Here is a 57281-nt window from a genome sequence, read left to right on the forward strand (position 1 = left end):
GGTGGACCACGACGGCAGGGTGCTGCGCAGTGACCGGACGGTCATCGGCGGTGTCTTTGCGGCCGGCGCCTGCGCCTCCAACATCGCCGTTGACGGCCGGGGCTATGCATCGGGGACCCAGCTCGGCGAGGCGTCGTTCTTCGGACGGCGTGCCGGCCGTCATGCTGCCCTGGGATACCGCGAAAACGTAACGCAGGTCACACTTCATCGTTACGCTTCTGGGACCGGCCGGTAACGCGAATGAACCTCAATCTCCGCCAGGGGCATCGCCTTCAGGGAGTCACCGGGCCACAGGAGGAGAAATGGGCCTGAGCCCAGCAGCGGTCTTTCGCGGACCCGGGGAGATCGCCGGCATGGCGTTCGACGTCGTCAAGCTGGCCTTCACCACGCGCTTCCAGGGACGAGAGTTCATCGAGCAGGCCTGGTTCATCACGAGTGTCACCCTGATGCCGACGATCCTGGTGTCGATCCCGTTCGGCGCGATCATCGCCCTCCAGGTCGGCAGCCTCACCGGACAGCTCGGCGCGCAGTCGTTCGCCGGGGCGACCGCCGTGCTCGCCACCGTGCGGGAGGCCGCCCCCATTGCGGCGGCCCTGGTCATCGCCGGCGCAGCCGGTTCGGCGATCTGCTCCGATCTCGGCGCGCGCAAGATGCGCGAGGAGATCGATGCCTTGGAGGTGCTGGGCGTGGACCCCATCGCCCGCCTCGTCGTGCCGCGTGCGCTCGCGACCGTGGCGGTGGCCCTGCTGATCAACGGCATCGTGATCACGGCCGGCATCGCTGGTGGCTACTTCTTCACAGTGGTCGTGCAAGGAGGATCCGCTGGAGCGTTCCTCTCCTCGTTCACGGCTCTTGCCACGTTGCCTGACATCTACGTCGCCATGATCAAGGCGGGCATCTTCGGCTTCCTGGCCGCGATCGTCGGCGCCTACAAGGGCCTGAGCGCTGACGGTGGGCCCAGCGGCGTAGGGCGTGCCGTCAATGAGTCGGTCATTCTCGCGTTCATGCTGCTGTTCCTGATGAACTCCATCATCACGGCGCTCTACTTCCAGATCGTCCCGCAGGCAGGCCTTTGATGAGCGTCGTGAGCGAGCTCGGATCGGCGTTCGTCAAGGAGCGCCGCCTCCGCATGGAGACCCTGGGTGACCAGCTGCTGTTCTATGCCAAGGCCCTGGCCTGGACGCCGTACGCGCTGCGTCGATACCGCAAGGAGATCGCGAAGATCCTGGCAGAGGTCGTCTTCGGAGTCGGAGCCCTCTCGGTGATCGCCGGGACCGTGGGCGTGATCGCCTTCCTGGCCTTCTTCGCCGGCACAGAGGTCGGCCTGCAGGGCTATGCGTCACTGAGCGAGATCGGGGTCGCGAAGTTCACGGCATTCATCTCGGCGTACTTCAACACCCGGGAGGTCGCACCCCTGGTCTCCGCGATCGCCCTGGCGGCGACGGTTGGCTGCGGCTACACCGCGCGCCTCGGCACGATGCGGATCTCAGAAGAGATCGACGCTCTGGAGGTGATGGGGATCCCGTCGCTGCCCTATCTCGTGACCACCCGGATGATCGCCGGCTTCATCGCGGTGATCCCGCTCTACACCGTGGCGCTGCTGGCCTCATACCTCTCGCCACGGCTCATCACCACGATGATCTACAAGGAGTCCGTGGGCACGTACGACCACTACTTCTTGCAGTTCCTGCCACCGATCGACGTGCTGTGGTCGTTCGGAAAGCTGATCATCCTTGCCGTCGTGATCATCTTGATCCATTGCTATTACGGCTACACCGCATCCGGTGGTCCCGCCGGCGTGGGAATGGCTGTCGGCCAGGCGATTCGCACCTCGATCGTGGCCGTGGTCGTGACCGACTTCTTCCTGACGTTCGCGATCTGGGGATCGACGACGACGGTTCGGATCACGGGTTAACGCGATGCTTGCCAACATCTATGACGACTCCGCGCGAGAGCACCGGCGACTGTTGATCGCGGGGGTCGCCTTCATGACCTCGCTGGCACTGCTGATCGTGCTGTCGATCGCGATCTACGACAAGCGGTTCACCTCCAGCACGACCGTCACGGTGATGGCCGACCGTGCTGGCCTGCAGCTCGCCCGATTCGGCGACGTCCGGGTCTACGGCGCCCTGGTGGGCCACGTCAAGAGCATCAACAGCGACGGCGAGCGAGCCGTGATCACCGTCTCGTTGCGACCCGAGGCCGCCCGAGCCCTCCCCGGTGACATCGGCGTGCGGATCCTGCCGACGACGCTGTTCGGGCAGAACTACCTCGAGCTGGTGCCTCCCGAGACCGAGACGTCGGCAGGCCCGCTGCGGGATGGCTCGATCATCCCCGCCAGCAGGGTCACGACAAATGTCGAGCTGCAGAGCATCCTCGCCGATCTCTTCCCGCTCCTGCGATCGGTGCGCCCGGCCGACTTGAACGCCGCTCTCAACGCGCTCGCTTCGGCGCTGAAGGGCAAGGGTGACCAGATCGGGGACACCCTGGTCGACCTGAACGACTACCTCGGCCGGATCAATCAGGAGCTGCCGACGCTGCGCACGGACATGCGGCTGCTCGGCCAGGTGGCCAAGACCTATGACCTCGCCGCGCCCGACCTCATCGGGCTCCTGCGCAACGCGACGGTGACTGCGCGCACCGTGACGCAGAAGGAGGGCGACCTCAACCGGGCGCTGGGCAGCCTCACCGGCCTGGCGCGCATCGCCCGCGTGACTCTGGCGGAGAACGAGCGCCAGCTGATCGCCCAGACGCGCTCGGCCCGACCGTTGCTGGCCCTCCTCGACACCTATTCGCCCGAGCTGAAATGTGTGCTGACCGGGCTCGACCGGCAGATCCCGAACACCGCGAACGTCTTCCAGAACGACATCATCCACCAGACCCTCGAGCTCGGCGCACCTCAGCGGACTGGCTACACCGCTGCGGACGCGGCGTCATACGGCGAGGTCGGCCACGGTCCCTGGTGTCTGGGGCTGCCGGACAACCATCGGATCCCGGCGACGTTCGAGCCGTTGAAGGACGGATCCGACAAGGACGAGCCGGACGGGGGCCTCGGATGAACACCCGCGACTCCACCTTCATGCTGGCCGCCGTCAAGTTCGGCATCTTCACGCTGGCATCGGTCCTGATCACCAGTGCGCTTGTCTCGATCATCGGCGGCTTCAGCGGCGGTTCGAAGAGCGAGTACAAGGCGGTCTTCTCCAGCGCCTCCGAGCTGGCGTCCGGCGACGACGTACGGATCGCGGGCGTCGTGGTCGGACAGGTCAAGGACGTCAAGATTCACCGCCGGGAGCAGGCCATGGTGACGTTCGAGGTCAAGGACGGAGTGCCGATCACCGAGGACTCGCGGGCCAACGTCCGGTTCCTCAACCTGATCGGCGACCGCTACATGGCGCTGTCGGAGGGCAAGGCGGGTGCGTCCCGGCTGAAGGCTGGCAGCACCCTCCCGCTCAGTCGCACGACGCCCGCCCTCAACCTGACCGAGCTGTTCAACGGCTTCCAGCCGCTGTTTGCGGCCCTGCGGCCCGAAGACATCAACAAGCTGTCGCTCAATCTCGTCCGCGTGCTTCAGGGCGAGGGCGGCACGGTGCAGGAGCTGCTCGCCAACACGGCCTCGCTGACGAGCACGCTGGCCGACCGGGACGAGCTCATCGGCGAAGTGGTGACCAACCTCAGCGCCCTGATGAAGACCGTTGACGACCGCCACGTGGAGCTGGAGGAGCTGATCGTCAGCCTCCGGTCGTGGTTCGGCACCCTCGCCGACGACCGGGAGGTCATCGGATCGTCCTTGAAGAACATCTCCGAGGTCACCGAGACGGTTGCCGACCTGCTGACCCAGGCCCGTCCTCCACTGAAGGCGGACATCGCTCAGCTGCGCCGCCTGTTCACGATCCTTGCGGAACCGAAGAACAAGGCCTATCTGGACCGCACGCTCGACCTGCTCCCGTCGATGCTCGCCAAGCAGACCCGGATCGGCGTCTACGGGTCCTGGTACAACTACTACCTCTGTGAGTTCCAGGGCGGCGTGGTGCTGCCGAGTCAGCTGATGGACACGCTGCCAGAAGACGTCCAGAAGTCCATTGCCGAATTCACCTTGGTCAGCAAAGCATCGAGGTGTCAGTGATGGCGGACAGAAGTGAATCCCACATCCTGAAGATCGGCATCATCTCGCTGGCAGTGTTGCTGCTCGTGATGGTGGCATCGTTCAACCTGCAGAAGTTGCCGGGATTTCGCGGCACGACCTACCGCGCGGAGCTGACCGATGCCAGCGGACTGCGTGCCGGCAGTGAGGTCCAGGTCGCCGGCGTCCGTGTGGGCAGGGTCAACAAGCTGCGCATCGGCCCCGAGAAGGTCGTCGCCGAGTTCGACGTCAAGGATGCGACGCTGGGCCGTTCGACGCGGGCCAGCGTCGAGGTCAAGAGCCTGTTGGGGGACAAGTTCTTGAACATCACGTCCGAGGGAAGTGGCAGTCTGGACTCCGGTGCGACGATCCCGTTGTCGCGTACGGACGTCACGTTCGACATCGTCGGGACCCTCGGTCAGCTGACCACACAGACCGAGGAGACCGACAAGGAGAACCTCACCAACGCGCTGGACGCCCTGGCCGAGACTCTCGACTCGGCTGCTCCGGAGGTGCGTTCGAGCTTCAGCGGCCTGTCTCGTCTCTCGACCACGATCGCGTCCCGCGACGCGGAGATCGAGCAGCTGCTGAGGCGATCCAGTGGGGTCACGAAGCTGCTCGACGAGCGCAAGGGTGACCTCGTGGTGTTGATGAAGAAGGCCAGCCTGATCTTCCAGGAGCTGCAGCAGCGCAAGGACACGATCCACGACCTCCTGGTCAACGCCGACAAGCTGGCCGTCGAGCTCGAGGGCCTGGTCGAGGACAACCGCAAACAGCTTCGTCCCACACTGGATCGGCTGGACAATGTGCTGAACTTCCTGCAGGCGCGAGAAAAGCAGATCGAGACGCTCCTGCGAAACTACGGGCCCTACGTCAACATCCTGGGCAACGTCGTCGGCTCGGGTCCATGGTTCGACGCCTACGTGCCGAACATCCTCGGCGTGTTCAGCGGCGAGTTCGAGCCCGCACCAGCGGGAGGTGTCCGATGACCTACTGGAGCAGGAAGTCTCAGCTGGTGGCGGCAGCTCTGCCCGTCGCCTTGCTCGTGCTTGCGTTCGTGGTGTTCCCCGGCGGAGGGTCGCAGACCGTGACCGCGCACTTCGAGCGGGCGATCGCGGTCTATCCGGGGACTGAGCTCCGAGTCATGGGTGTGCGGATCGGAGAGGTCACGGCGGTCGTGCCGGACGGGAACAGTGTGCGGGTGGAGATGACCTACGACGAGGAGTACCAGCTGCCGGCAGATGCCAAGGCAGCCGTGGTGACTCCCACGCTCGTGGCGGACCGCTATGTGCAGGTCTTCCCGGCATACTCCGAAGGGCCCGCTCTGCGGGACGGCGGGGACATCCCGCTGGCACGCACCGATACCCCGATCGAGCTCGATCGGATGTTCAAGTCGCTGGACGACCTCGCGGTGACCCTCGGGCCGAAGGCCGGCTCGACCACCGGCGCGCTGGACAACCTGCTCTCGGCGGGGGCCAAGGCCCTCGACGGCAACGGCGAGCTCGGGTCCGAGACGATCCGCAACCTGTCATCCGCGGCGGGCACGTTTGCCCGGAACCGTGGACCGCTGTTCGAGAATGTCCGCGCACTCGCGGAGATCACGGAGACCTTGGCCGTCAACGACACCACGGTGGAGGCCTTCCTCAAGGATCTTGCCGCTGTCTCGGGCCAGTTCGAGGGCGAGCGGGACGAGCTCCGGCGGGTCCTGGCGTCCTTGAGCGAGGTCCTTGGCTCCGTGGAGGGATTCGTCGGCGAGAACCGCAAGGCCCTCAGCGCCAATGTCGAGTCGTTGACCAGCCTGCTCGACCGGGTGGACCGGCAGAAGGACTCCGTGGGGCTGGTGCTCCAGAAGGGCCCGCTGGCGCTGGGCAACCTCGCCCTGTCGTTCGAGCCCACCACGGGCACCTTCGGCTCCCGGATCCAGGCGGCACCGGGCATCCAGTTCCGTCCCGACCAGTTCCTCTGCCAGATCCTGGTCAGCAATGGCGCCCCGGAGTCGGTGTGCGCGTCGCTCACCGACATCCTCCAACCGTTGCTTCCCGCGACCTCGGGAGGAGCCGCTGGGGCCACCGAGCCCGCGAAGGCTCTTGACCCGGACGAGTTGGGGATCATCCCGGAGGCCGCCTCGCCCACCCCGGGCGATGGACCGGCCACCCTGCTCGAGCTGTTGGGTGGTGATCGCTGATGAGATCCTTCCGGGCCTGTGCGGTGGCCGTGATGACCTCTGCGCTGTTCGTGAGTGGCTGCTCCTTCGACATCTATGACGTGCCACTTCCCGGCAACAAGGTCAGTGCCGACAACAGCTTCGAGATCAGCGCCGACTTCGCCGACGCACTCAATGTCGTCCCGCGATCCTCGGTGCTGGTGGCAGACGTCCCGGTCGGGCAGGTCGAATCCGTCACCCGGGTTGGCTGGCGCGCTCGCGTGAAGATGCGCATCCGCAAAGATGTCGTCCTCCCCGACAACGCGGAGGCCGAGATCCGTCAGACGAGCCTGCTCGGTGAGAAGTTCGTGGAGCTGTCTGCGCCGCCCCCGGTCTCGGACTCAGGAGCCATCGAGGCAAGCACCGGTCGGCTCGGCTCGGGTGACGTGATTCCGATGGACAGCACCGGTCGTAATCCTGAGGTCGAGGAGGTCCTCGGTGCGCTGTCCTACTTGCTGAGCGGCGGCGGTGTCGGACAGCTGCAGACCATCACGAGCGAGCTCAACGAGATCATGGAGGGACGCACCGGTGAGATCCGCGGTGTGCTCAACAAGCTCAACACATTCGTCGGGATGCTCGACACCCAGCGCGGCGACATCGTCCAGGCGCTCGAGTCGGTCAACGGTTTGAGCAAGACCTTGGTCGCCGAGAAGGACACCATCGGTGAAGCCATCGAGGCAGCTGCGCCGGCCATCACCGTCCTGCGGGACCAGCACGACGAGCTGGTCGGGGTGCTCACCGAGCTGGACAAGCTCGGCGAGGTCGGCACGCGGGTGGTCGACAAGATCAAGGACGACCTCGTGGCCGAGCTGGGCCACCTCGAGCCCGTGCTGCGGGAGCTCGCCGACACCGGCGACTCGCTCGTGCCGGGTGCGGTCGCCGCGGCCAGCTATCCGTTCCCGATCGATGCGGCGGACACCATCCGCGGTGACTTCGCGAATGTCGTGTTCAAGATGCAGTTCAAGCTCACCCCCATCAGTGAGGGTGGATTGTTGCCGACGACGCTCGATGACCTCACGACCCTGTGCCGCGCGACGCCCGCCGCGCCGATCTGCGCACCGGGCGGTGACGCGGTCGAGCAGTTCTGCAAGGTGCTCGCCTCACTGCCGCTGTGCGCCGCACCCGGCGCTGCCGGCACTGGACAGGCCCAGCTGGGTGTGCCCGGACCGACTCCGACCGACCCACTCGCGCCCGTCGAGCCGCTTCTTCCGCGGCCCTCGCAGGGTTCTGGCGGAGGTGGATCGCCCGTCGACCAACTTCTTCGTGGCCTGCTTGGGGGTGGGTCGTCATGAGGCGCGGGATCAAGATCAGGTTGATCGCCTTCGTGCTCCTGAGTGCCGTCAGCCTCGTCTACGTCGGTGGCTCCTATCTCGGCTTCGTCGACAAGATCCTCGGGCGTGGCTACACGGTGCACGTCCTTCTCCCGGCGTCGGGCGGTCTTTTCGAAGGGAGCGAGGTCACGTACCGCGGCGTCAAGATCGGCAAGGTGTCGAAGATGTCCGTGAAAGACAAGGGCCTGCGGGTGGACGTTGCCCTCAAGGAGGACGCGGAGGTGCCGGCGAGCTCGCTGGTCTTCGTCAACAACCTCAGCGCCGTGGGCGAGCAGTACATCTCCTTCGAGCCCGGATCCAAGGAGGGACGAATCCTGGAGGACGGCGACACCATCCGCGGCAGCAAGGACAGCCTGCCGCTGGGGGAGGACCTCCTCCTGGAGGACCTCAGCCGGTTCGTCTCGAGCCTGGACGGGGAGGAGCTCAACACGGTCGTCACCGAGCTCGGAACCATGTTCGGGGACAACGCGGCACCTCTGCGTTCGCTGGTGGACGACACCCAGCTGTTCATCGACGCTGCGCTGGCCAACGAGCCTGAGACGGTCGCCCTGCTTCGCAATGCCCAGACGGTGCTGCAGACCCAGCAGGACAACTCCGCGAACATTCGCAATCTCGCCCGCGACCTCGACGCCCTGACGGGGACGCTGGCCGACTCGGACCCTGACGTCCGGCAGATCCTCAATGACGCCGGGCCCTCCGCCGTGGAGCTCACGCGCCTGTTCCGTGACCTGCGGAGACAGCTCCCACCACTGCTCAAGCCGTTGGTGAGCGTGAGCGAGGTCGTCGAGGCGCGGCTCCCCGCGATCGAGCAGCTGCTCGTCACCTTCCCGCGACTCGTTGCGGCCGGCCCATCGGCGCTTGCCGACGCGGACGGTCAGAAGTTCGGTCGGGTCAATCTCAACTTGAACCAGGAGCCGCCGGCGTGCATGGATGGGTACCTCCCGCCAGGCCAGTGGCGGCCGACCTCTGAGGAGAGCTTTGTGCCATTCTTCCCCGCCGAGTGCAAGTCTGGCCCGCCGATCAACATGCGTGGCATGAAGTACGCGCCACCGCCGGCCGGACTTGACCGGTGAACCGCCCGACGGTCACCCGCCCGACGGCGATCAACATCGTGCTCGCTGTGGTGCTCGTGGTGCTGCTCGGCTGGCTGACGCTGTTCGCCGTCCGAGGCAGCGCGGCGGCGCCCGGCAGCACACCGGACGAGAAGCAGGCCCAGGAGTACTCGGACATCACGCGAGCCGCGCGCGAGGCGACCTTGGCATTCCTCGCGATCGACCACACCCGCATGGATGACGTCACCGACCGGGTTCTCGACATCTCGACCGGGACCTTCAAGGATCAGTATCGGGCGTCCCTGAAGTCCCTGAAGGAGTCGGCAGCCAGCCAGGAGTCGTACTCCAAGGGCAGCGTCGGAGAGATCGGACTGAGCGAGGTCGACGCCGATTCCGCGTCGGTCTTCGTGGCGGCCGGCAGCGAAGTGCGCAACAAGGGCACCAAGGGCGAGGCCGAGGACCGGTCCTGGCGGATCAAGCTGACCATGGCCAAGGAGAACAGCCGCTGGCTGGTCTCCCAGCTCGAGTTCGTGGGCTGAGCCATGGCCAAGACGAAGCGTGACGAACGCGTCTGTCCATTCTGTGCGGAGAACATCAAGCTCGCCGCCACCCGTTGTCGGTTCTGTCAGTCCGACGTGACTCCCGAAGCCGGCCCCGAGTCGCGGCCCAGACGTCAGGTCGGGCTGCAGCCTTGGACCCGGGGAGGATCCGGCCCTGCGACTGTTGCCGAGGAGGCTGGGGACCCGCCGGACGAGGACGCGCCGAATCCGACGGAGGAGGAGGATGCATCTGATCCGAAGGATGGGGGTGCAAAGAGCCCTCGGTTCAGCTGGGCATTCGTGCAGAGACGGCTGACGATGCTGCTGGCCGTGCTCGTCCTCCTCGCAGGGGCGGGCGTCGGTGCGTTGTGGTGGCGCGCCGAGAACGCGTCGTCCGTAGCCGCTCCGAACGGCCTCCTCGTCGGCGAGGAGGCTCGGACCGAGGTGTTGATCGCGGCCGCTGACCTGACGCAGAGGACGCTGTCCTACAGCTACAAGTCCCTGGCGAACGACATGGAGGTCGCCCTCGCCCGAATGACGCCCAAGTTCCGCAAGGAGTACGAGGCCACCATGGAGCAGGTCCGTGACAACACGACGAAGAACAAGATCGCGCTCCAGGCCTCAGTGGTCTCCTCGGCGATCATCGACGCGACCGAACGTGAGGCCAAGGTGTTGGTGTTCATCAACCAGACGACAACTGCCGGGGTCGGCAAGAAGGCGAACCAGCAGCTGAGTCGCAACAGCCTGGTCATCACCTTGACCAGGGGCGACGGTGACTGGGTGATGTCCAAATTGACCGCCCTGGGCTAGACTAGAACACGTTCTAGTTCGAGATCCCCGATGTCGAGGAGGCAGGTCCGTGGTGGCAAAGGTTGAGGTCGACTTCGATGCCTGTGAGGCGAACGCGTTGTGTGAGGCCATGGCGCCGGACGTGTTCGTCGTCGATGACGATGACTTCCTCCAGGTCGAGGATCCGACGGTGACCGACGAGAACCGCATCCGCGTGGGCCAGGCCGTTGCTGCGTGTCCCAAGTCGGCGCTGCGCATCGTGGACGTCGCATGAGCGGCACGTCTCTGGACGGCCGGGTCGCTGTCGTCACGGGCGCGGGCGCGGGTCTCGGGCGTGCGGAGGCGCTCGCGCTCGCCCGCGCGGGTGCCCGGGTGGTGCTCAACGACCTCCCTGGGGCCGCCGACGAGACCGCCGTCGAGATCAAGGCCCTGGGCGCGGAGGTGGTGGTCGCTCCTGGCGACGTGGGCGAGAGGTCCACCGCGGACCTGATCATGCAGACCGCACTGGAGTCCTTCGGCTCCCTCGACATCGTCGTCAACAACGCCGGGGTGACGCGTGACCGGATGTTGTTCAACATGTCGGACGACGAGTTCGACCTCGTGGTGCGTATCCACCTGCGGGGCCACTTCCTGCTGTCCCGCAATGCCGCAGCACACTGGAAGCAGGTGGCCAAGGAGACCGGCGGACAGGTCGATGCCAGCGTGGTCAACACCGCCTCCGAGGCCTTCTTGACCGGTTCGCCCGGCCAAGCGAACTACGCGGCTGCGAAGGCGGGCATCACGGCGCTGACCCTTTCGACGGCACGAGGCCTGTCCCGCATCGGCGTGCGGGCCAACGCCATCTGCCCGCGTGCCCGCACCGCCATGACGGCCGCCGTTTTCGGGGCAGACGAGTCCGGCGACGCGGTCGACACCTACAGCGCGGACCACGTGGCACCGCTGGTTGCCTATCTCGCTTCTCCCGCGGCGAAGCGCATCAATGGCCAGGTGTTCGTCGTCTACGGGGGGATGGTCGCGCTGATGGCCGCGCCTGTCGTGGAGCAGCGGTTCGACACAACGGGCGACCTGTGGTCGGCCGACGAGCTCGACCGGACGCTCGGTGACTTCTTCGCCGGCCGCGACCCTGAGACCTCGTTCGCCGCCGACTCGATCCTCTCGCTCTAACCCACCCACCCCCGGCTCAAGGAGAACGATGTCCCGTCTCGTGGACAAGCACGTCATCATCACCGGCGCGGCCCAAGGTCAGGGCGCGGCCATCGCGCGCGCCTTCGTTCGCGAGGGAGCCAGGGTCGTCATCGCCGATGTCGCAGACGAAGCGGGTCTGGCGCTGGCCTCCGAGCTGGGTGAGGTGGCGTACTTCAGCCACCACGACGTGAGCGATCCGGCATCCTGGGACAGGCTCGTGGCAGAAGCCGAGGAGCGATTCGGGACATCGGTCAACGTCCTGGTCAACAACGCCGGCATCCTGCGCTTCGGCGAGGTCGACACGATGCCGCTTGCGGATCTCGACCTGCTGATCAGCGTCAACATGAGGGGATGCTTCCTCGGCATGCAGGCCGTCGCGCCCGCGATGAAACGCAACCGCCAAGGGTCGATCATCAATTGTTCCTCTGTCGAAGGGCTCGCGGGGATGGCCTCGCTGACGGCATACACCGGCACCAAGTTCGCGATCCGCGGCATGACCAAGGCGGCGGCGGTCGAGCTCGGCGCCCACGGGGTCCGCGTCAACTCGGTGCACCCGGGGATGATCGACACAGCCATGACCCAGGCGGCCGGCGGCGAGGCGGCGATGCAGTGGGGAGCGACAAGGGTCCCGCTGGAGCGCGTGGGAACGCCCGAGGACGTTGCTCCGCTGTACGTCTACCTGGCCAGCGACGAGAGCGGCTACACGACTGGAGGCGAGTTCGCGGTCGATGGCGGTGTGACGGCCACGCATTCCTTCTACCCCGGGAACAGCGGCGGCCGCGGCCGCTGAGCGTCGTGGCTCAGACCGCCACGGTGCCGGCGAAGACGTCGGCCAGGGCGTCCTCTGCGGCGCCCAGCGCCGCGGCATGGATGCCGAGCGAGCTCAGCCGGATCTCCGGCAGGTGGATTCCGGCCGACGGCAGACGCGCCGCCAGCACCTCCGCGGCCGCGGGCAGGACGAACTCTCCCAGCGGCACGAAGTAGCCGCCCAGCACGATGACGGAAGGGTCGAGCACCGCGGCCAGAGTCGCGATCCCGGTGCCCAGGTCGTGCCCCAGCCGGGCAAGCGAGTCGCGCACAGACCTGTCGTCGGCGGCTCGGGCGGCGACGGCGATCGCGGTCTGGAGGGGTGTCGAGTGCTCCTCCATGCCGACCGCCGCGAGCATCGCCCGCAGGCCGACCGAGGCCTCCCAGCAACCCAGGCGCCCGCAGCCGCACATCTGGTCAGGGTCGCCGATCGGCATGTGGCCGACCTCGCCGGCAAACCCGGCTCCCCCCCGCAGGAGCGCGCCGTCCTGGACGATGCCGGCACCGATGCCGATCGTGCCGGTGATGTAGAGCGAGTGCTGCACGTCGGTCGTGACACCGTGCGACGCCTCGGCGAGCGCGGCGCAGTTGGCGTCGTTGTCGATCGTGGTGGGGCAGTCATGGCCGAAATGGCCCTCGATCTCGGCTGCCAGCTCGCGGCCCTCCCATTCCAGGTTGGGGGCCCACGAGACCGTCCGGTTGTCGCGGGCGACGAGGCCCGGCACGGCGACCGTCGCCCCGATGACCGACTTTCCGTCGTTGATCAGTGCCGTACGGACATCGGTCGCCAGGTCGACGAGCTCGCGTGCGCTCGGTGGCCGGCCAGCGGTCTGGACCGGACGAGTCTCAGCGACTCGGACGTTGCCGGCGAGGTCGAGGGCCACAGCCGCCACGTAGTCGACGTTGACCTCGAGGCCCAGTCCCAGGATCGATTCGCCGGTCAACGTGACGGGACGTCCTGGCCGCCCGCGGCCGGTGGGCACCGAGTCGTCCTGCATGACGGCGCCGGCGGCCTCGAGCTCGCCCACGATCGTCCCGACCGTGGCCTTGGCCAACCCCGTCCGCCGCGCCAGCTCGGTCCGTGTGGCCGGTCCCTGACCCCGCAACGAGCGCAGCACGAGGCCGGTGTTCTGCCTGCGCACATGCTCCGTCCCGGTCGGGACCCCGGCCAAGGAAGTCACTCTCCGCGCACTCCATAGAGGTGTTCGAGGGCGAGCTGGTCCAGGTGTTCGAACCCGGCGCCCCGGGCCGCCAGCTCGTCGGGGTCGCCGAGCTGGGCCGCCTCCAGGTCGGCCCAACCCTCGCCGTCGGACAGGGTCGACTGCGCGAGCTCGGGCAGCTTGGCGGCCTCGAGCGCCTCCTGTACGTCCGGATCAGCGCGGAAGGCCAGCGCCTTGTCGCGCAGGATCAGGTAGTTCGTCATGCACGCCCGCGCCGCGGTCCACACGCCTTCGTCGTCCTCGGTGCGGGGCGTCTTGAAGTCGAAATGGACTGGTCCGTCATATCCGCCGCTCAGCAGCGTGTCCACGACCCAGAACGCGCCGCGGACGTTGCCGACGCCGAACCGGAAGTCCTGGTCGTAGCGTGGTCCGGTCTGGCCGTTCAGGTCGATGTGGAACAGCTTGCCCTGCCACATCGCCTGGGCGTAGCCGTGAGCGGCATTGAGCCCGGCCATTTCCTCGTGCCCGATCTCGGGATTGACCCCGACACCCTCGGACCGGTCGAGTGTCTCGATGAAGGCCAACGCGTGTCCGATCGTCGGCAGGAGGATGTCGCCGCGAGGTTCGTTGGGCTTGGGCTCGATCGCGAACCTGATGTCGTAGCCCTTGTCGTGGACGAACTCGCCGAGCAGGTTGAAGGCCTCGCGGTATCGGTCGAGCGCGGCGGCGACATCCTTGGCGGCGCCGGACTCTGCACCCTCACGCCCACCCCAGCACACATAGACCTTGGCGCCGAGCTCGGCGGCCAGGTCGATGTTGCGCATGACCTTGCGGATCGCGAAGCGGCGAACTTCACGGTCGTTGGACGTGAAACCGCCGTCCTTGAACATCGGATGGCCGAAGAGGTTGGTCGTGGCGGTGGTCACGGCAAGACCCGTGTCCGCGAGCCCCTTCTTCCAGCGGTCGACGATCTGGGTGCGGGTCGTGTCGTCGGACCCGAACGGGATCAGGTCGTCGTCATGGAAGTTCACGCCGTACGCCCCGAGGCCCGCGAGGCGCTCGAGGGCGTAGACGGGGTCCATCGGAGCACGGGTGGGCTCCCCGAATGGATCCCGGCCGGCGTAGGCAACGGTCCAGAGACCGAAGGAGAACTTGTCGGACGGGGTGGGGGTCGGGATGCTCATGCTTCTGCCTTCTGTCGTGGTGGTGTGGTGATGATCAGTGGTCGCGGAGGAGTGCGTAGGCCTCACGCACGTGAGGGGTCGGCTCCGCTTCGTATGTCCTGGCGTCGGCCAGGCCCCACGACGGGGGCGCTTTGCTGCCGGCCAGCGTCCAGGCGGCCTGGCGGGCCGCGCCGAGCGCAACGTATTCGCCAGGGGCGGGCACCGTGACGGGAGTCTCGAAGATGGCGGGGGCGATCGCGTGGACGGCCTCGTTGCTCGCGGCCCCGCCGACCATGAGGATCCGCCGCGGGATGAGGCCCGTCTGGCCGGACAGGTGGTCGACCGCGTCGGCGAGTGAGCACAGCAGCGCCTCGAACGCAGCACGGGCGATGTCCTCGCGGGACGTCGATGAGGTCAGACCTGCCCACGTGCCGGTGGAGTCGGGACGGTTGGGGGTCCGCTCGCCGTCGTAGTAGGGGAGGATCGTCAGCCCATTCGCACCCGGTGGCGCGGTGAGGGCGAGCCGGCCCAGCTCCTCATGGTCGACGCCGAGCAGCCTGGCCTGCAGGTCCAGGATCCGAGCGGCGTTCATGGTGGTCGCCATCGGGAGGAAGTGGCCGGTCGCGTCGGCGAATCCCGTGACAGATCCCGTGCCGTCGCAGATGCGCGCCTCGGTGATCGCGGAGGCGACCCCGGACGTACCGATCGAGACGACGACGTCGCCCGGCTCGAGGTCGAGCGCGAGGGCCGCGGCCATGTTGTCGCCCGTGCCCGCGCCGACGACGAGGCCGGATGCCGTCGTGGCGGCGACCTCACCGGACGCGACGATCCGGGGGAGCGCGACGGCGTGGCCGAGGGCCGCCTCGGCGATCTCGGGGAGCCAGTCATCCTCGGCAGTGGAGAAGTAGCCGGTCCCGGATGCGTCGCCGCGATCCGTGAACGGATCACCGCCGGTGACGTGCCGCGAGACGTAGTCGTGGGGGAGGAGCACCCGATGCGTACGCCCGGCCGCTTCGGGCTCGTGGTCGCGCAGCCAGCGCAGCTTGGTCGATGTGAAGGACGCGACGAGCACGCTGCCGACGGCGTCGGCGCAGGCCTCGGGGCCGCCCATCTCGGCGATCAGGTCGAGTGCCGCGCCGCTGGAGCGGGTGTCATTCCACAAGATCGCGTCGTGCACCGGCAGGTCTGCGCTGTCCAGGGCGACCATGCCGTGTTGCTGGCCGCCGACCGCCAGGGCGGTCGCCCGGTCGAGCAGCCCGTCGGTGGCCTGGTCGAAGGCGTCGAGCCAGGCTCGTGGGTCGACCGAGGTCCCGTCCGGATGGCGCGCGGACCCACGAGCAACAACCTCTCCGCTCCCTGCATCGACGAGCAGGGCCTTGGTCGACTGAGTCGATGAGTCAATGCCCAGTACGAGGTCCGCTGCCATCCCTCAGGTTTAGTACGACTCTTGAATTAAGTCAAGTGCCGTGGTGTGCGAGATTCCGTTACGGTGGCCGGACATCGCACAACCATCGGGGGACTTGTCATGCGCCGTGCTGTTCTGGGCGGACTCGCCGCCACACTGGTGTTCGCCCTTCCGGCATGTGGCGGTGATGACGACGCCTCGGCGGGTGATCCGGCGCCCTCACCCTCGAAGAGCCCTACCAAGGGCGTCGATTCCGACGACGTCGCCGGCATCATCACGGGCACACCCACGGACGTCCGGTGGCGCGTGCCCGCGGCCCCGTCCTCGTGGAAGCGGTTGAAGACCGATCCCGGTGAAGCCCAGTGGCAGGTCGGCGGCCCTTGCGTGGTCAGCCTGTTCCAACCGGCGGGCCTCGGCACGGCCAAGGAACCGACCCAGGAACAGGTCCTCGACGAGTACGCCAAGCGGACCGGCCGGGCGCTCGGCACCACCTTGGACGTCAGCGGTCGTGACGTCTCGTCGTTCCCGTTGGTGACCAGCTCCGAGGACCTCTCTGCGACGACCAAGGTCTCGCACGCCAAGTTGACCGGTGGCGACGGTGTCGAGGGCGAGATCTACGCTTACCGCAGCGGTGATTTCGCGCTCGTGCTGAGCACATTCTGCGGCCAGGGCGCCTTTGCCGCGATCGATGCGTCCAATTTCCAGCCGTTCATCGACAAGCTCGCCATCGCCGCCGAGTACTGACGAGCCACTGGATCGTCGGACAGTTTGTCGCGGCTGGACCTGCTGAGGTCATCGGCCGTTCACCCAGCGCCGACATCACTGGACCATGCCCACAACGCGACGCGACTTCCTGACCTACGGCGCTGCGCTCGGCGCCGGCGCCATCACCCCGATCCTGGCGGCTGGCCCGGCAGACGCACGGGCGCATGCGCTGAAGCTGCCGCGCGACCCCTTCACGCTGGGCGTCGCGGCTGGTGATCCCACGCCGGACGGTTTCGTGCTCTGGACCCGACTTGCGGTCGATCCGCTGGCCGGCGATGGCCTCGGCGGCATGCCGGACCGGCGCATCCCGGTCAGCTGGCAGATCGCACGCGACGAGCGATTCCGGCAGATCGTGCGCCGAGGGGTTGTCGTGACGCATCGCGATCTCGGCCATGCGGTCCACGTCGAGGCCGACGGGCTCCAGCCCGGCCGCGAATACTTCTACCGGTTCGCTGCCGGTTCACACCTCTCGCGCGTGGGTCGCGCCGTCACGGCGCCCCGCCGCGACGCGATGCCGGCGTCGTTGGCGATGTCCTTCGTGTCATGTGCTCAGTACGAGCACGGCTTCTTCACGGCATACCGGCGGCTGGCCGAGGATCGGCCCGATCTCGTCCTGCATCTGGGGGACTACCAGTACGAGTACACCGCCAATGCCTATGTCGCTCCCGGTGGCAACGTCCGCCACCACGACGGGCCCGAGACAGTGACCCTGGAGAACTATCGTCAGCGACACGCTCAGTACAAGCTTGACGCCGATCTGCAGGACGCGCACGCCGCCACCGCGTGGGCCGTGGTGTTCGACGACCATGAGGTCGACAACAACTGGGCCGCGGACATCCCGGAGCGGCCGGCAGAGACGCCGGGCTTCCTCGAGCGGCGCCGGGCCGCGTTCCGTGCGTACTACGAGAACATGCCGCTGCGCCGCGGCTCGGTGCCGCGCGGAACCAACATGCAGCTCTATCGGCGTCTGCACTGGGGCCAGCTGGCGACCTTCCACCTGCTGGACACCCGACAGTTTCGCGACGACCAGGGCTGCGGCGATGGTTATCGTGCGGACTGCCCGGCGGCCGTCGACCCCGCTCGATCCATCACCGGCGGGGCGCAGGAGGAGTGGTTGATCGACGGATTCAACCAGTCCCGCGCTCGTTGGGACGTCATCGGTCAACAGGTGTTCTTCGCTCAACGTGACAGCAACTCCGGGCCGGTCAAGACCGTGTCGATGGATGCGTGGGACGGCTACGCGGCCTCCCGCGATCGAATCACGCAGGGCTGGGTCGACGCGGGCGTACGCAATCCGGTTGTCTTGACCGGCGACGTGCACGCGCACTGGGCCAGCGAGCTCAAGCTCGACTATGACGATCCGACGACCACGTCGGTCGGCACGGAGCTGGTGTGCTCCTCGATCACGTCAGGTGGCAACGGCACCGACTCGGCGTCGACCGCGCACCCATGGCTGGGCTGGAATCCGCACCTGAAGTTCCAGAACAACCTGCGGGGCTACGTCAACACGACGATCACGCCTGATGACCTCAGCGCCGACTTCCGCTGCCTCGACGAGGTCAAGACTGCGGGGGCGCCGGCCTTCACGCGGGCCACCTTCGTGATCGAGGACCGGGTGCCCACGCTGAACCAGACCTACGATCGTCCGCCTGCAGTCAAGGACCTGCGCCGTCGATCCGATCAGGACATCAGCCGTGAGACGGTCGAGCAGGAGACCAGCCGGCCGTGATGCGCTCCGGCGCCTGCCTCCCTATTCACTAGTCTGGCGGGATGACGATCCACTCGGACCACCCGTTCGTGCCGGCCGAGGGCGACCGCGACCAGCTCCGCCGGATGCGCGGCCGGATGGCCGCCCCGGTCACGGTGTGGGCGGCCGGCTCCGGCGCGGGTCGTCGCGGCCTGACTGTCTCGTCGGTGCTGCTCGCCGAGGGTGACCCTGGGCGGGTCCTGGGGCTGGTGGACGTGGACTCCGAGTTCTGGGAGTCGGCTCCGACGACCTGGACGATCAATCTGCTCGGGCCCGAGCACCGATTCCTTGCCGATGCGTTCGCCGGCAACGCCCCAGCCCCCGGCGGGTTGTTCACCCTCGGCGACTGGAGCGAGAGCGAGTGGGGACCCGTGCTGGCCGGGACCGCAGGGTGGATCGGCGTGCGCCTGGTCGAGGCAGAACCACGCTCAGTCGGCTGGGGCCTGCTGGTCGAGGGCGTCGTGGAGTCGGTCACCGTGGGCGCGGAGACCGCCCTGGTCCACCTGCGGGGGCGCTACCTCGACCCGACGCGCGAGGACTAGCCTGACCGGCCGGCTCGGCGCGGACGGCCGACCTCGATAGACTGACCCTCAGCCCTTGAACAGGGGAACCGACGACGCGAGGAGACACCGATGAGCGTTCTCGCGAACCTGACCGGCCCCTCCGATCTGCGCGACCTGAGCGAGGACGAGCTGACCCGCCTGGCCGCCGAGATCCGAGAGCTGCTGATCACGTCGGTCGCCTCCAACGGCGGGCACCTGGGTCCCAACCTCGGCGTCGTCGAGCTCGGCATGGCGATCCACCGGGTTTTTGAGTCTCCCGCCGACCGCGTCGTCTGGGACACGGGCCACCAGGCCTATGTCCACAAGATGCTGACCGGCCGCGCCGGCCAGTTCGAGACGCTCCGCACCGAGGGTGGCCTGTCGGGCTACCCCAGCCGCGCGGAGTCCGAGCACGACTGGGTCGAGAACTCGCACGCCTCGACCAGTCTCTCCTATGCCGACGGCATGGCCAAGGCCAATCACATCCTGGGCAAGCAGGACCACGTGGTCGCGGTCATCGGCGACGGGGCCCTGACCGGCGGCATGGCTTGGGAGGCGCTCAACAACATCGCCGCCGACAACGATCGTCGCCTCGTCGTGATCGTCAACGACAACGGTCGTTCCTACACCCCGACAGTCGGCGGGCTGGCCAACCGGCTCACCGAGATCCGGACCAACCCCAAGTACGAGCCCGCGCTCGGTGTGATCAAGGAACGTCTCACCCGCACTCGGGTGGTGGGTCCGGCAGCATACGAAGCCCTGCACGCGATCAAGAAGGGCGTCAAGGACGCGTTGGCGCCCCAGGGGATGTTCGAGGACCTCGGACTGAAATACATCGGTCCCGTCGACGGGCATGACCGGCCCACCCTCGAGCGCGCCCTGGCCCAGGCCAAGAAGTTCGGGGGGCCGGTTCTCGTCCACGTCCTGACGACCAAGGGTCAGGGCTACGACATTGCGGTCGCCAACGAGAACGACCAGATGCATCAGGCCACTCCCTTCGATCGGGAGACCGGCGAGGCCGTCAACGTGGCCCCTGCGGGCTGGACCTCGGTGTTCCGCGACGAGATCGTGCGCATTGCCGATGAGCGTCCCGATGTCGTGGCGATCACCGCCGCGATGCTCTACCCGGTGGGTCTGGACGCCTTCGCCGACAAGTTCCCGGACCGTGTGTTCGACGTCGGGATCGCCGAGCAGCACGCCGTCACGAGTGCTGCCGGGCTGGCGATGGGTGGCCTTCACCCGGTCGTCGCGGTCTATGCGACGTTCATCAACCGCGCCTTCGACCAGGTGCTCCTCGACGTCGCGCTGCACCAGTGCGGCGTCACCTTCGTGCTCGACCGTGCGGGTGTCACCGGAGATGACGGTGCCAGCCACAACGGCATGTGGGACATGTCCCTCCTCCAGATCGTCCCCGGCCTGCGGCTTGCCGCGCCTCGCGACGGCTCGCAGCTGCGTGAGCTGCTGCGCGAGGCGATCGACGTCGACGATGCTCCCACCGTCATCCGCTTCGCCAAGGGGGGCGTCTGCGAGGACCTGCCGGCGATCGAACGGATCGGAGCATGTGACGTGCTCTCCCGCGACGCGGCCCCCGACGTCCTGGTGGTGGCAGTGGGCTCGTTCGGCCATCTCGGTGCCGACGTCGCTGACCTCGTCCGCGCCGCGGGCCACGGGGTCACGGTCGTGGATCCCCGCTGGGTCAAGCCGGTCGACCCCGAGCTCGTCGCGCTCGCCTCCGGCTTCAGGCTGGTCGTGACGCTGGAGGACAACGGTCGCCACGGCGGTGTCGGCGCAGCATTCACCCAGGCCGTGCGCGACGCCGGGTGTGAGGTCCCGATCCGGGTCCACGGCGTCGAGCAGGAGTTCCTCGACCACGCCAAGCGTGACGTCATCCTCCAGCGCCTCGGGTTGACCCCGCAGGCGGTGGCAGAGGACACCCTCGAGGCGTTGTCGCGGAATAGCGCAGAAGGGTGAGTGGTTGACCATGGCGATGAAATGGCTACCTCGACGCACCCCTGACCAGCCCCCTCGCGAGGGCAAGGGCCCGGTGCTGATCCACGCCCTCGACGGCTTCCTCGGGGCCGGATCGGCGGCCAGGCTGGCGTCCGAGCAGCTGCGCACGGGCCACGGTGACGTCATCCACGAGTTCGACCTCGACGAGATGTTCGACTATCGCGCACGTCGGCCGATGATCGGCTTCCGTGAGGATCACTACGCAGACTACGACGACCCCAAGCTGCAGATCGTGCTCGAGCACGACCACAACCTCATGCCCTACCTCCTGATGGCCGGACCCGAACCGGACTTCCGGTGGGAGCAGTTCATCGGTGAGGTGCATGCCGTCATCGAGCAGCACGATGTGCCGTTGACAGTGGGTCTCGGCGCCGTTCCGATGGGCGTACCCCACACGCGGCCGCCGATGATCACCGCACACGGCACCCGCCCCGACCTGGTGGACCGTCAGAATCTCTGGTCCGCGCAGGTCACGGTTCCGTCGTCCGCCCAGGCGCTGCTGGAGTACCGGCTCGGGCAGTGGGGCCATGACGCCGCCGGCTACGTCGTGCACGTGCCGCACTATCTCGCACAGATCGACTATCCGCCCGCCTCGCTCGCACTGATCGACGCGCTGGTGGACCGCACCGGCCTCAGCATCGACGCCGACTCGCTCCGCGCACGTCAGGGTGAGACCATCGCCGAGATCGAGCAGCAGATCGAGGAGCAGGGGGGCGCGAGCCTGCTCGGTGGCCTCGAGGAGCAGTACGACGCGTTCACCCGCGGTGCCGCGGAGTCTCTGCTCGCCAGCGACGCGGACCTGCCGAGCGGCGACGAGCTCGCCGACCAGTTCGAGCAGTTCCTCGCCCGCCAGCGCAAGAACGACCAAGGCTGACGCTGCTTGGCCTCAGACCCGCTCGGCTCCTCGCTCGTATGAGCGCATGGCCCAGACATAGCCGAGCAGCGTGATCACGATCGACCACGCCACCGCGTGCGCGAAGCTGTTGCCGACCTCCGCATTGGTGAGCAGTCCGCGGATCGTCTCGATGAACGGTGTGAACGGCTGGTACTCCGCGAACAGGCGGAGACCGGCGGGCATCGTGTCGGTCGGCACGAACCCGCTGCCAAAGAACGGCAGGAGCATCAGCGGCATCGGAGTGTTGCTCGCGGTCTCCACGCTGTCGGCAACCATGCCGAGCGCGACTGCCAGCCACGTGATCGCAAAGGTGATCATTGCGAGCACACCGATGGCGGCGAACCACTCCAGGGGACCGGCCGATGGCCGAAAGCCGATCAGAATCGCTACGGCCATGACCACCGTCAGGGTCAGCAATGACTGGATCATGCTGCCGATGACGTGTCCGCCCAGCACAGCCCCACGGGAGATCGACATGGTGCGGAAGCGGTCGACGATGCCTTCGGTCATGTCCATCGCGACCGAGATGGCTGTGCCCTGCACGACTCCGGCGATGGCGATCATCAAGATCCCGGGCACGAGGTACTCCACGTACGCGCTGCGGCCCTCGCCGGTCACACCGAGGGTCGTCCCCATCGTCCCGCCGAACACGTAGACGAACATCAGCAGGAACACCAAGGGGATCCCGATGATCATCAGGGTCAGCGAGGGATAGCGCTGCATGTGCCTCAGGTTGCGGCGAAGCATCGTTCGCGAGTCGTGTGCGGCAATCGTGAGGTTGCTCATGGTCAGCTGGCCTTTCGGGTGGTGGTGAGGGCGAAGAACACGTCGTCCAGGTCGGGAGTGTGGATCGTGAGATCCGCGACGTCGACCGAGTCGTCCAGGCGGTGCAGCAGCTCCCGCAACGAAGTCAGTCCTCCGTCTCCTGGCACGTGGAGCGTCAAGGCATCGTGGTCGGGGACGGCTTCGGGGAGTGCCCGCGCCGCGGACTCGAGGCCTGCGGCGTCCGCAAACGTCAGCAGGACGTGACCGCCGGGGATGAGTCGCTTGAGCTCGGACGGGATGCCCTCGGCGACAATCGCGCCACGGTCGAGCACCGCGATCCGGTCGGCGAGCTGATCGGCCTCTTCGAGGTATTGCGTGGTCAGGAAGATCGTGACGCCGTCGGCCGCCAGCTCGCGGATGATCTTCCACATGGTCTGCCGGCTTCTGGGGTCCAGCCCCGTGGTCGGCTCGTCCAGGAAGATGATGCGCGGATCTCCCATCAAGGTCATGGCCAGATCCAGGCGACGCTTCATGCCACCGGAGTATGTTCCCGGGGTCTTGCCGGCAGCCTCGACGAGGTCGAACTGCTCCAGCAGCGCCGCAGCGCGCTGGCGGCCGACAGCCCGCGGAAGGTGGTTCAGGTCCGCCATCAGGAGCAGGTTCTCCTGGCCCGTCAGGAGGCTGTCGATCGCCGAGAACTGACCCGTCACGCCGATCTGGCGGCGTACGGCCACAGGATCACCGGCCACGTCGTGGCCGCCGACGGTGGCCGTGCCGCCGTCGGCGTCGATCAACGTAGACCGGATCCGGACGATCGTTGTCTTGCCGGCCCCGTTGGGGCCGAGCAGTCCGAAGATCGTCCCGGCAGGGATGCTCAGGTCGGTGCCGTCGAGCACGACCTGATCGCCGTACGACTTGCGCAGGCCGGTCGCGGTGATCGCCGCGCTGGCTGGGGGGTTGCTCATGGTTCCTCGTTTCAGGATGGTGTTGTTCAGGCGGGGGAGCGGTGGATCGAGATGTCGCCGTAGGACGTTCGGGCGCGCACCTCAACGGTCCGGTCGGACTCAGCAGGGGACTCCGCGGTCTCGAGCGAGCTGCGCACCGTCCCGACCTTGGAGCTGACGTCCAGCCACGCCGCGGTGCCGCTGCGGATGCCGATCTCGACATCGCCGTATGCGGTCTCGAGTGCGGCCGAGCCACGCTCGACCTCGGCGACGCGCACGTTGCCGTACGCGGTCTTGGCACTGACGGAGTCGCGCGCACGCGTCACAGTGATGCCGCCGTTGGCCGATTTGACCTGCAGCGCTCCGACGACGTCGCCGATGCGGGTGTCGCCGTTGGAGTTCTTGATCACTGCGTCACCCTCGATCCGGGTGATCCGCAGCGCTCCCGATCCGGTGGTCAGGTCGGCGTCCCCTGCGATGGTGTCGACCAGGATGTCGCCGTAGCTCGTGTTGACCTGCAGGGCGCCAACGCGGTCGAGCCGGACATTGCCCAGCGCGGTCTTGACCCGGCAGCTGCCGAGCGGTCCCTCGACATCGAGTCGTCCCATCGCGAGGTCGGCCGCGAGGTCGGATCCGGCTGGCAGGGCGATTGCGATGTCCACGGCGCCGCCGTTGCCCCAGAGGCTGTACGCGCGCCAGCTGCGGAGCACAGTGATCCGCAGGAGCCCACCCGTGAGCTCGACCGTGACCTGCTCGGCCGCGCGTACGTCGGCGGCACGCTGGCCGTCGCGAGGATGGACCTCAACGATGGTCGTGGTGCGACTGTCGGCCGTGAGCCGGACATCTCCGACGCAGGCCAGGTCGATCGTCACCGAGACGGGGCCCGGGGTCTGGAACTCGGTGATGGTCATCGCACCCATCCGCTGAGTCGCTGGCTCGTGTTGCCTGTCGTGGCGCTCCTGCGCTCCCGATCCGGATCAGCGGCAGACGCCGCAACACGTACGAGCCAGCTGTTGACCGAGAGACCATCGCGGCCGGCGGCCTTCTCGACCTGCAGCTTGAGCTGCTCGGAGAGCCGGAGCGTCAGCCGGGAGCTGTTGCCCTCGTCGGAGTCCACCGGTGGCGGCGCGGAGGCCTGGGTGCTCGCGGGTTGCTCGCCGAAGGACTGCTCGGTCGGGGGAGACGTCACGACCAGCTGGGGGTCTCGGCCCCGCAGTCGTACGTCAACAGAACCCGGTGCCAGCTCTGTGGTGATCTCAGCGGCAGCCGCGGACAGCACATCCAGGAGCACGAGTCGGGCGGCCGACTCCAGTGGTGCGACGAGGCGCTCCGCGATCTTTCGGGCTTCCTCGCCGCCGGCAGCGGCCGCAACGTCGAGGTGCCGACGAAGATCATCGATGTAGGGGTTCAGGTCCATGACGTCACGATGACATCATAATGGTGTCGTGCACAAGTCGAAGTGGTGTCACATGTGGTCCCCGCTAGGATCAGGGGGTGCCTGCATCTCTTGACGACGTCATCGGCCTTCTGGATCTCGAGCAGCTCGAGGTGGGGCTCTACCGGGGCTCCCAGCCCGAGGGATCCTCGCTCAAGCGGGTGTTCGGCGGGCAGGTCGCGGCGCAGGCCCTGATGGCCGCCCAGCTGACCGTGCCCGAGGATCGCCATGTCCACTCGTTGCACCTCTACTTCATCCTCGGTGGCGACCCGAGCATCCCGATCGTCTATGACGTCGAGAACGTGCGCGATGGTCGATCCTTCACGACCCGCCGCGTGGCTGCGCGGCAGCACGGCGAGATCATCTTCTACATGACGGCGTCGTTCCAGGTTGTCGAGGACGGTTGGGACCACCAGGACGTCATGCCGCCGGTCCCGCCTCCGGGCGAGGCAACCTCGCTGACCGACATCGTCGCGATGCGCGGACCGGAGGCTGCCGATCACTGGAAGCGCGAATGGTCGTCGTTCGACATGCGCTATGTCGGTGACAACCGTGCGGCGGACGATCCGCAGCGGGCACTGGTCCCGGCCGTCCAGCGACTCTGGTTCCGCGCGGACGGCGCATTGCCCCCGTCACGCATCGTCCACAATGCCGCCTTCACCTACATCAGCGATCTGAGCCTGCTCGGGGCGAGCCTCGTGCCGCACGGGCAGTTCATCGGCTCGCCGGAGGTGCTGCCGGCGTCCCTCGACCACACGATCTGGTTCCACCGCCCGATCCGGGCCGATCAGTGGCTCCTGTACGACCAGTCCTCGCCGTCGGCCTCCGGCGCGCGCGGGTTGTCGGTCGCCCGGGTGTTCACCGAGGACGGCACCCTCGTGGCAACCGTTGCCCAGGAAGGGTTGATCCGCCGCGTGACCCCGCACGACTGACGCTCCCCGCCCACGCAGAGGCGGTGAGTTGGCGACGTATCAGCCCCTTTGATAGGTCGCAAGGTCACCGCTGCCGTCGGCGATAGGTCGCAAGGTCACCGCTGCCGTCGGCGATGGGGTCCAACGACGAATTGTAACTCTGAGTTACGCGTGGGCCACGATCTGCCCGACGAGGTGCGTGATGGGCTTCTTGGCTCCCTTGACCCCGAAGACGAGGTCCTTGCCGTCGGCCCGGGATCCGAACACGACGGTGCCGGGAAGCAGGATCGGCTTGCGGAACTCGACATCGACGGTGAAGGCCTCGGGCAGCTTGTTCTGGACCGCCGACAGGCTGCGCGCGAGAGTCCACATGCCGTGGGCGATGTTGCTGGGGAACCCGAAGGCCTTGGCGGTCAGTGGGTAGAGATGGATCGGGTTGCGATCGCCCGACACCGAGCCGTATCGACGACCGAGGTCGCCGCCGAGCTTCCAGTGCACGACCCCGTCAGGCGCCTCGACGCCCGCGAGGGGAGCAGGTGAGGTCTCCGCCGAGCCACCCTTGTGACGGGAGAACAGCGTCATGACCTCCTCCCACACGAGCTCGCCACGGACTGAGACCTCCGTGATGACGTCGACCAAGGAGCCCTTGGGGAACGGGCGGAGATCGGCGGCGTGCACCGACACGTCGAGGGTCTCGGCGACTCCGATCCGGCGATGCTGACGGATCGTGTTGCGCAGGTGGACGAGCCCCATCGGCGCGAACGGGAACGCCGTGTCGGTCATGAGCGACATGTGCAGCCCGAACGCGGCCATGTGGGGGTACGGCGTCGGCAGGTGGTCGCCGCGCGGGAACCCGCAGACCTCGTTGTACGTCTCCAGGTGCTTTGGGTCGGTCTCGACGCCCTTGCGTTCCAGCACGATGTCGGGGACCGTGCCCTTGGCATGCTTGACGCCGGGCAACCCGCCGATCACGGGGATCGCCGGCAGCACTGCCTTGAGCATCAGCGGGGCGGTGGACGGCGCCCTGTCGAACGTACGGGTGACCATGTCAGGCTCCGATCAGTGCCTGGCCGCACACCCGCACGACATTGCCGGAGATCGCCGACGAGCCGGGGTTGGCATACCAGGCGATCGCCTCGGCGACATCGATCGGCAATCCGCCCTGCGACAGCGAGCTGAGTCGCCGGCCGGCCTCGCGGATCCCGAGCGGCATGGTCTGGACCATGTCGGTCTCGATGAATCCGGGTGCGATCGCGTTGACCGTGATGCCGTCCTTGGCGACCCGCTTGGACAGGTCCTCGACGAAGCCGATCACGCCGGCCTTGGCCGTGCCGTAGCTCGTCTGGCCGTTGTTGCCTGCGATGCCGGCGATCGACGAGATGCCGATGACCCGTCCGCCGGGACGGATCAGCCCCTGCTCGAGCAGCTCGGCAGTGATGCGCTGGGGAGCGCCCACGCTGATGTCGATCACGAGGTTCCAATTCTCCGTCGCCATGTTCCTGAGCCGCTTGTCGCGGGTGATGCCGGCGTTGTGGACCACGATGTCGACACCACCATGTGCCGCCTTGGCGGCCGCGGCGATGACCTTGGGAGCGTCGGGGGAGGTGATGTCCTCGGCGATCGCAGTGCCGCCGAGCTCGGCCATGACTGCCTCCAGCTCCGACGACAGCTGCGGGACGTCGAGGCCGATGATCTGGGCACCGTCACGGTGGAGCGTGCGAGCCATGGCCTCACCGAGACCGCGCGAGGCACCGGTGATGAGCGCGACCTTGCCCGCCAGTGGCTTCGCCGGGTCGGCGACGGGGTCGGACGTGACGAGCTCGGTGAGACCAAGGCGGATGACCTGGCCGTCGACGAAGGCCGACTTGGGGGAGAGGAGGAACTCGAGGGTCGATCCCAGTGCATTCTCCGCACCGGTGCCCACATAGACGAGGTTGGCCGTGCTGCCGTTGCCGCCGACCTCCTTGCCTGCAGAGCGTACAAATCCCTCAAGCGCCCGCTGCGCGATGGCCGCGGTCTCCGACGTGGCCTGCCCGGGGAGGGTGCCGATCACGATGAGCCGACCCGAAGACGCGAGGCTGCGGAGGGCCGGGGTGAAGAACTGCTGCATGTCGGCGAGGCCGGCCGTGTCGGTGATGCCGGTCGCATCGAAGACCAGCGCCTTGTACGTCTTGCCGTCCGCGCGCACCCCGACAGCCGTGATGCCGCTGGACTTGAGCGTGCTGGTGAGCTTCTTGCCGAGGGTTCCACCCGCCGCGGCGCCGATCAGGACGGTTCCGCGGACGAGCGGGGACCCTTCTGTCCAGCGCTCGAGCACCGGCGGGTTGGGCAGACCCAGGTTCTTGACGAGGAACTTGCCGATCGGGTTGTGAGCGAGCGACTGATAGCGGTCGGCCATGATTCGGGTGTGTCCTATCTCTCGGATACCATTGGTATCTGGAATGCTCCTGAAACTGTAACCTCATGGATCGGTGCCAGTCCACCACGGTGGATGCGGCGCACGTCACGTTCCTGATCACCGTTTCAACTCTGTTCACGAAGACCGAGGAGACCGCCATGGCCGACACGACACCTGCCAAGAAGACGCCCGCCAAGAAGGCCCCGGCAAAGAAGGCCCCGACCAAGAAGGTCGCAGAGGCCGTGTCCGACGCGGTTTCGGCCGCTGGTGGTGCCCAGACCGTACGCCGGGTGGCCGTCATCGGTGGCAACCGCATCCCGTTCGCGCGCTCCAACACGGTCTACACCGACGCCTCCAACCAGGACATGCTGACCGCTGCGGTCAACGGGCTGGTCGACCGGTTCGGGCTCGAGGGCGAGCGGGTCGGCGAGTTCGCCGCGGGTGCCGTGCTCAAGCACAGCCGTGACTTCAACCTGGCACGTGAGACCGTGCTCGGCTCCAAGCTCTCGCCGGACACCCCTGCATACGATGTGCAGCAGGCCTGCGACACCGGCATCCAGGCGGCCGTGCTGGTCGCCAACAAGATCGCGCTCGGCAAGATCGAGTCCGGCATCGCCGGTGGTGCCGACACGACGTCGGACGCCCCGCTGGCCGTTGGTGACAAGCTCCGCAAGATCCTGCTCGAGGCCAACCGGGCCAAGGACAACAAGGGGCGTCTGGCGGCGATCGCCAAGATCCGTCCGGGCCACCTCGCGCCTGACCAGCCGCGCAACTCCGAGCCGCGGACGGGTCTGTCGATGGGTGACAGCCAGGCCATCACGACCAAGGAGTGGGCCATCACGCGCGAAGCTCAGGACGAGCTCGCCGTGACCTCGCACCACAACCTCGCGAAGTCCTACGACGAGGGCTGGCAGGACGACCTGATGACGCCGTTCCTCGGGGTCACCAAGGACAACAACCTGCGTCCGGACTCCAAGCTGGAGAAGCTGGCGACGCTCAAGCCGGTGTTCGGCCGGGGCGAGGGCGCCACGATGACCGCCGCCAACTCCACCCCGTTGTCCGATGGCGCCTCCTCGGTCCTGCTGGCCTCGGAGGAGGAGGCCAAGAAGCACGGTTGGACCCCGTTGGCCTACTTCGTCGACTACGAGACCGCGGCCGTCGACTACGTGTCCGGTGCCGAGGGCCTGCTGATGGCGCCCGCATACGCCGTGCCGCGCATGCTCGAGCGCCAGGGTCTGACGCTGCAGGACTTCGACTTCTACGAGATCCACGAGGCGTTCGCGAGCCAGGTGCTGACGACCCTCGCCGCGTGGGAGGACCCGACCTTCTGCAAGGAGCGCCTCGGCCTGGACGCGCCGCTCGGCTCGATCGATCGCAGCCGTCTCAACGTCAAGGGCTCGTCGCTGGCAACCGCCCACCCGTTCGCGGCCACCGGTGGCCGCATCGTCGCCAACCTCGCCAAGCTGTTGCACGAGAAGGGATCGGGCCGTGGCCTGATCTCGATCTGCGCCGCCGGCGGCCAGGGAGTCGTCGCCATCCTCGAGGCATAACCGCGCCACGGCAGGACCGATCTTTCTGCGTTTGCGTCGGCAGGGCCGCGCAAACGCAGAAAGTTCGGTGCAGCAAAGCGGTGCAGCAAAGATCGGTGCAGCTCAGGCAGTGCCGCGAGCCATCGCCACAGCAGCGACCTGCACCAGCGCCTTGACCTCATCGAAGGGCACCGCATCCACAGCGGGAAGGCCTGGATTCTGCTCGCGTACGGAGAGCTGGAGCGTCGCGAGGTTCATGACACCGAGCGCCTGGGTGTAGAACACATTGGCCAGCAGGTCGGGATCGCGGACGTTGAACTCTCCTGAGGCCACTCCGGCCTCGAGGACCGCCACGACGTGGGACAGGCACGACGCCATCGAGCGGCCGAGGTCGAACATGACGCGCTCGTTGACCTCTTCCATCAGCTCGTCACCCCGCCGCCGCAGCAGTGCCTGGGCGCAGTCGACGAACGCCGGCAGCCCGGCACCGAACTCGAGGAAGACCTCGGCGAGGGTCATGAGGCGGTCGACCGGCGGACGCGCCATGTCGTCGGCCGACGCCAACGTCTTGTCGAGCTCGTCGAGATAGCCCACGAGCGTCTCGGCGAACAGCTCTTCCTTGCCGGAGAAGTGTCGATAGATGATGGCGCGGTTGATACCGACGGCCCGGGCGATGTCCTCGATCTGGGCGTCTCGAACACCCCGTTCGTCGAACAGCGCACGGGTCGCCTCGAGGATCTCCCGCTTGCGCTCTGCTCGGCGTTCCGTGACGGCCATGGAAGACACTTTAGATCCCTTTGTCGGTGGCGGGTCGTAGGCTCGACGTATGAGAGCGAGCGTCAGCGGGCACGACAGGGCAGCCATCACGCCGACGGCATTTCATCGCGGGGTTCTCGCGGTGGTGATGGCATGAGGTCGGTGACCGAGCTCCAGCGTCAAGTGGCGCCCATCGAGGTCGTCTCGGATTATCAGCCGGCCGGTGACCAGCCGGCAGCGATCGACGAGCTCGAACGGCGGATCAAGGCCGGCGCGGTCGACAATGTCCTGCTCGGCGCGACCGGCACCGGCAAGACCGCGACCACGGCATGGCTGGCCGAGCGGCTGCAACGGCCGATGCTCGTCATGATGCCCAACAAGCTGTTGGCAGCCCAGTTCGCCAACGAGCTTCGCGAGCTGCTGCCACACAACGCAGTGGAGTACTTCGTCTCCTACTACGACTACTACCAACCCGAGGCCTACATCGCGCAGAGCGACACCTACATCGAAAAGGACTCCTCGATCAATGAGGAGGTCGAGCGGCTCCGGCACTCGGCAACCTGGTCGCTGTTGACCCGCCGCGATGTCGTGGTGGTCGCGACGGTGTCGTGCATCTATGGTCTCGGCTCCGCGCAGGAATACCTCGAGCGGATGATCGGCTTCAAGGTCGGTGAGGAGCTGCCCCGCGATCAGCTGCTCCGCACCCTCGTCCAGGCGCAATACGTCCGCAACGACATCGCCTCGACCCGTGGAACGTTCCGGGTCAAGGGCGACACTGTCGAGATCTTCCCGGTCTACCAGGAGCACGCCGTGCGGGTGGAGTTCTTCGGCGATGAGGTCGAGCGGCTCATGACGCTGCACCCGTTGACCGGTGAGGTCCTCAGCGACGATCAGGAGCTCTTCGTCGGCGCCGCGACGCACTACGCCGCGGGCGCCGAGACCATGAACCGCGCGATGCGCACGATCGAGGTCGAGCTCGAGGAGCGACTGAGCGAGCTGGAGCGGGAGGGCAAGCTGCTCGAGGCCCAACGGCTGCGCATGCGCACGACCTACGATCTCGAGATGATGCAGCAGGTCGGCACGTGCGCCGGCATCGAGAACTACTCGCGCCACATGGACGGCCGCGGCCCCGGCACGCCGGGCCATTGCCTGCTCGACTACTTCCCCGATGACTTCGTGCTGGTCGTCGATGAGTCGCACGTGACGATCCCTCAGATCGGCGCGATGTACGAAGGCGACATGTCCCGCAAGCGCTCCCTCGTCGAGCACGGCTTCCGGCTGCCGAGCGCGATGGACAACCGACCGCTCAAGTGGGCCGAGTTCCTGGACCGGATCGGCCAGACCGTCTACCTCTCGGCGACGCCAGGCACCTACGAGATGGAAAAGGTCCAGGGCGACGTCGTCGAGCAGATCATCCGCCCGACCGGCCTGATCGACCCAGAGGTCATCGTCAAGCCGACCAAGGGTCAGATCGACGACCTGATCTCCCAGATCCGCACCCGCACCGATCGTGAGGAGCGGGTCCTGGTCACGACGCTGACCAAGAAGATGTCCGAGGACCTCACGGACTACCTCCTCGAGGCGGGCATCCGCACGCGCTACCTGCACAGCGAGGTCGACACGCTGCGCCGCGTCGAGCTGCTCCGCGAGCTCCGCATGGGCGAGTACGACGTACTGGTCGGCATCAACCTGCTGCGCGAGGGACTCGACCTCCCGGAGGTGAGTCTCGTCGCGATCCTCGACGCCGACAAGGAGGGCTTCCTGCGTTCGGCGCGGTCGCTCATCCAGACCATCGGCCGTGCCGCCCGCAACGTGTCAGGGCAGGTCATCATGTATGCCGACCGCGTCACCGACTCGATGGGTTTTGCGATCGAGGAGACCAACCGGCGTCGTGAGAAGCAGGTGGCCTACAACACCGCCAACGGCATCGACCCCACCCCGCTGCGCAAGAAGATCGGCGACATCACCGACATGCTCGCGCGTGAGGACGCCGACACCGCGACCCTGCTCGCCGCGACAGGCGACAAGCGGCGCAAGGGCGCACCCGTCCCGCTGGGCCAGCACACTGCCGACCTGGCCAACCTGCCGTCGGGTGAGCTGGCCGACCTGATCGAGCAGCTCAGCGAGCAGATGCGGGCCGCCGCGGCAGAGCTGCAGTTCGAGGTGGCAGCTCGCCTGCGCGACGAGATCGGTGACCTCAAGAAGGAGCTCCGCAGCATGCTCCAGGCAGGTGTCTGACTCGGCGACGGATGGTCGAGACTGGGCCAGTGCCTGTTGTCCTGGAGAGCGATCGCGTCCGAGCCGTCATCGACCCGGCGCGCGGCGCCCGGCTCACGAGCCTGCTCCTCGACGGGCACGAGGTCCTTGCCCGGGCCAGTGACCCCGCGATCGACCCGGCCATCGGCGACGGTTGCTTCCCGATGGTCCCGTGGGCCGGCCGCATCCGCGACGGCGTCCTGCATCTGGGGGGCCACGACTACCAGCTCCCGACGGTCGACGACGGCAACGCCCTGCACGGCCTCGGTCACGTCACCGGCTGGCAATCGATCGGAGCTGGCAGCTTCGAGCTGGCGATCAGTTCACCCTGGCCGACCCCGGGCGTGGCGACACTGACCTACACCTTGCTTGCAGCAGGACTTCGGATCGAGCTCTCGTGGGACGACGACACCGACACACCGTGCTCGGTCGGCCTGCACCCGTGGTTCAGGCGGCGACTCGACCGCGGCGAGGAGGTCGAGCTCTCGCTCGACATCGAACGCATGGTCGAGCGCGGCAACGACGGCCTCCCGACTGGCAGGCTGGTCGATCCATCAACGGGGCCGTGGGACGACTGCTTCCGGCTGGGCTCGGCGCCGGTCCTGACCTGGCCCGGCGTCCTGCAGCTGACCCTGACCTCCTCAACACCGTGGTGGGTCATCTATGACCAGCCCGCCGACACGGTCTGTGTCGAGCCGCAGACCGCACCACCCGACGCATTCACGCACCCCGAGCTCCAGCCGGACGGATCTTGGCCCCGCGGCATCTGGCTCGAGCTCAACGGGCGCCTCCTCTAGCACGTGCCACCGATCCTGCCCGGTGGTGTCACGGTCTGATACGCGCCCCGACTCACCGGTTCACGGGGGATCGTGGGATCTCCAGGACCACCAGTCGAGGAGACCCCCATGACCGTGACCGACGAGTTCGTCGAAGCCAACAAGTCCTACCAGCAAGGCTTCCAAGGCCCGCTGCCCCTGCCGCCGGCCCGGCAGGTCGCGGTGGTGGCCTGCATGGATGCCCGCCTCGATCCCGCCAAGATCCTCGGCATCGAGGAGGGCGACTCCCATGTGATCCGCAACGCCGGGGGAGTCGTGACCGAGGACGCGCTGCGCTCCTTGGCGATCAGCCAGCGGTTGCTCGGGACGAAGGAGATCGTGCTCCTGCACCACACCGACTGCGGCATGGTCACGTTCCAGGACGATGAGTTCCGCCAAGGCATCGAGGCCGAGACCGGCATCCGGCCGACCTGGTCCTCCGAGGCGTTCCCCGAGCCGGTTGCCGACGTCAAGCAGGGCATCAAGCGCATCGAGGCCAACCCGTTCATCCCCCTCAAGGACCACATCCGTGGCTTTGTCTTCGACGTCGCGACCGGTGCGATCAACGAGGTCTGACCGATACCGGTCCGGCAGGGTGCGTCCCGATTCGTCGCGCCGTGCCCTGCCTGCAAGAATGGACTGCGGAGGGGAGTATTCCCCGATCGCAATGTCGTCATCACGGTGATTCCCAGCAATCGCCCGGTGTTGCGGGCCGCATCGCGCGGCGGAAGAGACCTCCGGCGCCAGACGACCGGAGACCTAAACAGTGAAACTGCCCCTCGCCGAGAACACCACCGAGACGATCGGCATGTCGGTCTCGCAGACCGAGTGGACAGTGACGATCATCGTCACGCTCGCGGTCCTGCTGTTCGACATCATCGTCGTGGCGCGAAAGCCGCATGAGCCGACGCTCAAGGAGTGCGCGGCCTATCTCGCGGGCTACGTCGGGCTCGCAATCGCCTTCGGCATCTGGGTCATGGTCCACCATGACGTCACCCCGGGCCCCGGCGAGAAGGGCGGCGACTTCGGGCTGCAGTTCTTTGCCGGTTGGCTCACCGAGTACAGCCTGTCGATCGACAACCTGTTCATCTTCTTGATCATCATGGCAAGCTTCAAGGTGCCGAGGAAGCTGCAGCAGGAGGCCCTGCTCGTTGGCATCATCATCGCCCTGGTGTTCCGTGGCATCTTCATCGCGCTCGGCGCAGTCGCGATCAACAACTTCTCGTGGATCTTCTACATCTTCGGTGCGTTCCTGCTCTACACCGCGTGGACACTGGCCAAGGACACCGAGCACGACGACGACGGCGAGAACGGCGTCGTACGCTTCGCTCGCCGGTTCTTCAACACCAAGGAGGAGTGGCACGGCCTCAAGCTGTTCATCAAGGAGAACGGCAAGACGTTCATCACACCGATGTTCCTGGTCATCTTGTCCCTCGGCACGACGGACCTGCTGTTCGCGCTCGACTCGATCCCGGCGATCTATGGACTCACCCAGGAGCCCTACCTCGTCTTCACGGCCAACGTCTTCGCACTGATGGGGTTGCGCCAGCTCTACTTCCTGCTCGGCGATCTGCTCAAGAAGCTCATCTACCTGTCGCAGGGTCTGGCGATCCTGCTCGCGTTCATCGGCGTCAAGCTCGTCATGCACGCCCTCCACGAGAACGAGCTCCCGTTCATCAATGGCGGCGAGAACGTCAACGTGCCAGAGATTCCGACGCTGCTGAGCCTGGGTGTGATCGTCGCCATCTTGTCGATCACGGCAGTCGTCAGCCTGACGGTGTCCAAGCGCCGCGAGTCCGCCGGCTGAGTCAGGCCGGACCCTCAGACGAGATCTCGAAGCGCCGGACCGACGCGTCGAGCATGGCGACCTGCTGGTCGTCGCCGGGGCCCGCGCCCCGGAACGCCAGCAGGTCGACCTCGTTGTCCCACCGCTCGTAGACGTTGATCCGACCGTCCTCGACCAGATCGGCACTGATGGCGAAGTCGAGGCACCCCTGCGCAGCTCGGGCCTGCTCGACGACCGAGCGACACCCGTCCAAGTATGCCGCTCGGTCCGCCGGCGCCACCTCGATCCAACCGGCGACGATCATGGGGTCGGTCACCCCAGACGATCGACGTCTTCGAAGTCGCTGTCGCCCTGTCCGGTCGCCTTGTTGATCGCGAAGGTCACGGCCCAGAGCCCGACGCCGATCAGCATGAGGATGCCGGCGATCTTGTAGACGATCGCATCGCGATCGACCCACGGTCCGACGAGAAACAGGCACAGGAACGCGCCGACGTAGGGCAACGGCCCGGGTGAGGTGAAGAACGTCTTGACGTGGTCGTGGCGCTTTCCGCGCAGCACCATGCAGGCGATGTTGACGACCGCGAACACGCACAGCAGCAGCAGCGAGGTGACGCTCGCGAGGTTGACCACGACGTTGCTCTCCGGGTCCTGGCTGACGAAGTAGATCAGGCCGAGCGCCATCACCGTGGTGAACAAGATGGCGGCCCAGGGCGTCCGCCGCGAGGGCAGGATCGAGCCCAGCTGGCGCGGAAGGACGTCTTGACGTGCCATGCCATAGATGAGCCGGCTCGCCATCAGCATGTTGATCAAAGCGGTGTTGGCCACGGCGAACACCGCGAGGAACGGGAAGATCTTGTCGATCGGGAAGTCCGGTGCGCCGACCGAGACGACCGAGAGCAACGCCCGACCCTCTTCCTCGTTGATCTTGGCGATCTGGTCCGAGGTGAGCACGCTGACGACCGACACGGCCACCAGCATGTAGAGCACCACCGCGATACCCAGGCCCTGTCAGCATCGTGCGGGGGAAGATCTTCTGGGGTTCCTCGACCTCTTCGACCATGTTGACCGCGTCCTCGAAGCCGACCATTGCGAAGAAGGCGATCGAGGTCGCGGCGGTCACCGCAAGGAACAGGCCCTTGTCGTTCGCGTCCTCGAAGACCGTGATCCGGCTGAGGTCGCCGTCACCGTTGGCGATGGCGAAGAAGCCGACACCGATCACGATCGCCAGGGCCGCCACCTCGACCAAGGTGAGGACGACGTTGAACTTCACGCTCTCACCGACGCCCCGCAGGTTGATGGCCGCGAGCAAAAGCATGAAGCCCATGGCGATCGCGGTGATGGTGCCCGCGCCGACGCCAGCGTCGATCCAGCCGTTGACCGCCATGCCGTCGGTCAGGAAGCCGGCCAGGGTCGCCGAGGCGGTCGAGGCGCTCGTGATGCCGGAGCACACGACGGCGAACGCGACGATGAAGGTGATGAAGTGGATGCCGAACGCCTTGTGCGTGTAGAGCGCAGCCCCGGCGGCCTGGGGATATTTCGTCACCAGCTCGAGGTAGGACAGTGCCGTGATCGTCGCGACCACGAACGCCAGCAGGAATGGCAGCCACACGATGCCGCCGACGCCTCCGGCCATCTGTCCGGTGACGGCATACACCCCGGCGCCGAGGATGTCGCCCACGATGAACAGCAGGAGTAGCCGGGGCCCCATCACCCGCCTGAGCTCGGTGGGCTGATTCGATTCGGTGGTCTCGCTGCTCATGATTCCCCTTCGAGTACGCGCTAAATCAGGCGGAGTTTGGTCTCACCCTTCACCGACTGGCTCGTGATCGCAAGGTGGCGGTGTAGTTTCATCCCGTGGTCGATGTCAAGAACAGGTTTGCCGGTTGGGTTGGCAGGCTGGTCATGCGCCGGATCCAGAAGAAGGGAATCGACCTCTCCCGCATCTCGTTCATCCCGGAGACCACGAAGGTCCCGCTGCAGCGCAACGGCATGGATCCGGTCCCGAGGCTCGCGGAGATTCGCGCCTCGGACCCGATGCACAAGCTCGATCTGCCGTTCAACTTCCGGGCCTACCTCGTGACCGGCTATGAAGAGTCCCGCCGCATCCTGACGGACCGCGACTCGTACTCCAACGACATTCGGCACATGTTCCACGGCGACGGCCCGGCCACGTCCGACGACATCGGTGGCCTCGGGTTCACCGACCCGCCCCTGCACACCCGACTTCGCAAGATCGTCACGCCGGAGTTCACGATGCGGCGCCTCGCCCGGCTCGAGCCGATGATCGCAGACATCGTCGATCGCCAGCTCGAGAGCTTGGCGGCCGAGGGAACCGGTGCGGACATGGCCAAGCACCTTGCGTTCCCGGTGCCCTTCCAGACGATCTGCGCACTGCTCGGGTTGGACTATGAGGACCGCGACGCCTTCGAGAAGCTTGGGAGCGCACGCTTCGATGCGACCAACGGGGGCGCAGCGGCATTCGGTGCTGTCTCGGAGCAGCGGAAGTTCCTCTTCGAGGCGGTCGCCCGGCAGCGCAAGGAGCCCGGCCCCGGACTCATCGGCCAGATCCTCCGCGACGAGGGCGACCTGATCTCCGACATCGATCTGGCGGGCCTCGCCGACGGCGTCTTCACGGGCGGTTTCGAGACGACCGCAGGCATGATCGCGCTCGGCACGATCGTGCTGCTGAGGGACCCGGACTACGCCGCCCTGATCCGCCGGGGCGAGCCCCAGGACGTCGACCGCATCGTCGAGGAGCTCCTGCGCTATCTCTCGGTCGTGCAAGTTGCGTTCCCGCGGTTCGCTAAGCAGGACATGATGCTGTTCGGTCAGCAGATCAGGGCGGGCGACGTCGTGCTCGCCTCGCTGAGCGGCGCCAATCGCGACTCATCGTCGGCGGGGGTGCAGCCTGACGAGTTCGATCCGTTGCGCACGCCGTCGAGCGGGCACCTGGCGTTCGGGCACGGCATCCACCGCTGCATCGGTGCCGAGCTGGCCCGTATGGAGCTGCGAATCGCGCTGCCCAAGCTGTTCCAGCGGTTCCCCGATCTCGCCCTCGCGAAGCCGCAGGAGGAGCTGAGCTTTCGCCAGCTGTCGTTCGTCTACGGAGTCGACGAGCTGCCGGTCAGCTTCTGACGTGGCGGGGTGAGAACGACATCTGGCCAGGGTCGAGAACTTCTTTCGAGACATCCTGACGATTTGGGTGAAAGTGACCTGCCGCATCGGTATGCTCTGACCTGGAGATCGGCTTGGCACGCTGCCTGAGCCGACCCGCCGTCGGGGGACGTCATTGGGGCGCCCTCTCATGCTGAAGGGCTCCCATGAAGAAGCTTTGCGCTGCCGCTGTCCTGTGCCTGTCGGTCGTGACGACCTCGCTGACCGCCGCCGCTCCCGCCAACGCGGCTGTCCCGCCGCTCGGGTCGTGCTCGGGACACGTGGCCGGAGTCAACTCCGCCGGAGTCCCTGCTTCCTACTACCTCGACCGGGGAGTCGGGCGGGTCGAGACCTACGGTCCAGGGACACTCGGCTTCGTGCCCCGCGACACCGCGGGCGCGCCGTGGTTCGGGTTCGGGGGCGGCCCCGGGACGCTGAATCTGTACTGGTTCGCCCTCAGCGGAAACACCCTCTACGAGATCTCCCAAGCATCCAAGACCGATGCGAACGCTCACATCTACTCGACCTCGTACACCAAGCGAGTGATCGGCACGAGCTGGTCCGGCATCCGGCAGATCTCGTTCAGCCAAGACCGCGCCTACCTGTATGCGCTGACGACTGCCGGTGGCATCAACCGCTACCGGGTTTCCGGAGCATATGGAGCTCGTACCGTCGCCACGGACCAGATCATCGCCACGTCCGGTTGGGGGAGCTTGAAAACCTTCACCACGGCCGGCTCGAAGACCTTGAACGGCGTGACGGTCGACGCCTTCACGGCCGTGATCGGCTCGACCGGTGAGCTGGTGCAGTACGCCTTCCCGCGAGCCAACCCCAAGTCCTGGTCCCGCAAGCAGCTCAAGAGCTCCGGCTGGGGCGGGATGGCAACCATCAACACCGATTTCAGTTGTGCTGACGGCTTCACCGACGGCGGGATGATCGGCGTGACCACGCAGGGCTCGGTGTACGCCTATTACGACGCCAACCAGAACAACTTCTCTGGCACCGACATCTCTAGCCTCGGCCGAATCGCCACCAGCCTGCCCTTCACACCCTTCAACGAGTGATCGAGAGTCTGGACCTGGCCACCTTCACACGTAGCCTGTGGGACATGGGCCAGCTGTCGTTCGTCTACGGAGTCGACGAGCTGCCGGTCAGCTTCTGACGTGGCGGATGGGAACGCGCAGACGTCGCGCGAGATCGAGGACTGGTTCGACGATCACGGTCTGCCCTATTTCACCGGCGACCATGCCGAGCGCGTCGAAGGCTGGCTGTCGAGCAAGCGCATCACCGCGGTGATCGTCCTCATCATTGCTGCCGCCGTCGCGAGCGGCATCGTGGTGGGCGTGCTTGTCACTGACGACGGGTCGTGGGGGACATTCGCCGGTGTCGCGGTGTTCTTGGCGCTGCTGGGCCTGTTCGCTGGGCGCTTCCTGCGCATGGGGACGATGCTGCGCTGGGCTGTGAGGCGTACGTTCGGGTCGCTCGGCCTGATGTTCCCGCTGCTCACCCGGGCGCTGCCCCTGCTGCTGTTGGCTGTGACATTCCTGTTCATCAACGCAGAGGTCTGGCAGGTCGCTGCGCTCATGTCGCGCCATGTCCTGTGGCTCGCGGTCGGATTCTTTTCCGTGATCGCCACGGTCTTCCTGCTGGTGAGGCTGCCCGAAGAGGTGCGACGCGTGGAGCGCGAGGTTGCCGGCGATCGGTTGGCCGACAGCTGCGCGGGGACTCCGGCGGCCGAGGCCGCCCGTCAGATCACGGCCACCCCCGCAGACTTGCCGAGGTTCGCACGCGCCAACCTGGTGCTGGTCCTGCTCTTCAGCCAGGCGATCCAGGTGCTGCTGCTGAGCCTCGGCCTGTTCGCGTTCTTCGTCGTGTTCGGCTCGCTCACGATCCCGGACACCACGGTCGCCTCGTGGACGGGGGAAGCGGTCACGGACCTGCCGTCATCGCTGGGCAAGCATCTGCCGGTCACCAACGAGCTGTTCCAGGTTGCGGTGTTCCTCGCGTCGTTCGCCGGCCTCTACTTCACGGTCTATGCGGTCACCGACGAGACATATCGGTCACAATTCTTCGCGGGTCTCTCGAACGAGCTGGAGCAGGCGGTCGCAGTCAACGCGGTCTACGTGTCGCTGCCGCGCGATGAGTAGTCAGACTTTCTGACCGTCTGTGCCGTCGTCGGCATCGGCGCACTGGTTGAGTGTGATGGCCTTGTTGCGGGCGAAGTTCTCTGAGGAGCGTGCTGCCTCCGGATAGTCCGCCGGGTCGAGGTTCGCGTAGTACTGGACCGCGTCCAGGAGCGCGTCGGCCTCCGGCTCGTCGCTGACCATGGCGTAGACCTTGGCCGTGATCTTGGCCTTCTCGAAGTGCGTGACGGTTCCGGCATAGTCGCCCTGGTTGAACTCCTCGATGCCGGCATTGACCTCGGTGCAGGTCTGCTCGGCTGCCTTCTCAGCGGACAGCTTGGGCTTGGCCGGCTCATCCTCGGAGCTCGATCCGCACGCGGCCAGGATGGCCAGGAGGGCAAGCGTGGCGACGGTCTTCATGTCTCGAATCTAGGCGTTTGCGCCTGTCCCTGCCGTCTCAATGACACGGCATTACCAACCACGCTCGCGCCACTCGGCCAGGTGCGGACGCTCGACGCCCAGCGTGGTGTCGAACCCGTGTCCGGGGTAGACCCGGGTGTCGTCGGGGTAGGCCGCGAAGATCTTGGACTCCAGGTCATCCATCAAAGACGTGAATGCCTCCGGGTCTGCTGTTCCTCCGGGCCCGCCGGGGAACAGCGAGTCGCCGGTGAACAGGTGCACGATCCCGTCGGGGTCGTCGTAGGCGAGGACGATCGAGCCCGGCGTGTGTCCGGCAACCTCGATGACCTCAAGCTCACACGAGCCGGCCCGCACGCGGGCTCCTGTGCGTACGCGCGTGTCGACCGTGACGGGGAGCTCGTCGGCATCCAGCTCCCCGGCTACGGTCTCCGCGCCGGTGCGCTCGATGATCGCTGCGAGTGCCTGCCAGTGATCGCCATGGCGATGTGTCGTGACGACCCGGGCGAGGCCATCGTTGCCGATCAACCCGGAGAGGGTCTCGGGCTCGTTGGCGGCGTCGATGAGGACCTGTTCGCCGGTCAGGGCGCACCGCAGGATGTAGGCGTTGTTGTTCATCTCGCCGACCGCGACCTTGGTGATGAGCAGATCTCCTGCGGCTTGCACGTCGGCCGGCCCGCCGACCTCGACTTCTCCGGTGTACGTCATGGGGTCAGCCTGCCAGAACCCACCGGCGGCGCATCAGCCACCAGTCCTGGATTCGGACGGTGGCTGACGCACCGCGGCCTGCGGCGGCACGTGGCACCGTCACCGCCGTCGTCGGTGATGCATGGCACAGTCACCGCTCTCCGGAAGGAAAGTGTCGGCCCTCCTCCATACAATGGTGGGGGCGGAACTCTGCCCGAAACTCTGCCCGCAACCACGACTCATTTCAGGGGAGCCAGTGACCGACCGCCTCGTCATCCGCGGCGCACGAGAGCACAATCTCAAGGATGTCTCACTCGACCTCCCGCGAGACTCGCTGATCGTCTTCACCGGGCTGTCCGGCTCGGGCAAGTCGTCCCTGGCGTTCGACACGATCTTCGCCGAGGGTCAGCGTCGCTATGTCGAGTCGCTGTCGGCCTACGCTCGTCAGTTCCTCGGCCAGATGGACAAGCCCGACGTCGACTTCATCGAGGGGCTGTCCCCGGCGGTCTCCATCGACCAGAAGTCGACGTCCCGCAACCCGCGGTCGACCGTCGGCACGATCACCGAGGTCTATGACTACCTCCGCCTGCTCTATGCGCGCGCCGGCCGACCCCACTGCCCCAAGTGCGGCGAGCTGATCACGCGGCAGACCCCGCAGCAGATCGTCGACCGCATCATGGCCGGCGAGGAGGGCGCCCGCTTCCAGGTGCTTGCACCGATCATCCGCGGGCGCAAGGGCGAGTATGGCGAGCTGTTCCGCCAGCTGCAGTCGCAGGGTTTCAGCCGCACGGTCGTCGACGGCGAGGTCCACATGCTCGCCGACGAGCCACCCAAGCTCGAGAAGCAGAAGAAGCACACGATCGATGTCGTCGTCGACCGCCTGCAGGTCAAGGACAGCACCAAGCAGCGCCTGACGGAGTCGGTCGAGACAGCACTCGGGCTCGCAGACGGCCTCGTGATCATCGACTACGTCGACCTGCCGGCCGACGATCTCCACCGCACCCGACGGTTCTCCGAGAAGCTGGCCTGCCCCAACGACCACCCGCTGGAGGTCGACGAGCTCGAGCCTCGATCGTTCTCCTTCAACGCGCCGTTCGGTGCGTGCCCGGAGTGCCACGGGCTCGGCACACGCATGGAGGTCGACCCCGAGCTCGTCGTGCCCGACGACGCCAAGTCGCTCAACGAGGGTGCGGTCGCCCCGTGGTCGTCCGCACACGTCTCCGACTACTTCTCCCGGCTGATTGGTGCGCTCGCCCACGAGCTGGAGTTCAGCGCCGACACACCGTGGGGTGACCTCCCCGAGGGCGTGCGCGACGCGATCCTGCACGGCCACCCGACCAAGATCCACGTCCGTTACAAGAACCGCTATGGGCGCGAGCGGTCCTACTACACCGCGTTCGAGGGTGCGATCACCTATCTCGAGCGGCGTCACGACGAGACCGAGTCCGAGACCAACCGGGAGCGCCTCGAGGGATTCATGCGCGAGGTCCCGTGCCGGGTGTGCCAGGGCACGCGGCTCAAGCCCGTGATCCTGGCGGTCACGCTGGAGTCTGAGAAGTTCGGGCACAAAAACATCGCCGAGGTCTGCGCGATGTCGATCAGCGAGGCTTCCGAATACCTCCAGACCCTCGAGATGAGCGACCGCGAACGTCAGATCGGTGAGCGGGTCCTCAAGGAGATCAACGAGCGGCTGCGATTCCTGCTTGACGTGGGACTGGACTATCTCGCGCTCGACCGCGCGGCCGGCTCGTTGTCCGGCGGCGAGGCACAGCGCATCCGGCTCGCCACGCAGATCGGTGCGGGGCTCGTCGGTGTGCTCTATGTCCTCGACGAGCCCTCGATCGGCCTGCACCAGCGCGACAACCACCGGCTGATCGAGACCCTCGTGCGGCTCCGCGATCTCGGCAACACGCTGATCGTCGTGGAACATGACGAGGACACGATCCGTGCTGCCGACTGGGCCGTCGACATCGGACCCGGCGCAGGTGAGCACGGGGGACAGGTCATCGTCTCGGGACCGGTCAAGGAGCTGCTGGAGAGCAAGGACTCGCTGACCGGCCAATATCTCTCGGGTCGCAAGACCATCCCGCTGCCGGAGTCGCGCCGCGAGCGCGTCCCCGGCCGTGAGCTCTCGGTCCACGGCGCCAAGGAGCACAACCTTCGCGACATCGACGTGACGTTCCCCCTCGGCCTGTTCGTAGCCGTGACAGGTGTGTCCGGGTCCGGCAAGTCGACGCTGGTCAACGACATCCTCTACACGCAGCTCGCACGTACGGTCTACGGCGCCCGCGCGATCCCGGGGCGTCACCGCACGATCACCGGGCTCGAGGAGATCGACAAGGTCATCCACGTCGACCAGTCGCCGATCGGCCGCACGCCGAGGTCCAACCCTGCGACATACACAGGTGTCTTCGACCATGTGCGCAAGCTGTTCTCGCAGACGCCCGAAGCCAAGATGCGGGGCTATCAGCAGGGACGATTCTCGTTCAACGTCAAGGGCGGCCGCTGCGAAGCGTGCTCGGGCGACGGCACGATCAAGATCGAGATGAACTTCCTGCCCGACGTCTACGTCGCCTGCGAGGTCTGCCACGGCGCGCGCTACAACCGCGAGACGCTCGAGGTGCACTACAAGGGCAAGACGATCGCCGAGGTGCTCGAGATGCCGATCGAGGAGGCCGTCGACTTCTTCGAGGCCATCCCCGCGATCGCCCGTCACCTGCGCACCCTGGTCGACGTCGGACTTGGATACGTACGCCTCGGTCAGTCCGCCCCGACGCTGTCCGGTGGCGAGGCCCAGCGGGTCAAGCTGTCGGCCGAGCTGCAAAAACGGTCCACCGGGCGCACGGTCTACGTGCTCGACGAGCCGACCACCGGTCTGCACTTCGAAGACATCCGCAAGCTCCTCGGCGTCCTGCAGCGGATCGTCGACACCGGCAACTCGGTCATCGTCATCGAGCACAACCTCGATGTCATCAAGACCGCGGACTGGGTCATCGACATGGGCCCGGAGGGCGGCAGCGGGGGCGGGCTCCTGATCGCGGAGGGCACTCCAGAGGACATCGCCGACAGTCCCGACAGCCACACCGGGTCATTCCTCAAGCCGCTCCTCGCCACCTCGTAGGCTGGGCCGGTGGCAGATCCCGCAAGCTACCGCCCGGCACCGGGGGAGATCCCCGCAGCACCGGGCGTCTACCGGTTCCGTGACGCCGAACGGCGAGTCATCTACGTCGGCAAGGCCAAGTCACTGAGGCCACGGCTGAGCTCCTACTTCCAGGACATCTCGGGCCTGCACCCGCGTACGCAACAGATGGTCCTGACCGGGTGCTCCGTCGAGTGGACCGTCGTCAGCACCGAGGTCGAGGCCCTGGCGTTGGAGTACTCTTGGATCAAGGAGTTCGATCCACGCTTCAACGTCAAGTACCGCGACGACAAGTCATACCCGTGGCTTGCCGTGACGGTCGGCGAGGAGTTCCCGCGGGTCACGGTCATGCGAGGCGCCCAACGCAAGGGCGTCCGCTACTTCGGGCCATACGGCCACGCGTGGGCCATTCGCGACACCGTCGACACCCTGCTGCGGGTGTTTCCCATGCGCTCCTGCTCCGCCGGGGTCTTCCGCCGCTCCAAGGCGATCGGCCGGCCGTGCCTGCTCGGAGACATCGGCAAATGCGCAGCGCCGTGCGTGGGGCGAGTCAGTGCCGATGAGCATCGCGCGATCGTCAACGACTTCCTGTCATTCATGGGCGGTCAGACCGCAGGGTTCACCAAGCGCATCGAGACCCGGATGCGCGAGGCCTCCCACAAGGAGGAGTACGAGCTCGCGGCCAAGCTGCGTGACGATCTTGGCGCGCTGCGCCGCGTGCTTGAGAAGCAGACCGTGGTGCTGGGCGACGGCACCGACGCGGACGTGCTGGGATTCGTCGATGACCCGCTCGAGATTGCGGTGCAGATCTTCTCGGTCCGCGGCGGACGGATCCGAGGCCAACGCGGATGGGTCGCCGAGAAGGCCGACGAGGCAGCGTTCCCCGAGCTCGTCCAGCGTGCGCTGATGACGCTCTATCAGGACGCCAACGCCGCAGCGATCCCGCGCGAGGTGTTGGTGCCGACGATGCCCGCCGACGCCGACATCGTCTCGGAACTGCTGAGTGAGCGCCGTGAAGGTCCGGTCACGATCCGGGTGCCCAAGCGGGGAGACAAGCGGGCCCTGATGGCCACGGTCGAGCAGAACGCCAAGCAGTCGCTGATGCGTCACAAGATGAAGCGGTCATCGGACCTCACCGCCCGCAGCCTCGCTCTCGAGGAGCTGCAGGAGGCGCTCGACCTGGAGACCGCGCCGCTGCGCATCGAGTGCTATGACATCTCCAACCTCGGGGAGACCGAGACCGTGGCATCGATGGTGGTGTTCGAGGACGGGCTGCCTCGCAAGTCCGAGTATCGCCGGTTCACGATCCGCAACGAGGGCCAAAGTGACGTCGCCGCGATGCACGAGGTCATCACCCGACGATTCACCCAGCTGCTCAGGGCGCGCGAGAGCAATCACGAGGACGGCCCGGGCATCGATCCCGAGACCGGCAAGCCCAAACGCTTCGCCTACACGCCTGCCCTCGTCGTCGTCGATGGTGGACCCCCGCAGGTCGCCGCCGCCCATGCCGCGATGCAGGAGCTCGGCATCAAGGACATCGCACTGGTGGGCCTCGCCAAGCGGCTTGAAGAGGTGTGGCTGCCGCAGGATGAGGATCCCGTGATCCTGCCGCGCACCAGTGAGGGCCTCTATCTCCTGCAACGGTTGCGCGATGAGGCACACCGATTCGCGATCGCACATCACCGCGGCCGGCGGAGCAAGTCCATGATCGAGAGCGTGCTCGATCCCGTGGCCGGCCTGGGGCCGACCCGCCGCAAGGCGTTGCTCAAGTCGTTCGGCTCGGTCAAGAAGCTCCGGTCGGCAACCGCCGAAGACATCGCCGCTGTTCCCGGGATCGGCACGGCTACGGCACAATCCATCGTGGAAGCGCTCGCGACCGGCGAGCAGACCCCGGCCGTGAACACCGCGACCGGCGAGATCCTGGAGGACCGTTGACGACCTTGACGCAGCTGGTGCTCGTGACCGGGATGACCGGTGCAGGGCGAGGATCGGCCGCCAAGGTCCTGGAGAAGCTCGGCTACTACGTCATCGACAACCTCCCACCGGGCCTGCTCTCCACCGCGGTGGCAACGATCCAGGAGTCCGAGGACATCGACCGGCTCGCCGTCGTCGTGGACGCGCGCTCACGACATTTCTTCGGCGGTCTCGTGGAGGCCATCGAGGGTTTGCGCGATGAGGGCATCAGCTCCAAGATCCTCTACCTCGAGGCATCCGACGAGGTGCTTGTCCGCCGCCAGGAGGCCGCGCGCCGCCCGCACCCCCTGAGCCTCGAGGGCCGGCTGATCGACGGTCTCGACCGCGAGCGAGAGCTGCTGCGGCGCATACGTGGCCGGGCCGACATCGTCGTCGACACGTCCAACCTCAACGTGCACCAGCTCGGTCAGCGTGTACGCGCGGCGTTCGAGGATCCGGGCTCCGGTGGTCTGCGTGCCTCGGTGATGTCGTTCGGGTTCAAGTACGGTCTGCCGATCGACGCCGACATGGTCGCGGATCTCCGCTTCCTGCCCAACCCCTACTGGGTCGATGACCTGCGGCCCATGAGCGGACTTGACGAACCCGTGCGCGACTACGTCCTGCGGCAACCTCGCTCCGCGGAGTTCCTGGAACAGTACGAAGGGCTCGTCGCACTCCTGACCGATGGCTACCTCCGCGAGGACAAACACTTCCTCACGATCGCGATCGGTTGCACCGGCGGCCGGCACCGCAGCGTGGCGATGTCCGAGGCATTCGCCGACCGGCTGCGGGGACAGGGCGTACGCACGATGGTCGTCCACCGCGACCTGGGGCGTGAGTAGCGTGACCACCGCCAGACCCGCGCATGTCGCGGGACGAGCCGAAGGCGACCTGAAGGTCGTGTCGCTGGGCGGCGGGCACGGGCTCGCTGCGAGTCTCTCGGCCCTGCGCCGGCTGACGACAGACCTCACCGGCGTGGTGACGGTGGCCGACAACGGTGGATCGTCCGGTCGCATCCGTGAAGAGCTCGGAGGACTGCCACCCGGCGACCTCCGCATGGCGCTCGCCGCGCTCTGTGGCGACGACGACTGGGGTCGCACCTGGGCCGCAGTCCTTCAGCACCGCTTCTCCGGTGATGGTCCGCTCAAGGACCATGCCGTCGGCAATCTCCTGATCGCCGCGATCTGGGATCAGGTGGGTGATCACGTCGCCGGGCTCGATCTGGTCGGTGAGCTGCTCGGTGCGCAGGGCAGAGTCCTGCCGATGGCCGCGGTGCCCCTCGACATCGAGGCTGATGTGCATCTGCGCTCGGCACCCGATCGACTGACCGTCGTACGCGGGCAGGTCGAGGTGTCATCGACCGACGGCCAGGTCGTGAGCGTCCGCCTCGATCCAAGCGACCCGCCGGCCTGCCCCGAGGCCGTGGCGGCGGTCGAGGACGCCGACTGGGTCGTGGTGGGGCCCGGGTCGTGGTTCACCAGCGTCATGCCGACACTGCTCGTCCCGGGCCTGCGCGACGCCTTGACCACGACCAAGGCCAAGCGCATCCTCGTCCTCAACCTGCTCGAGCAGGAGGGCGAGACCGAGGGGCTGACGCCGACGGATCATCTCGAGGTTCTCGCCGCCCATGCCCCCGAGCTGGGGCTGGATGCCGTCATTGCAGACTCGAGCCTGGTTGACACGCGTGGCACGCTGGAGTCGACGGCCCGGGCGCTCGGGGCACGGCTGTACGTTGCGGACGTGGCGGACACCCCGGGGTCGGATCAGCACGATCCCGGACGGCTCGCGGCCGCGTTCGGCCGGGTCATGAGACAGGCATAGAGTGACCACATTCTTCTCGACGCAAAGGGGCTCGGCACGATGGCGATGACGGCTCAGGTGAAGGCAGAGCTGGCCAACACCACGATCACCAAGTCGTGCTGCCGTAAGGCCGAAGTCTCCTCGATCCTGCGCTTCGCCGGAGGCCTGCACATCGTCTCGGGTCGCATCGTCATCGAGGCTGAGCTGGACACCGGAGCCGCGGCCCGGCGCCTCCGCAAGGACGTCGCCGAGATCTACGGTCACGACAGCGAAGTACTCGTGATGCAGAACGCTGGCATCCGCAAGGACACCCACTACGTCGTCCGCGTCTCCAAGGATGGTGAGGCGCTCGCCCGCCAGACCGGCCTGATCGACGGCAGCGGGCGACCGATTCGCGGACTACCTCCGCAGGTCGTCTCCGGTTCGTCGTGCGACGCGGTCGCTGCCTGGCGCGGCTCGTTCCTCGCCCACGGTTCACTGACCGAGCCCGGCCGCTCCTCGGCTCTCGAGGTCAGCTGCCCGGGACCGGAAGCCGCGCTGGCGCTGGTCGGAGCCGCCCGTCGGCTCGGCATCAGCGCCAAGGCGCGTGAGGTCCGCGGCATCGACCGGGTCGTGATCCGCGACGGCGAGGCCATCGGGGCCTTGCTGACCCGGCTCGGCGCCCACGAGTCCCTGCTCGCCTGGGAAGAGCGCCGCATGCGTCGCGAGGTCCGGGCGACGGCCAATCGACTGGCCAATTTCGACGACGCCAACCTGCGACGATCGGCCAGGGCCGCTGTCGCCGCTGGCGCTCGTGCGCAACGCGCTCTGGAGATCCTCGGCAAGGAGGTGCCCGATCATCTCAAGATGGCCGGCAGCCTGCGGGTCGAGCACCGTCAGGCGAGCCTCGAGGAGCTCGGTCAGCTGCACGAGCCGGCGCTCACCAAGGACGCGATCGCAGGGCGGATCCGGCGCCTGCTCGCGATGGCCGACAAGCGTGCCGAGGAGCTTGGAGTGCCGGACACCGAGTCGAGCCTCGGCGATGAGAGTCTCGCCGAGAGCTGACCGTCTGCGGGCGGGCTGAGGTGACTCGCCGGTAGGGATGACAACTCGGTAGGGTGAACGTGCACTCACCCCGACCCCGCAGGAGACACGTCCCCGTGACCGTACGCGTAGGCATCAATGGATTTGGCCGCATCGGCCGCAACTTCTTCCGCGCGGCCCGTGCCGCCGGGGCAGACATCGAGATCGTCGCCGTCAACGACCTGACGGACAACAAGACTCTCGCCCATCTCCTCAAGTATGACTCGATCCTCGGCCGCCTCGACGAGGACGTGACCTTCGACGACACCTCGATCACGGTGGGCAGCCACACGTTCTCCGCGTTCGCCGAGCGTGACCCCGCCAAGCTCGACTGGGCCTCGGTGGGCGCCGACATCGTGATCGAGTCGACCGGCTTCTTCACCGACGCCACCAAGGCCAAGGCGCACATCGACGGCGGTGCCAAGAAGGTCATCATCTCGGCCCCGGCCAAGAACGAGGACGTCACGATCGTCATGGGCGTCAACCATGAGACGTACGACCCGGCGGAGCACACCGTCATCTCCAACGCCTCGTGCACGACCAACTGCCTCGCCCCGATGGCCAAGGCCCTCAATGACGGGCTCGGCATCGAGCGCGGCCTGATGACGACGATCCACGCCTACACGCAGGACCAGAACCTGCAGGACGCGCCGCACTCGGACCTGCGCCGTGCCCGCGGCGCCGCGATCAACATCGTGCCGACCTCCACGGGTGCCGCCAAGGCCGTCAGCCTTGTGCTCCCCGAGCTCAAGGGCAAGCTCGACGGCTTCGCGTTCCGCGTGCCGGTGCCCACGGGATCGGCGACCGACCTGACGTTCACCGCGTCCCGCGAGACCACGGTCGAAGAGGTCAACCAGATCGTCAAGGATGCTGCCGTTGGCCCCCTGAAGGGCTTCCTGACCTACACCGAGGACCCGATCGTGTCATCCGACATCGTGACGGACCCGTCGTCCTGCATCTTCGACTCGGGCCTCACCAAGGTCATCGGCGACCAGGTCAAGGTCGTCGGCTGGTACGACAACGAGTGGGGCTACTCCAACCGCCTCGCCGACCTGGTGGTCCATGTCGGAACGTCGCTCTGACCTGTGAAGACGGTCTCAGAGCTGGGTGACCTGCGCGGCAAGCGCGTCCTCGTCCGCAGCGATCTCAATGTGCCGCTGGACGGTCCCGCGCCGGGAGGCGCCTCATCCAGCGCGGTGATCACCGATGACGGCCGCGTACGCGCGAGCGTCCCGACGATCAAGCAGCTCGCCGACGCAGGTGCCCGCGTCCTCGTGGTGGCCCATCTGGGTCGGCCTGAGGGCGTGCCCAACCAGGACTACTCCTTGGCGCCGGTCGCCGAACGGCTCGCAGAGGTCCTGGGTTCGCCCGTGCTGTTCGCCAACGACACGGTCGGGCCAGGGGCCCAGCGCATCTCGGCCGCCCTCCAGGACGGGCAGGTGGCGGTGCTGCAGAACGTACGCTTCAACGCCGGTGAGACCAGCAAGGACGAGGCGGAGCGCGGGGCGTTCGCCGACGAGCTCGCGGCTCTGGCAGATGTCTTCGTCTCCGACGGGTTCGGCGTCGTGCATCGCAAGCAGGCGAGTGTCTACGACATCGCCACCCGGCTGCCGGCAGCGGTCGGCGGGCTCGTCGAGACCGAGGTGACGGTGCTCAAGCGCCTGACCGAGAGCCCGGAGCGGCCCTACACTGTCGTGCTCGGTGGCTCGAAGGTGTCCGACAAGCTCGGTGTCATCGACAACCTGCTCGACAAGGCCGACAGCCTGTTGATCGGCGGCGGCATGGTGTTCACGTTCCTCAAGGCTCAGGGTCACGAGGTGGGCAAGTCGCTCCTGGAGGAAGACCAGCTCGACATCGCGCGTGGCTACATCGAGCAGGCGGCGGCCAAGGGCGTCGAGCTGGTGCTGCCGACCGACATCGTCATCGCACCGGAATTTGCCGACGCTGACGCGACAACAGTCGCCGCCGACGCCATGCCGGCCGACCAGCTGGGCCTGGACATCGGGCCCGACTCGGCCGCCACGTTCGCCGACATCATCAAGGGCTCGAAGACCGTGTTCTGGAACGGCCCGATGGGTGTCTTCGAGATGTCCGCTTTCGCCGCGGGAACGTACGCAGTAGCCAAGGCTCTCACTGAAGTTGACGGACTCTCGGTCGTCGGCGGGGGCGACTCGGCAGCCGCCGTACGCCAGCTCGGTTTCGCGGACTCCGACTTCGGGCACATCTCGACCGGGGGAGGCGCGAGCCTGGAATATCTCGAGGGCAAGACGCTCCCCGGCCTGGCCATCTTGGATCAACAGAATCTGGAAGGGAGCTGACATGGCCTCCGCACGCAAGCCACTCATGGCCGGCAACTGGAAGTCCAACCTCAATCACCAGGAAGCCGTGGTGCTCGTCCAGAAGCTGGCGTGGACGCTGCAGGACAAGAAGCATGACTTCGACAAGTCCGAGGTCGTCGTGATCCCCCCGTTCACCGACATCCGAAGCGTGCAGACGCTCATCGATGGTGACCACCTCGCGATCGGCTATGGCGCACAGGACGTCTCCGAGCACGATGGCGGCGCCTACACCGGTGAGATAGCCGCGTCGATGCTCGCCAAGCTCGGCTGTTCCTATGTCGTGGTCGGTCATTCCGAACGGCGTGAATATCACGCCGAGAGTGACCAGGTCGTCAACATCAAGGCCACCAAGGCGCTCGCGGCGGGCATCAGCCCGATCGTGTGCGTCGGCGAGGGTCTCGAGATCCGCCAGGCCGGTGACCACGTCGCCTACACCGTGGCCCAGATCGACGGTTCACTCGCGGGTCTGACCGCGGAGCAACTCGCCTCGGTCGTCATCGCCTACGAGCCCGTGTGGGCGATCGGAACGGGTGAGGTCGCGACTCCGGAGGACGCCCAAGAGGTCTGTGCGGCCATCCGTGCGCGGGTCGAAGAGACCTGGTCGCCGGAGGTCGCGGCGGCAATGCGTATCCTTTATGGCGGATCGGTGAAAGCGGCGAACATCGCTGCCATCATGGCGAAGTCGGATGTCGACGGAGCCCTGATCGGCGGAGCAAGCCTCCAGGCCGACGAGTTCGCCGGGATTGCCCGGTTCTATGCCATGCCGGATCTGTCCGGCGCCTGACAACGAAGGCCCATCGTGATCTTGACGTTCTCCGTAATCCTGGCGATCAGCAGCCTGCTGATGATCGTCCTGGTTCTCATGCACAAGGGACGCGGCGGCGGCCTGTCCGACATGTTCGGCGGCGGTGTGTCCAGCTCACTCGGTGGCTCCTCGGTCGCTGAGCGCAACCTCGACCGCATCACAGTCGGTATCGCAGTCGTCTGGGTCGTGTGCATCTTCGCGCTCGGCCTGCTCCTGAAGGTGAGTAACTAGTGGCAGCAGGTGCAATCCGGGGCAGCCGAATCGGCTCCGGACCCATGGGCGAGGCAGAGCGTGGCGAGGCCGCACCACGGCAGTTCGTGACATTCTTCTGCATCAACAACCACACGACCGAGCTGCAGTTCGCGATCGAGGCCGAAGTGCCCGAGTCGTGGGACTGCCCGCGGTGCGGCATGCCGTCCAGCGTCGACTCGGACAACCGGCCCACCGCCAAGAAGATCGAGCCCTACAAGACGCACCTCGCATACGTCAAAGAGCGCCGCTCCGAGACCGAGGCCGACGAGATCCTCAAAGAGGCCGTCGACATGCTGCGCAGCAAGCGCAAGTCCGGCGAAGTCATCTTCTGACCCCTGCGGTGCATCGAGCGGTGAGTTAGCGACCGATCGCGGCAGCGGGCGGTGAGTTAGCGACCTTTCAGCAGGGCTGATGGGTCGCTAGGTCACCGCCGTACGGAGCGATGGGTCGCTAACTCACCGCTCAGAGGTGGGAGGCGGCGGCTTCGTCGAGGAGCCAGGTCGTCTCGGTACGTCCGTGGGCTCCACGAGCCGGGGTGTCCTCGAGCGTTCCCTCGCCCAGCGCCCGCGCGACCGCTGCTGCCTTGCCCTCGCCGGCGACGAGGAACCAGACGACGTCGCTGTAGTTGAGGGCCGGATAGGTGAGCGTGATTCGTACGGGTGGCGGCTTGGGGGAGTCGAACACCTCGACCGCCAACCGTTCCGACTCGTGCAGCTGATCGAACCCGGGGAACAACGAGGCGACATGGCCATCCGGACCGACCCCGAGCAGCACGACATCGAACGGCTCGGCCGGCAGCGCCGCGCCATACTGATCGGCCGCGTCAGCCGTGCTGAGGTCACACCCGTGCGCCGGCATCACATGGATGCGCTCGGTCGGCACCCCCAGACGGTCGAGGAATGCGTTTCGCGCCTGTTGGTCGTTGCGATCCGCGTGGCCGTCCGGGACGAAGCGCTCGTCGCCCCAGTAGAAGTCGACCTCGGTCCAGTCGACGAGCTCGCTCTCGATCAGCTCGTATGCCTGAATCGCGATGGTCCCGCCGGTCAGCACGACCTTCGGGCGGCGACCCTCTGCCTGGATCAGGGCGATCCGACCGGTCAACCTCTCCGCGATCGCCACGGCCAGCGCCGAGCTGCTTGGATAGACCTCTGTGCTGGTGCTCAAAGCATTCCTTCCGGCCGGAACCCGCACATCAGGCATCCAGCATGTGCTTGATCGTGGCCGCATAGACATCGTCGGCGTCGAGGCGGCGCAGGTCCTCGGCCAGCAGCTCGGCGAGCGTACGCGCCCCGAGCGGCACCTCACGGGGTGAAGAGCTCGGCACGCTGAAGTGGCACGAGTGCGCGGTGATGCGTTCGATGAGCACGTCACCCTCGGGCGTGTGGAGCACGACGGAGTGGATCTGCTCGGTGTCGCTCGAGCGCCTCGTGATCGGCACCTTGAGCCGGCTCTCGAGCCACGCGACAAGCAGCGTGGCTGCGGGGTTGCCCGTGCCCGCGACCACTGTCCCGCCGGTCACCTTGCCGGCCGATTGATCGAGTGCAGCCGCCAGCAGCGCGCGCCACGGTGTCAGCCGGGTCCACGAGAGGTCGGTGTCACCGGGGACATAGTTGCGCGCGACGGCCTTGAGCGATCGCACGGGCGAGTCCGTCGCTTCAGCATCGGTCAGGCGTCGGCGGGCGAGCTGGCCGATCGCATCCTCGGATGGATGGGTCGGAGGTTTGCCGGGCCACCACACGACGACGGGGGAGTCGGGCAGCAGCAGCGGCAGCACGACGGACTCCGCATGCTTGGTCAGCTCGCCCGAGATGCGCAGCAGGATCGACTCTCCCGAGGAGTTCTCGCCCACCCGGACCTTGGCGTTGAGCTGGGGGGCTCCGCGGCCGTCGCCGAGGATCACGCCGATGACGCGCGACGGATGCTCGCGCGACAGCGTCGTCGCGGTCTTGAGCGCCTCGCTGACGTTGTCGTCGTCGGTCACGACGAGCAGCGTGAGCACCATGTCCATCGCAGGGCTGCCGGCCGCCACACGGGCCTTGACCATGGCACGAGCGATGCGAGCCGAATTGGTCTTCTCGAGCGCGATCTCCATCAGGGACGCCTCCAGGCCCGGCCGTCGCGGGCCAGCATCTTGTCGGCAGTCGCAGGTCCCCACGTGCCGGACGGATAGGTGTCGATGCTCTTTTGTCGATCCCAGTGCGCGATGACCGGATCCAAGATCTTCCAGGAGAGCTCGACCTCTTCGTGTTGCGGGAAGAGCGGCGGATCGCCCAGCAGGACATCGAGGATCAGCCGCTCGTAGGCTTCGGGGCTGCTCTCGACGAATGCTCCGCCGTAGGCGAAGTCCATGTTGACGTCGCGGATCTCCATCGTCGTGCCTGGGACCTTCGCGCCGAACCGCAACGTCACGCCCTCGTCGGGCTGGATCCGCATGACCAGGGCGTTCTGGCCGAGCTCCTCGACGTCGTGCTGGCTGAACGGCTGGTGGGGGGCACGTTTGAAGACCACGGCGACCTCGGTGACCCTGCGACCCAGCCGTTTGCCGGCACGCAGGTAGAACGGGGTGCCGGCCCAGCGGCGGGTCGAGACGTCGATGCGGATCGCGGCGTATGTCTCGGTGGTCGAGGACTGCGGTATGCCGGCCTCCTCCTTGTAGCCGAGAACATGCTCGCCGCCGGCCCAGCCACCGACATACTGGGCGCGGGCCGTGTGCAGGTCCATTCGGGCCGGGGGCCGCGCGTTGGCGAGGATCTTCTGCTTCTCGATCCGCAGGGACGAGGCGTTGAAGGAGACCGGCTCCTCCATCGCGATCAGCGCCATGAGCTGCAACAGATGGTTCTGGATCACGTCTCGTGCGGCACCGATGCCGTCGTAGTAGCCGGCGCGGGAGCCGATGCCGATGTCCTCGGCCATCGTGATCTGGACATGGTCGACGTAGTGGTTGTTCCAGATCGGCTCGAACATCCCGTTGGCGAAGCGGAACGCCAAGATGTTCTGGACGGTCTCCTTGCCGAGGTAGTGGTCGATGCGGAAGACCGACTGACGGGGAAACACCTCCGCGACGATGCGGTTGAGCTCCTCGGCGGATGTGAGGTCGTGGCCGAAGGGCTTCTCGATGACGACCCGGCGCCAGCCCTCAGAGGACTCTGCGAGGCCGTGCTTCTTGATCTGCGACACGACGACGGGAAACAGACCGGGCGGGATCGACAGATAGAACGCGTGATTGCCCCCCGTGCCTTGCTGCTCGTCGAGCTCGGCCATGGTCTTGCCGAGGCGCTCCCATGCCTCGTCGTCGTCGAACTCACCCGGCACGAACCGAATGCCGGCGGCGAGCTGCTTCCAGACCGTCTCGCTCCAAGGCGTACGCGCGCCGTCCTTGGCTGCCTGCTTGATCATGCTGGCGAACTTGGTGGTGCCGAAGTCGTGTCGGGCGAACCCCACCAGGGCGAATCCGGGCGGCAGCAGGCCCCGATTGGCGAGGTCGTAGATCGCCGGGACGAGCTTCTTCTTGGCCAGGTCGCCGGTCACGCCGAACAGGATCAGGCTGCACGGGCCGGCTATCCGGGGAAGACGCCGGTCGCTGCGATCCCTCAGTGGGTTGTCGCCGAGTGTCATCTGAATACCGTGCGGAGCCTGGCGAGTCCACTCTCGGTGTCGTTGAGATGCAGCCGGAGCACGGGCCGGCCGTGGTCCCGCAGCACTGCGGCATCGCCGGCGGCCTGCGAGTCGATGAACGTGCCGAAGGTGAAGTCTCGGCCCGCCACGGCGAGGTCTTCGGCGGGGGAGCCGGTGATCTGCAGGAACACACCGTTGGGCGTACCGCCCTTGTGATATTGCCCCGTCGAGTGCAGGAACCGCGGCCCCCAACCGAAGGTGACCGGCCGGCCGACCCGCTGCGCGAGAACCTCACGGACCCCGGCGAAGTCGGCGTGTGCGATGCGGTCGAGATAGACCTGCACGGCGAGATAGCCGTGCTGCAGGTCGATCTGGTCGAGCAGGAAGCGCACGGCCCCTTCGAGGGTCGACCCCTGACCATAGATGTCGATGCCGTCATCGGTGGACTCCGGGCTGGGCGCCTCACCGCCGCCCGTCAGGAGCTCCCGGGCGGCCTTCTTGGCGCTCTCGACGTCGGGCTGGTCGAACGGGTTGATGCCGATGATCCGGCCGGCGATCACGACGGCGACCTCCCACAGGAGCATCTGCGCGCCGAGGTCCGCATCGATCGCCGCGGCATAGCCGGACT

General features: G+C 66.9%; 56 protein-coding genes and 1 pseudogene (2 of these 57 cut by a window edge). 38 read left to right on the top strand and 19 right to left on the bottom strand.

Features of this window, described 5'->3' with window-relative positions; genetic code table 11:
• The 14 genes from WKF39_RS02265 to WKF39_RS02330 form a co-directional block, all read left to right on the top strand.
• A protein-coding gene (locus WKF39_RS02265) for an FAD-binding protein (RefSeq protein WP_340385458.1) crosses the window boundary here: on the top strand, window positions 1-235 show its 3' end. The gene continues 1289 nt to the left of window position 1, outside the view; 235 of the gene's 1524 nt are visible here — the last part of the coding sequence; its start codon lies beyond the left edge, outside the window; it ends in the stop codon at window positions 233-235.
• A 118-nt stretch (window positions 236-353) separates the two neighbouring features.
• Window positions 354-1076, top strand: a complete 723-nt coding sequence (locus tag WKF39_RS02270) for an ABC transporter permease (RefSeq protein ID WP_340385610.1) — start codon at window positions 354-356, stop codon at window positions 1074-1076.
• Window positions 1076-1915 carry an ABC transporter permease gene (locus tag WKF39_RS02275; RefSeq protein WP_340385460.1) on the top strand — a complete coding sequence of 280 codons (840 nt, stop codon included), beginning with the start codon at window positions 1076-1078 and terminating at the stop codon, window positions 1913-1915. Before WKF39_RS02270 ends, WKF39_RS02275 begins: the two co-directional genes overlap by 1 nt.
• Before the next feature lie 4 nt (window positions 1916-1919).
• Window positions 1920-3059 (top strand): MCE family protein, encoded by a 1140-nt coding sequence (locus tag WKF39_RS02280; RefSeq protein WP_340385462.1) that lies wholly within the window; start codon window positions 1920-1922, stop codon window positions 3057-3059.
• Window positions 3056-4123 (top strand): MlaD family protein, encoded by a 1068-nt coding sequence (locus WKF39_RS02285; protein ID WP_340385464.1) that lies wholly within the window; start codon window positions 3056-3058, stop codon window positions 4121-4123. The genes WKF39_RS02280 and WKF39_RS02285 overlap by 4 nt, the downstream gene beginning before the upstream one ends.
• Window positions 4123-5109 (top strand): MCE family protein, encoded by a 987-nt coding sequence (locus WKF39_RS02290; protein WP_340385466.1) that lies wholly within the window; start codon window positions 4123-4125, stop codon window positions 5107-5109. Before WKF39_RS02285 ends, WKF39_RS02290 begins: the two co-directional genes overlap by 1 nt.
• Window positions 5106-6305: an MCE family protein gene (locus WKF39_RS02295; protein ID WP_340385468.1), complete on the top strand. Its 1200-nt coding sequence runs from the start codon at window positions 5106-5108 to the stop codon at window positions 6303-6305. Before WKF39_RS02290 ends, WKF39_RS02295 begins: the two co-directional genes overlap by 4 nt.
• 32 nt (window positions 6306-6337) lie before the next feature.
• Window positions 6338-7615 (top strand): MCE family protein, encoded by a 1278-nt coding sequence (locus WKF39_RS02300; protein WP_340385470.1) that lies wholly within the window; start codon window positions 6338-6340, stop codon window positions 7613-7615.
• Window positions 7612-8727 carry an MlaD family protein gene (locus WKF39_RS02305; protein WP_340385472.1) on the top strand — a complete coding sequence of 372 codons (1116 nt, stop codon included), beginning with the start codon at window positions 7612-7614 and terminating at the stop codon, window positions 8725-8727. The genes WKF39_RS02300 and WKF39_RS02305 overlap by 4 nt, the downstream gene beginning before the upstream one ends.
• Window positions 8724-9245 (top strand): hypothetical protein, encoded by a 522-nt coding sequence (locus WKF39_RS02310; protein WP_340385474.1) that lies wholly within the window; start codon window positions 8724-8726, stop codon window positions 9243-9245. The genes WKF39_RS02305 and WKF39_RS02310 overlap by 4 nt, the downstream gene beginning before the upstream one ends.
• A 300-nt stretch (window positions 9246-9545) precedes the next feature.
• Window positions 9546-10055: a hypothetical protein gene (locus WKF39_RS02315; protein ID WP_340385476.1), complete on the top strand. Its 510-nt coding sequence runs from the start codon at window positions 9546-9548 to the stop codon at window positions 10053-10055.
• A gap of 49 nt (window positions 10056-10104) precedes the next feature.
• The gene (locus tag WKF39_RS02320) at window positions 10105-10308 is read left to right on the top strand and encodes a ferredoxin (RefSeq protein ID WP_340385479.1); all 204 of its coding nucleotides are present in this window, start codon (window positions 10105-10107) and stop codon (window positions 10306-10308) included.
• The gene (locus tag WKF39_RS02325; RefSeq protein ID WP_340385481.1) at window positions 10305-11198 is read left to right on the top strand and encodes a 3-oxoacyl-ACP reductase; all 894 of its coding nucleotides are present in this window, start codon (window positions 10305-10307) and stop codon (window positions 11196-11198) included. Before WKF39_RS02320 ends, WKF39_RS02325 begins: the two co-directional genes overlap by 4 nt.
• A 28-nt stretch (window positions 11199-11226) precedes the next feature.
• Complete coding sequence (locus tag WKF39_RS02330; RefSeq protein ID WP_340385483.1) at window positions 11227-12009, top strand: glucose 1-dehydrogenase; 783 nt, start codon at window positions 11227-11229, stop codon at window positions 12007-12009.
• Window positions 12010-12019: 10 nt separating this feature from the next.
• Here WKF39_RS02330 and WKF39_RS02335 read toward each other — a convergent pair whose 3' ends face one another.
• From WKF39_RS02335 to xylB, 3 genes are read right to left on the bottom strand one after another with little or no spacing between them, the layout of a single operon-like run.
• Entirely contained in the window at window positions 12020-13198 is a 1179-nt protein-coding gene (locus WKF39_RS02335) for an ROK family transcriptional regulator (RefSeq protein WP_340385485.1), read from the bottom strand.
• A 5-nt stretch (window positions 13199-13203) separates the two neighbouring features.
• Window positions 13204-14370 (bottom strand): xylose isomerase, encoded by a 1167-nt coding sequence (xylA, locus tag WKF39_RS02340; RefSeq protein ID WP_340385487.1) that lies wholly within the window; start codon window positions 14368-14370, stop codon window positions 13204-13206.
• 34 nt (window positions 14371-14404) lie between these two features.
• The gene (gene xylB / locus WKF39_RS02345) at window positions 14405-15775 is read right to left on the bottom strand and encodes a xylulokinase (protein WP_340385489.1); all 1371 of its coding nucleotides are present in this window, start codon (window positions 15773-15775) and stop codon (window positions 14405-14407) included.
• 99 nt (window positions 15776-15874) lie between these two features.
• On the opposite strand from xylB, the gene WKF39_RS02350 reads away from it, so the two are divergent.
• The 5 genes from WKF39_RS02350 (at window position 15875) to WKF39_RS02370 (ending at window position 21692) form a co-directional block, all read left to right on the top strand.
• Window positions 15875-16498, top strand: coding sequence for a hypothetical protein (locus WKF39_RS02350; protein ID WP_340385490.1), 624 nt, complete (start codon window positions 15875-15877; stop codon window positions 16496-16498).
• A gap of 85 nt (window positions 16499-16583) precedes the next feature.
• On the top strand, window positions 16584-18248 hold the full coding sequence (locus tag WKF39_RS02355) for an alkaline phosphatase D family protein (RefSeq protein ID WP_340385492.1): 1665 nt from the start codon (window positions 16584-16586) through the stop codon (window positions 18246-18248).
• 41 nt (window positions 18249-18289) lie between these two features.
• Complete coding sequence (locus WKF39_RS02360; RefSeq protein ID WP_340385494.1) at window positions 18290-18808, top strand: flavin reductase family protein; 519 nt, start codon at window positions 18290-18292, stop codon at window positions 18806-18808.
• Between the two features lie 90 nt (window positions 18809-18898).
• Entirely contained in the window at window positions 18899-20779 is a 1881-nt protein-coding gene (dxs, locus tag WKF39_RS02365; protein WP_340385496.1) for a 1-deoxy-D-xylulose-5-phosphate synthase, read from the top strand.
• Window positions 20780-20789: 10 nt separating this feature from the next.
• Window positions 20790-21692 (top strand): PAC2 family protein, encoded by a 903-nt coding sequence (locus WKF39_RS02370; protein WP_340385612.1) that lies wholly within the window; start codon window positions 20790-20792, stop codon window positions 21690-21692.
• Between the two features lie 12 nt (window positions 21693-21704).
• Here WKF39_RS02370 and WKF39_RS02375 read toward each other — a convergent pair whose 3' ends face one another.
• Genes WKF39_RS02375 through WKF39_RS02390 form a run of 4 tightly spaced genes read right to left on the bottom strand, consistent with a single transcriptional unit; the run spans window position 21705 to window position 24839 of the window.
• Window positions 21705-22499 (bottom strand): ABC transporter permease, encoded by a 795-nt coding sequence (locus tag WKF39_RS02375; protein WP_340385498.1) that lies wholly within the window; start codon window positions 22497-22499, stop codon window positions 21705-21707.
• Between the two features lie 2 nt (window positions 22500-22501).
• Complete coding sequence (locus WKF39_RS02380) at window positions 22502-23443, bottom strand: ATP-binding cassette domain-containing protein (RefSeq protein ID WP_340385500.1); 942 nt, start codon at window positions 23441-23443, stop codon at window positions 22502-22504.
• Window positions 23444-23469: 26 nt separating this feature from the next.
• Window positions 23470-24333, bottom strand: a complete 864-nt coding sequence (locus WKF39_RS02385; RefSeq protein WP_340385502.1) for a DUF4097 family beta strand repeat-containing protein — start codon at window positions 24331-24333, stop codon at window positions 23470-23472.
• Complete coding sequence (locus WKF39_RS02390; protein WP_340385504.1) at window positions 24330-24839, bottom strand: hypothetical protein; 510 nt, start codon at window positions 24837-24839, stop codon at window positions 24330-24332. Before WKF39_RS02390 ends, WKF39_RS02385 begins: the two co-directional genes overlap by 4 nt.
• Window positions 24840-24916: 77 nt before the next feature.
• On the opposite strand from WKF39_RS02390, the gene WKF39_RS02395 reads away from it, so the two are divergent.
• A complete protein-coding gene (locus tag WKF39_RS02395; RefSeq protein WP_340385506.1) occupies window positions 24917-25789 on the top strand; it encodes an acyl-CoA thioesterase II in 873 nt (290 codons plus the stop codon).
• Window positions 25790-25933: 144 nt separating this feature from the next.
• Here the strand turns inward: WKF39_RS02395 and WKF39_RS02400 are convergent, their stop codons facing one another.
• The gene (locus WKF39_RS02400; protein ID WP_340385508.1) at window positions 25934-26815 is read right to left on the bottom strand and encodes a MaoC/PaaZ C-terminal domain-containing protein; all 882 of its coding nucleotides are present in this window, start codon (window positions 26813-26815) and stop codon (window positions 25934-25936) included.
• 1 nt (window position 26816) lies between these two features.
• Window positions 26817-28166, bottom strand: a complete 1350-nt coding sequence (locus WKF39_RS02405; RefSeq protein ID WP_340385510.1) for a 3-oxoacyl-ACP reductase — start codon at window positions 28164-28166, stop codon at window positions 26817-26819.
• Window positions 28167-28324: 158 nt separating this feature from the next.
• Between WKF39_RS02405 and WKF39_RS02410 the strand changes: the two genes are divergently transcribed.
• Window positions 28325-29716 (top strand): acetyl-CoA C-acetyltransferase, encoded by a 1392-nt coding sequence (locus tag WKF39_RS02410; protein WP_340385614.1) that lies wholly within the window; start codon window positions 28325-28327, stop codon window positions 29714-29716.
• A gap of 102 nt (window positions 29717-29818) precedes the next feature.
• On the opposite strand, the gene WKF39_RS02415 is transcribed toward WKF39_RS02410, so the two are convergent.
• Complete coding sequence (locus tag WKF39_RS02415; RefSeq protein WP_340385511.1) at window positions 29819-30472, bottom strand: TetR/AcrR family transcriptional regulator; 654 nt, start codon at window positions 30470-30472, stop codon at window positions 29819-29821.
• A gap of 132 nt (window positions 30473-30604) precedes the next feature.
• Here WKF39_RS02415 and uvrB point away from each other — a divergent pair, with 132 nt between their 5' ends.
• The 4 genes from uvrB (at window position 30605) to WKF39_RS02435 (ending at window position 35329) form a co-directional block, all read left to right on the top strand.
• A complete protein-coding gene (gene uvrB, locus WKF39_RS02420) occupies window positions 30605-32689 on the top strand; it encodes an excinuclease ABC subunit UvrB (protein ID WP_340385513.1) in 2085 nt (694 codons plus the stop codon).
• A 29-nt stretch (window positions 32690-32718) separates the two neighbouring features.
• Window positions 32719-33504 carry a hypothetical protein gene (locus WKF39_RS02425; protein ID WP_340385515.1) on the top strand — a complete coding sequence of 262 codons (786 nt, stop codon included), beginning with the start codon at window positions 32719-32721 and terminating at the stop codon, window positions 33502-33504.
• A 108-nt stretch (window positions 33505-33612) separates the two neighbouring features.
• Window positions 33613-34098, top strand: coding sequence for a carbonic anhydrase (locus WKF39_RS02430; protein ID WP_340385517.1), 486 nt, complete (start codon window positions 33613-33615; stop codon window positions 34096-34098).
• 190 nt (window positions 34099-34288) lie between these two features.
• Entirely contained in the window at window positions 34289-35329 is a 1041-nt protein-coding gene (locus WKF39_RS02435) for a TerC family protein (protein ID WP_340385519.1), read from the top strand.
• Window position 35330: 1 nt separating this feature from the next.
• Here WKF39_RS02435 and WKF39_RS02440 read toward each other — a convergent pair whose 3' ends face one another.
• From WKF39_RS02440 to WKF39_RS02450, 3 genes and pseudogenes are all read right to left on the bottom strand, one after another.
• Window positions 35331-35624, bottom strand: a complete 294-nt coding sequence (locus WKF39_RS02440) for an antibiotic biosynthesis monooxygenase family protein (protein WP_340385616.1) — start codon at window positions 35622-35624, stop codon at window positions 35331-35333.
• Window positions 35621-36274 carry an amino acid permease gene (locus WKF39_RS02445; protein WP_340385521.1) on the bottom strand — a complete coding sequence of 218 codons (654 nt, stop codon included), beginning with the start codon at window positions 36272-36274 and terminating at the stop codon, window positions 35621-35623. Before WKF39_RS02445 ends, WKF39_RS02440 begins: the two co-directional genes overlap by 4 nt.
• A gap of 100 nt (window positions 36275-36374) precedes the next feature.
• Window positions 36375-37067 (bottom strand): annotated as a pseudogene (locus WKF39_RS02450) (APC family permease); the annotation flags it as partial.
• Between the two features lie 95 nt (window positions 37068-37162).
• On the opposite strand from WKF39_RS02450, the gene WKF39_RS02455 reads away from it, so the two are divergent.
• The 3 genes from WKF39_RS02455 to WKF39_RS02465 all read left to right on the top strand — a co-directional run bounded on the left by WKF39_RS02455 (window position 37163) and on the right by WKF39_RS02465 (window position 40608).
• Complete coding sequence (locus WKF39_RS02455; RefSeq protein ID WP_340385522.1) at window positions 37163-38443, top strand: cytochrome P450; 1281 nt, start codon at window positions 37163-37165, stop codon at window positions 38441-38443.
• A gap of 185 nt (window positions 38444-38628) precedes the next feature.
• Window positions 38629-39525, top strand: coding sequence for a tachylectin-related carbohydrate-binding protein (locus WKF39_RS02460; RefSeq protein ID WP_340385524.1), 897 nt, complete (start codon window positions 38629-38631; stop codon window positions 39523-39525).
• 99 nt (window positions 39526-39624) lie between these two features.
• The gene (locus WKF39_RS02465; RefSeq protein ID WP_340385525.1) at window positions 39625-40608 is read left to right on the top strand and encodes a hypothetical protein; all 984 of its coding nucleotides are present in this window, start codon (window positions 39625-39627) and stop codon (window positions 40606-40608) included.
• On the opposite strand, the gene WKF39_RS02470 is transcribed toward WKF39_RS02465, so the two are convergent.
• Both WKF39_RS02470 and WKF39_RS02475 read right to left on the bottom strand, forming a co-directional pair.
• Window positions 40609-41004, bottom strand: coding sequence for a hypothetical protein (locus tag WKF39_RS02470; RefSeq protein ID WP_340385527.1), 396 nt, complete (start codon window positions 41002-41004; stop codon window positions 40609-40611).
• Window positions 41005-41055: 51 nt separating this feature from the next.
• On the bottom strand, window positions 41056-41709 hold the full coding sequence (locus WKF39_RS02475) for an MBL fold metallo-hydrolase (RefSeq protein WP_340385529.1): 654 nt from the start codon (window positions 41707-41709) through the stop codon (window positions 41056-41058).
• Between the two features lie 235 nt (window positions 41710-41944).
• On the opposite strand from WKF39_RS02475, the gene uvrA reads away from it, so the two are divergent.
• From uvrA to WKF39_RS02525, 10 genes are all read left to right on the top strand, one after another.
• Window positions 41945-44809, top strand: coding sequence for an excinuclease ABC subunit UvrA (gene uvrA / locus WKF39_RS02480; RefSeq protein WP_340385531.1), 2865 nt, complete (start codon window positions 41945-41947; stop codon window positions 44807-44809).
• A gap of 9 nt (window positions 44810-44818) precedes the next feature.
• On the top strand, window positions 44819-46762 hold the full coding sequence (gene uvrC / locus WKF39_RS02485; protein WP_340385533.1) for an excinuclease ABC subunit UvrC: 1944 nt from the start codon (window positions 44819-44821) through the stop codon (window positions 46760-46762).
• On the top strand, window positions 46759-47622 hold the full coding sequence (gene rapZ / locus WKF39_RS02490; RefSeq protein ID WP_340385534.1) for an RNase adapter RapZ: 864 nt from the start codon (window positions 46759-46761) through the stop codon (window positions 47620-47622). The genes uvrC and rapZ overlap by 4 nt, the downstream gene beginning before the upstream one ends.
• Window position 47623: 1 nt before the next feature.
• Window positions 47624-48601, top strand: a complete 978-nt coding sequence (yvcK, locus tag WKF39_RS02495; protein WP_340385535.1) for a uridine diphosphate-N-acetylglucosamine-binding protein YvcK — start codon at window positions 47624-47626, stop codon at window positions 48599-48601.
• A gap of 39 nt (window positions 48602-48640) precedes the next feature.
• Window positions 48641-49624, top strand: coding sequence for a DNA-binding protein WhiA (whiA, locus tag WKF39_RS02500; protein ID WP_340385537.1), 984 nt, complete (start codon window positions 48641-48643; stop codon window positions 49622-49624).
• Between the two features lie 95 nt (window positions 49625-49719).
• Window positions 49720-50724 carry a type I glyceraldehyde-3-phosphate dehydrogenase gene (gene gap / locus WKF39_RS02505; protein ID WP_340385539.1) on the top strand — a complete coding sequence of 335 codons (1005 nt, stop codon included), beginning with the start codon at window positions 49720-49722 and terminating at the stop codon, window positions 50722-50724.
• Between the two features lie 3 nt (window positions 50725-50727).
• Window positions 50728-51960, top strand: a complete 1233-nt coding sequence (locus tag WKF39_RS02510; RefSeq protein ID WP_340385541.1) for a phosphoglycerate kinase — start codon at window positions 50728-50730, stop codon at window positions 51958-51960.
• Window position 51961: 1 nt separating this feature from the next.
• On the top strand, window positions 51962-52765 hold the full coding sequence (gene tpiA, locus WKF39_RS02515; protein WP_340385543.1) for a triose-phosphate isomerase: 804 nt from the start codon (window positions 51962-51964) through the stop codon (window positions 52763-52765).
• A gap of 15 nt (window positions 52766-52780) precedes the next feature.
• The gene (gene secG / locus WKF39_RS02520; RefSeq protein WP_340385544.1) at window positions 52781-53017 is read left to right on the top strand and encodes a preprotein translocase subunit SecG; all 237 of its coding nucleotides are present in this window, start codon (window positions 52781-52783) and stop codon (window positions 53015-53017) included.
• A complete protein-coding gene (locus tag WKF39_RS02525; RefSeq protein WP_340385546.1) occupies window positions 53017-53370 on the top strand; it encodes an RNA polymerase-binding protein RbpA in 354 nt (117 codons plus the stop codon). Before secG ends, WKF39_RS02525 begins: the two co-directional genes overlap by 1 nt.
• A gap of 130 nt (window positions 53371-53500) precedes the next feature.
• Here WKF39_RS02525 and pgl read toward each other — a convergent pair whose 3' ends face one another.
• The 4 genes in view from pgl to WKF39_RS02545 are tightly spaced (at most 28 nt apart) and all read right to left on the bottom strand, a layout consistent with a single transcriptional unit that may run on beyond the window.
• On the bottom strand, window positions 53501-54202 hold the full coding sequence (gene pgl, locus WKF39_RS02530; RefSeq protein ID WP_340385548.1) for a 6-phosphogluconolactonase: 702 nt from the start codon (window positions 54200-54202) through the stop codon (window positions 53501-53503).
• Window positions 54203-54230: 28 nt separating this feature from the next.
• A complete protein-coding gene (locus WKF39_RS02535; RefSeq protein ID WP_340385549.1) occupies window positions 54231-55130 on the bottom strand; it encodes a glucose-6-phosphate dehydrogenase assembly protein OpcA in 900 nt (299 codons plus the stop codon).
• Window positions 55130-56653, bottom strand: coding sequence for a glucose-6-phosphate dehydrogenase (zwf, locus tag WKF39_RS02540; protein ID WP_340385551.1), 1524 nt, complete (start codon window positions 56651-56653; stop codon window positions 55130-55132). Before zwf ends, WKF39_RS02535 begins: the two co-directional genes overlap by 1 nt.
• Window positions 56650-57281, bottom strand: the 3' end of a protein-coding gene (locus tag WKF39_RS02545) for a glucose-6-phosphate isomerase (RefSeq protein ID WP_340385553.1). Its footprint extends 946 nt past the window's final position; the window shows 632 of its 1578 coding nt (coding positions 947-1578); the start codon falls outside the window, past its right edge; its stop codon occupies window positions 56650-56652. The genes zwf and WKF39_RS02545 overlap by 4 nt, the downstream gene beginning before the upstream one ends.

The organism is Aeromicrobium sp. (genome assembly GCF_037719875.1).
In the GTDB taxonomy this organism is placed as follows: domain Bacteria; phylum Actinomycetota; class Actinomycetes; order Propionibacteriales; family Nocardioidaceae; genus Aeromicrobium.

Bases quoted from the DNA above. Each gene is read 5' to 3' on its own strand.
- WKF39_RS02300 (WP_340385470.1), top strand. From the start codon at position 6,338: ATGACCTCTGCGCTGTTCGTGAGTGGCTGCTCCTTCGACATCTATGAC.
- xylA (WP_340385487.1), bottom strand. From the start codon at position 14,370: ATGAGCATCCCGACCCCCACCCCGTCCGACAAGTTCTCCTTCGGTCTC.
- whiA (WP_340385537.1), top strand. From the start codon at position 48,641: ATGGCGATGACGGCTCAGGTGAAGGCAGAGCTGGCCAACACCACGATC.
- WKF39_RS02410 (WP_340385614.1), top strand. From the start codon at position 28,325: ATGGCCGACACGACACCTGCCAAGAAGACGCCCGCCAAGAAGGCCCCG.
- WKF39_RS02430 (WP_340385517.1), top strand. From the start codon at position 33,613: ATGACCGTGACCGACGAGTTCGTCGAAGCCAACAAGTCCTACCAGCAA.
- WKF39_RS02305 (WP_340385472.1), top strand. From the start codon at position 7,612: ATGAGGCGCGGGATCAAGATCAGGTTGATCGCCTTCGTGCTCCTGAGT.
- WKF39_RS02275 (WP_340385460.1), top strand. From the start codon at position 1,076: ATGAGCGTCGTGAGCGAGCTCGGATCGGCGTTCGTCAAGGAGCGCCGC.
- tpiA (WP_340385543.1), top strand. From the start codon at position 51,962: ATGGCCTCCGCACGCAAGCCACTCATGGCCGGCAACTGGAAGTCCAAC.
- WKF39_RS02285 (WP_340385464.1), top strand. From the start codon at position 3,056: ATGAACACCCGCGACTCCACCTTCATGCTGGCCGCCGTCAAGTTCGGC.
- WKF39_RS02280 (WP_340385462.1), top strand. From the start codon at position 1,920: ATGCTTGCCAACATCTATGACGACTCCGCGCGAGAGCACCGGCGACTG.
- WKF39_RS02270 (WP_340385610.1), top strand. From the start codon at position 354: ATGGCGTTCGACGTCGTCAAGCTGGCCTTCACCACGCGCTTCCAGGGA.
- WKF39_RS02350 (WP_340385490.1), top strand. From the start codon at position 15,875: ATGCGCCGTGCTGTTCTGGGCGGACTCGCCGCCACACTGGTGTTCGCC.
- dxs (WP_340385496.1), top strand. From the start codon at position 18,899: ATGAGCGTTCTCGCGAACCTGACCGGCCCCTCCGATCTGCGCGACCTG.
- WKF39_RS02390 (WP_340385504.1), bottom strand. From the start codon at position 24,839: ATGGACCTGAACCCCTACATCGATGATCTTCGTCGGCACCTCGACGTT.
- WKF39_RS02295 (WP_340385468.1), top strand. From the start codon at position 5,106: ATGACCTACTGGAGCAGGAAGTCTCAGCTGGTGGCGGCAGCTCTGCCC.
- WKF39_RS02400 (WP_340385508.1), bottom strand. From the start codon at position 26,815: ATGGTCACCCGTACGTTCGACAGGGCGCCGTCCACCGCCCCGCTGATG.
- uvrB (WP_340385513.1), top strand. From the start codon at position 30,605: ATGAGGTCGGTGACCGAGCTCCAGCGTCAAGTGGCGCCCATCGAGGTC.
- WKF39_RS02470 (WP_340385527.1), bottom strand. From the start codon at position 41,004: ATGAAGACCGTCGCCACGCTTGCCCTCCTGGCCATCCTGGCCGCGTGC.
- WKF39_RS02375 (WP_340385498.1), bottom strand. From the start codon at position 22,499: ATGAGCAACCTCACGATTGCCGCACACGACTCGCGAACGATGCTTCGC.
- xylB (WP_340385489.1), bottom strand. From the start codon at position 15,775: ATGGCAGCGGACCTCGTACTGGGCATTGACTCATCGACTCAGTCGACC.
- WKF39_RS02405 (WP_340385510.1), bottom strand. From the start codon at position 28,166: ATGGCCGACCGCTATCAGTCGCTCGCTCACAACCCGATCGGCAAGTTC.
- WKF39_RS02290 (WP_340385466.1), top strand. From the start codon at position 4,123: ATGGCGGACAGAAGTGAATCCCACATCCTGAAGATCGGCATCATCTCG.
- WKF39_RS02535 (WP_340385549.1), bottom strand. From the start codon at position 55,130: ATGGAGATCGCGCTCGAGAAGACCAATTCGGCTCGCATCGCTCGTGCC.
- WKF39_RS02385 (WP_340385502.1), bottom strand. From the start codon at position 24,333: ATGACCATCACCGAGTTCCAGACCCCGGGCCCCGTCTCGGTGACGATC.
- zwf (WP_340385551.1), bottom strand. From the start codon at position 56,653: ATGACACTCGGCGACAACCCACTGAGGGATCGCAGCGACCGGCGTCTT.
- WKF39_RS02370 (WP_340385612.1), top strand. From the start codon at position 20,790: ATGGCGATGAAATGGCTACCTCGACGCACCCCTGACCAGCCCCCTCGC.
- WKF39_RS02360 (WP_340385494.1), top strand. From the start codon at position 18,290: ATGACGATCCACTCGGACCACCCGTTCGTGCCGGCCGAGGGCGACCGC.
- WKF39_RS02460 (WP_340385524.1), top strand. From the start codon at position 38,629: ATGAAGAAGCTTTGCGCTGCCGCTGTCCTGTGCCTGTCGGTCGTGACG.
- WKF39_RS02415 (WP_340385511.1), bottom strand. From the start codon at position 30,472: ATGGCCGTCACGGAACGCCGAGCAGAGCGCAAGCGGGAGATCCTCGAG.
- WKF39_RS02330 (WP_340385483.1), top strand. From the start codon at position 11,227: ATGTCCCGTCTCGTGGACAAGCACGTCATCATCACCGGCGCGGCCCAA.
- WKF39_RS02355 (WP_340385492.1), top strand. From the start codon at position 16,584: ATGCCCACAACGCGACGCGACTTCCTGACCTACGGCGCTGCGCTCGGC.
- WKF39_RS02475 (WP_340385529.1), bottom strand. From the start codon at position 41,709: ATGACGTACACCGGAGAAGTCGAGGTCGGCGGGCCGGCCGACGTGCAA.
- WKF39_RS02325 (WP_340385481.1), top strand. From the start codon at position 10,305: ATGAGCGGCACGTCTCTGGACGGCCGGGTCGCTGTCGTCACGGGCGCG.
- WKF39_RS02380 (WP_340385500.1), bottom strand. From the start codon at position 23,443: ATGAGCAACCCCCCAGCCAGCGCGGCGATCACCGCGACCGGCCTGCGC.